The organism is Arthrobacter sp. 147(2020) (assembly GCF_013116715.1).
GTDB lineage: Bacteria > Actinomycetota > Actinomycetes > Actinomycetales > Micrococcaceae > Arthrobacter_D.
On the sequence record NZ_JABFOM010000001.1, the window covers coordinates 1 to 57671 of the forward strand.

At 65.9% G+C, this 57671-nt stretch carries 48 protein-coding genes and 2 tRNA genes; 28 read left to right on the top strand and 22 right to left on the bottom strand.

Annotation, left to right across the window (positions count from 1 at the left end):
* Window positions 1-78 precede the first annotated feature (78 nt).
* Window positions 79-1485, top strand: a complete 1407-nt coding sequence (locus tag HMI58_RS00005; protein WP_171617731.1) for a phosphomannomutase/phosphoglucomutase — start codon at window positions 79-81, stop codon at window positions 1483-1485.
* Between the two features lie 129 nt (window positions 1486-1614).
* Here the strand turns inward: HMI58_RS00005 and HMI58_RS00010 are convergent, their stop codons facing one another.
* Window positions 1615-3480: a phosphoenolpyruvate carboxykinase (GTP) gene (locus HMI58_RS00010; RefSeq protein ID WP_225667802.1), complete on the bottom strand. Its 1866-nt coding sequence runs from the start codon at window positions 3478-3480 to the stop codon at window positions 1615-1617.
* A 328-nt stretch (window positions 3481-3808) separates the two neighbouring features.
* Here HMI58_RS00010 and HMI58_RS00015 point away from each other — a divergent pair.
* Window positions 3809-3881 (top strand) — tRNA-Arg (locus HMI58_RS00015).
* A 98-nt stretch (window positions 3882-3979) separates the two neighbouring features.
* Window positions 3980-5398 carry an NAD(P)/FAD-dependent oxidoreductase gene (locus HMI58_RS00020; protein ID WP_171617732.1) on the top strand — a complete coding sequence of 473 codons (1419 nt, stop codon included), beginning with the start codon at window positions 3980-3982 and terminating at the stop codon, window positions 5396-5398.
* On the opposite strand, the gene HMI58_RS00025 is transcribed toward HMI58_RS00020, so the two are convergent.
* The 5 genes from HMI58_RS00025 to upp all read right to left on the bottom strand — a co-directional run bounded on the left by HMI58_RS00025 (window position 5395) and on the right by upp (window position 13523).
* Window positions 5395-5919 carry a histidine phosphatase family protein gene (locus tag HMI58_RS00025; RefSeq protein WP_171586167.1) on the bottom strand — a complete coding sequence of 175 codons (525 nt, stop codon included), beginning with the start codon at window positions 5917-5919 and terminating at the stop codon, window positions 5395-5397. The two genes, HMI58_RS00020 and HMI58_RS00025, sit on opposite strands and share 4 nt — an antisense overlap.
* 342 nt (window positions 5920-6261) lie before the next feature.
* On the bottom strand, window positions 6262-8877 hold the full coding sequence (locus tag HMI58_RS00030; RefSeq protein WP_171617733.1) for a helix-turn-helix transcriptional regulator: 2616 nt from the start codon (window positions 8875-8877) through the stop codon (window positions 6262-6264).
* Complete coding sequence (locus tag HMI58_RS00035) at window positions 8874-11318, bottom strand: LuxR C-terminal-related transcriptional regulator (protein WP_171617734.1); 2445 nt, start codon at window positions 11316-11318, stop codon at window positions 8874-8876. The genes HMI58_RS00030 and HMI58_RS00035 overlap by 4 nt, the downstream gene beginning before the upstream one ends.
* 251 nt (window positions 11319-11569) lie before the next feature.
* On the bottom strand, window positions 11570-12409 hold the full coding sequence (locus HMI58_RS00040) for a winged helix-turn-helix domain-containing protein (protein WP_171586170.1): 840 nt from the start codon (window positions 12407-12409) through the stop codon (window positions 11570-11572).
* 478 nt (window positions 12410-12887) lie between these two features.
* On the bottom strand, window positions 12888-13523 hold the full coding sequence (gene upp / locus HMI58_RS00045) for a uracil phosphoribosyltransferase (protein WP_171586171.1): 636 nt from the start codon (window positions 13521-13523) through the stop codon (window positions 12888-12890).
* A gap of 23 nt (window positions 13524-13546) precedes the next feature.
* Here upp and tadA point away from each other — a divergent pair, with 23 nt between their 5' ends.
* Window positions 13547-14032, top strand: coding sequence for a tRNA adenosine(34) deaminase TadA (gene tadA, locus HMI58_RS00050; RefSeq protein ID WP_171617735.1), 486 nt, complete (start codon window positions 13547-13549; stop codon window positions 14030-14032).
* A gap of 110 nt (window positions 14033-14142) precedes the next feature.
* On the top strand, window positions 14143-14628 hold the full coding sequence (locus HMI58_RS00055; RefSeq protein WP_171586173.1) for a pyridoxamine 5'-phosphate oxidase family protein: 486 nt from the start codon (window positions 14143-14145) through the stop codon (window positions 14626-14628).
* Between the two features lie 173 nt (window positions 14629-14801).
* On the opposite strand, the gene HMI58_RS14785 is transcribed toward HMI58_RS00055, so the two are convergent.
* Entirely contained in the window at window positions 14802-14933 is a 132-nt protein-coding gene (locus HMI58_RS14785; protein ID WP_263971907.1) for a hypothetical protein, read from the bottom strand.
* 88 nt (window positions 14934-15021) lie between these two features.
* On the opposite strand from HMI58_RS14785, the gene HMI58_RS00060 reads away from it, so the two are divergent.
* A tRNA-Ser gene (locus HMI58_RS00060) sits at window positions 15022-15109 on the top strand.
* 101 nt (window positions 15110-15210) lie between these two features.
* Here the strand turns inward: HMI58_RS00060 and HMI58_RS00065 are convergent.
* On the bottom strand, window positions 15211-16458 hold the full coding sequence (locus tag HMI58_RS00065) for a low temperature requirement protein A (protein WP_171617736.1): 1248 nt from the start codon (window positions 16456-16458) through the stop codon (window positions 15211-15213).
* A gap of 90 nt (window positions 16459-16548) precedes the next feature.
* On the opposite strand from HMI58_RS00065, the gene HMI58_RS00070 reads away from it, so the two are divergent.
* Entirely contained in the window at window positions 16549-17139 is a 591-nt protein-coding gene (locus HMI58_RS00070) for an AAA family ATPase (protein ID WP_171617737.1), read from the top strand.
* A 15-nt stretch (window positions 17140-17154) separates the two neighbouring features.
* On the opposite strand, the gene HMI58_RS00075 is transcribed toward HMI58_RS00070, so the two are convergent.
* The 3 genes from HMI58_RS00075 to HMI58_RS00085 all read right to left on the bottom strand — a co-directional run bounded on the left by HMI58_RS00075 (window position 17155) and on the right by HMI58_RS00085 (window position 20133).
* The gene (locus HMI58_RS00075; RefSeq protein ID WP_171617738.1) at window positions 17155-19086 is read right to left on the bottom strand and encodes a PKD domain-containing protein; all 1932 of its coding nucleotides are present in this window, start codon (window positions 19084-19086) and stop codon (window positions 17155-17157) included.
* Between the two features lie 125 nt (window positions 19087-19211).
* Window positions 19212-19655 (bottom strand): low molecular weight phosphatase family protein, encoded by a 444-nt coding sequence (locus HMI58_RS00080; protein ID WP_225667803.1) that lies wholly within the window; start codon window positions 19653-19655, stop codon window positions 19212-19214.
* Window positions 19656-19746: 91 nt separating this feature from the next.
* Window positions 19747-20133 carry a DUF3253 domain-containing protein gene (locus HMI58_RS00085; RefSeq protein WP_171617739.1) on the bottom strand — a complete coding sequence of 129 codons (387 nt, stop codon included), beginning with the start codon at window positions 20131-20133 and terminating at the stop codon, window positions 19747-19749.
* A gap of 44 nt (window positions 20134-20177) precedes the next feature.
* Here HMI58_RS00085 and rlmH point away from each other — a divergent pair, with 44 nt between their 5' ends.
* The 4 genes from rlmH to HMI58_RS00105 all read left to right on the top strand — a co-directional run bounded on the left by rlmH (window position 20178) and on the right by HMI58_RS00105 (window position 22953).
* A complete protein-coding gene (gene rlmH, locus HMI58_RS00090) occupies window positions 20178-20636 on the top strand; it encodes a 23S rRNA (pseudouridine(1915)-N(3))-methyltransferase RlmH (protein ID WP_171586178.1) in 459 nt (152 codons plus the stop codon).
* Between the two features lie 109 nt (window positions 20637-20745).
* Window positions 20746-21360: a hypothetical protein gene (locus tag HMI58_RS00095; RefSeq protein WP_171617740.1), complete on the top strand. Its 615-nt coding sequence runs from the start codon at window positions 20746-20748 to the stop codon at window positions 21358-21360.
* Between the two features lie 90 nt (window positions 21361-21450).
* A complete protein-coding gene (locus tag HMI58_RS00100) occupies window positions 21451-22185 on the top strand; it encodes a YcnI family protein (RefSeq protein ID WP_171617741.1) in 735 nt (244 codons plus the stop codon).
* A gap of 84 nt (window positions 22186-22269) precedes the next feature.
* The gene (locus tag HMI58_RS00105) at window positions 22270-22953 is read left to right on the top strand and encodes a DUF4232 domain-containing protein (protein ID WP_171617742.1); all 684 of its coding nucleotides are present in this window, start codon (window positions 22270-22272) and stop codon (window positions 22951-22953) included.
* A 61-nt stretch (window positions 22954-23014) separates the two neighbouring features.
* Here the strand turns inward: HMI58_RS00105 and HMI58_RS00110 are convergent, their stop codons facing one another.
* Complete coding sequence (locus HMI58_RS00110) at window positions 23015-23542, bottom strand: hypothetical protein (protein WP_171617743.1); 528 nt, start codon at window positions 23540-23542, stop codon at window positions 23015-23017.
* Between the two features lie 123 nt (window positions 23543-23665).
* Between HMI58_RS00110 and HMI58_RS00115 the strand changes: the two genes are divergently transcribed.
* From HMI58_RS00115 to HMI58_RS00140, 6 genes are all read left to right on the top strand, one after another.
* A complete protein-coding gene (locus HMI58_RS00115) occupies window positions 23666-28507 on the top strand; it encodes an ATP-dependent helicase (protein ID WP_171617744.1) in 4842 nt (1613 codons plus the stop codon).
* A complete protein-coding gene (locus tag HMI58_RS00120; RefSeq protein WP_171617745.1) occupies window positions 28500-29306 on the top strand; it encodes an Fpg/Nei family DNA glycosylase in 807 nt (268 codons plus the stop codon). Before HMI58_RS00115 ends, HMI58_RS00120 begins: the two co-directional genes overlap by 8 nt.
* 28 nt (window positions 29307-29334) lie before the next feature.
* On the top strand, window positions 29335-31284 hold the full coding sequence (locus tag HMI58_RS00125; RefSeq protein WP_171617746.1) for a DUF6541 family protein: 1950 nt from the start codon (window positions 29335-29337) through the stop codon (window positions 31282-31284).
* 44 nt (window positions 31285-31328) lie between these two features.
* Complete coding sequence (locus HMI58_RS00130) at window positions 31329-32237, top strand: RluA family pseudouridine synthase (RefSeq protein ID WP_171617982.1); 909 nt, start codon at window positions 31329-31331, stop codon at window positions 32235-32237.
* A 53-nt stretch (window positions 32238-32290) separates the two neighbouring features.
* Window positions 32291-32938 carry a VTT domain-containing protein gene (locus HMI58_RS00135; protein WP_318779092.1) on the top strand — a complete coding sequence of 216 codons (648 nt, stop codon included), beginning with the start codon at window positions 32291-32293 and terminating at the stop codon, window positions 32936-32938.
* Between the two features lie 331 nt (window positions 32939-33269).
* Window positions 33270-34154 (top strand): hypothetical protein, encoded by an 885-nt coding sequence (locus HMI58_RS00140; protein WP_171617747.1) that lies wholly within the window; start codon window positions 33270-33272, stop codon window positions 34152-34154.
* Here the strand turns inward: HMI58_RS00140 and HMI58_RS00145 are convergent.
* From HMI58_RS00145 to HMI58_RS00160, 4 genes are all read right to left on the bottom strand, one after another.
* Window positions 34096-34401: a hypothetical protein gene (locus tag HMI58_RS00145; protein ID WP_171617748.1), complete on the bottom strand. Its 306-nt coding sequence runs from the start codon at window positions 34399-34401 to the stop codon at window positions 34096-34098. The genes HMI58_RS00140 and HMI58_RS00145 overlap by 59 nt on opposite strands.
* Before the next feature lie 48 nt (window positions 34402-34449).
* Window positions 34450-35727, bottom strand: coding sequence for a DUF2254 domain-containing protein (locus HMI58_RS00150; protein ID WP_171617983.1), 1278 nt, complete (start codon window positions 35725-35727; stop codon window positions 34450-34452).
* A 101-nt stretch (window positions 35728-35828) separates the two neighbouring features.
* On the bottom strand, window positions 35829-36992 hold the full coding sequence (locus HMI58_RS00155; RefSeq protein ID WP_171617749.1) for an acyl-CoA dehydrogenase family protein: 1164 nt from the start codon (window positions 36990-36992) through the stop codon (window positions 35829-35831).
* A 32-nt stretch (window positions 36993-37024) separates the two neighbouring features.
* Entirely contained in the window at window positions 37025-37801 is a 777-nt protein-coding gene (locus HMI58_RS00160; RefSeq protein WP_171617750.1) for a 3-hydroxyacyl-CoA dehydrogenase, read from the bottom strand.
* Between the two features lie 173 nt (window positions 37802-37974).
* On the opposite strand from HMI58_RS00160, the gene HMI58_RS00165 reads away from it, so the two are divergent.
* Window positions 37975-39093: a glycoside hydrolase family 76 protein gene (locus HMI58_RS00165; RefSeq protein ID WP_171617751.1), complete on the top strand. Its 1119-nt coding sequence runs from the start codon at window positions 37975-37977 to the stop codon at window positions 39091-39093.
* Here HMI58_RS00165 and HMI58_RS00170 read toward each other — a convergent pair.
* The 4 genes from HMI58_RS00170 to HMI58_RS00185 form a co-directional block, all read right to left on the bottom strand.
* Window positions 39042-40112 (bottom strand): ABC transporter ATP-binding protein, encoded by a 1071-nt coding sequence (locus HMI58_RS00170; protein WP_171617752.1) that lies wholly within the window; start codon window positions 40110-40112, stop codon window positions 39042-39044. The genes HMI58_RS00165 and HMI58_RS00170 overlap by 52 nt on opposite strands.
* Complete coding sequence (locus HMI58_RS00175) at window positions 40109-41683, bottom strand: iron ABC transporter permease (protein WP_171617753.1); 1575 nt, start codon at window positions 41681-41683, stop codon at window positions 40109-40111. Before HMI58_RS00175 ends, HMI58_RS00170 begins: the two co-directional genes overlap by 4 nt.
* Window positions 41684-41717: 34 nt before the next feature.
* Window positions 41718-42773 (bottom strand): iron ABC transporter substrate-binding protein, encoded by a 1056-nt coding sequence (locus HMI58_RS00180; RefSeq protein ID WP_171586194.1) that lies wholly within the window; start codon window positions 42771-42773, stop codon window positions 41718-41720.
* 114 nt (window positions 42774-42887) lie between these two features.
* A complete protein-coding gene (locus HMI58_RS00185; protein ID WP_171586195.1) occupies window positions 42888-43478 on the bottom strand; it encodes a YdeI/OmpD-associated family protein in 591 nt (196 codons plus the stop codon).
* 19 nt (window positions 43479-43497) lie between these two features.
* Between HMI58_RS00185 and HMI58_RS00190 the strand changes: the two genes are divergently transcribed.
* The 6 genes from HMI58_RS00190 (at window position 43498) to HMI58_RS00215 (ending at window position 48610) form a co-directional block, all read left to right on the top strand.
* Entirely contained in the window at window positions 43498-44229 is a 732-nt protein-coding gene (locus HMI58_RS00190) for a VOC family protein (RefSeq protein ID WP_171617754.1), read from the top strand.
* Between the two features lie 202 nt (window positions 44230-44431).
* Window positions 44432-44971: an NUDIX hydrolase family protein gene (locus tag HMI58_RS00195; RefSeq protein WP_171586197.1), complete on the top strand. Its 540-nt coding sequence runs from the start codon at window positions 44432-44434 to the stop codon at window positions 44969-44971.
* A 3-nt stretch (window positions 44972-44974) separates the two neighbouring features.
* A complete protein-coding gene (locus HMI58_RS00200; RefSeq protein ID WP_171617755.1) occupies window positions 44975-45826 on the top strand; it encodes a DUF6707 family protein in 852 nt (283 codons plus the stop codon).
* Window positions 45827-45874: 48 nt separating this feature from the next.
* Window positions 45875-46690, top strand: a complete 816-nt coding sequence (locus tag HMI58_RS00205) for an SRPBCC domain-containing protein (RefSeq protein ID WP_171617756.1) — start codon at window positions 45875-45877, stop codon at window positions 46688-46690.
* Between the two features lie 19 nt (window positions 46691-46709).
* On the top strand, window positions 46710-47948 hold the full coding sequence (tgt, locus tag HMI58_RS00210; protein WP_171617757.1) for a tRNA guanosine(34) transglycosylase Tgt: 1239 nt from the start codon (window positions 46710-46712) through the stop codon (window positions 47946-47948).
* A gap of 254 nt (window positions 47949-48202) precedes the next feature.
* Entirely contained in the window at window positions 48203-48610 is a 408-nt protein-coding gene (locus HMI58_RS00215) for a hypothetical protein (protein WP_192476219.1), read from the top strand.
* 91 nt (window positions 48611-48701) lie between these two features.
* Here the strand turns inward: HMI58_RS00215 and HMI58_RS00220 are convergent, their stop codons facing one another.
* A complete protein-coding gene (locus HMI58_RS00220; RefSeq protein ID WP_171586201.1) occupies window positions 48702-49415 on the bottom strand; it encodes a queuosine precursor transporter in 714 nt (237 codons plus the stop codon).
* A gap of 147 nt (window positions 49416-49562) precedes the next feature.
* On the opposite strand from HMI58_RS00220, the gene thiD reads away from it, so the two are divergent.
* The 4 genes from thiD to HMI58_RS00240 all read left to right on the top strand — a co-directional run bounded on the left by thiD (window position 49563) and on the right by HMI58_RS00240 (window position 57075).
* Entirely contained in the window at window positions 49563-50387 is an 825-nt protein-coding gene (gene thiD, locus HMI58_RS00225) for a bifunctional hydroxymethylpyrimidine kinase/phosphomethylpyrimidine kinase (protein WP_171586202.1), read from the top strand.
* On the top strand, window positions 50384-51883 hold the full coding sequence (locus HMI58_RS00230; RefSeq protein ID WP_171617758.1) for a polysaccharide pyruvyl transferase family protein: 1500 nt from the start codon (window positions 50384-50386) through the stop codon (window positions 51881-51883). Before thiD ends, HMI58_RS00230 begins: the two co-directional genes overlap by 4 nt.
* A gap of 9 nt (window positions 51884-51892) precedes the next feature.
* Window positions 51893-52882 (top strand): glycosyltransferase family 2 protein, encoded by a 990-nt coding sequence (locus tag HMI58_RS00235; protein WP_171617759.1) that lies wholly within the window; start codon window positions 51893-51895, stop codon window positions 52880-52882.
* A gap of 299 nt (window positions 52883-53181) precedes the next feature.
* Window positions 53182-57075, top strand: coding sequence for a S8 family serine peptidase (locus HMI58_RS00240; RefSeq protein ID WP_171617760.1), 3894 nt, complete (start codon window positions 53182-53184; stop codon window positions 57073-57075).
* 107 nt (window positions 57076-57182) lie between these two features.
* On the opposite strand, the gene rraA is transcribed toward HMI58_RS00240, so the two are convergent.
* Window positions 57183-57659 (bottom strand): ribonuclease E activity regulator RraA, encoded by a 477-nt coding sequence (rraA, locus tag HMI58_RS00245; protein ID WP_171617761.1) that lies wholly within the window; start codon window positions 57657-57659, stop codon window positions 57183-57185.
* Between the last annotated feature and the right edge of the window lie 12 nt (window positions 57660-57671).

Below are 57671 nucleotides of genomic sequence, written 5' to 3' on the forward strand. Positions count from 1 at the left end.
GGTCGGGAATGTGGATACCGCACACGTCTTCGCCTGCACACGCCTTGTCTGGCAGGGGGCAACGGTTAGACTCTCCGAGTGAACAAATCCTTCGATCTTTCAGCATCCTTCAAGGCCTACGACGTCCGCGGTATCGTCGGCGAAAGCATCACCGCCGAGATTGTCGAGGCCGTGGGCGCCGCCTTCGTGGACGTGCTCGGCCTCGGCGGGCAGATCGTTCTGGTGGGCGGCGACATGCGTCCGTCCTCGCCCGAGTTCAGCCAGGCGTTCGCGCGCGGCGCCACGGGCCGGGGCGCCGATGTCGTACTGCTGGACCTGATCTCGACCGATGAGCTGTACTACGCCAGCGGAGCCCTCAACGCAGCGGGCGTCACCTTTACCGCGAGCCATAATCCTGCCGAATACAACGGCATGAAGATGTGTCGCGCCGGAGCCGTTCCGGTGTCCTCGGAGACCGGCCTGGTCGAGATCCAGGCCCTCGCCGAGCAGTACCTGAACAGTGGGTCCATCCCCGTCGCGGAACGGACCGGCACCATCGGCGTCCGCGACGCGCTCGGCGGGTACGCAGAATACCTCCGCTCCCTGGTGGACCTGTCCGGATCACGCCCCCTGAAAGTGGTCGTGGATGCAGGCAACGGAATGGGAGGGCTCACCACGCCCGCCGTCCTGGGCGACACGCTGCTCCCCAAACTTCCCCTTGAGATCATCCCCCTGTACTTCGAGCTCGACGGATCGTTCCCGAACCACCCGGCCAATCCGCTGGAACCGGAGAACCTCAGGGACCTGCAGGCGGCAGTGGTCAGCAACCAGGCGGACATCGGAATCGCCTTCGACGGCGACGCCGACCGATGCTTCGTCATCGACGAGCAGGGCAACCCGGTCTCGCCCAGCGCCGTGACCGCAATGGTGGCCCGCCGGGAAATAGTCCGGGCGCAGGCTGCCGGGGAAGATACTCCCGTCATCATCCACAACCTCATCACCTCCCGCGCGGTGCCCGAGCTGGTGGAACGCCTGGGCGGGCGTCCGGTCCGTACCCGGGTGGGACACTCCTTCATCAAGGCCGTGATGGCCGAGGAGGGTGCCGTGTTCGGCGGTGAGCACTCAGCTCACTACTACTTCAGGGACTTCTGGAACGCCGACACTGGAATGCTGGCGGCCATGCACGTGTTGGCCGCACTGGGCGAGCAGCCGGGGCCGCTGTCCGACCTGGGCCGCGAGTATGAGCCGTACTTCTCCTCGGGTGAGATCAATTCACGGCTGGATGACGTCCCCGCCGCTGTTGCCCGGGTGCGCGAGGAATTCGAGAGCGACGGCGTCACGGTGGACGAGCTCGACGGGTTGACGTTCACAGCAGATGACGGTTCCTGGTGGTTCAACCTCCGTGCCTCCAACACCGAGCCCTACCTCCGCCTGAACGCTGAAGCGGTCGACCCCCACGTCCTGGAAACATTGACCGAGCAGGTGCTGGCGCAGGTTCGCCAGTAGGGGACGCCGCCCCGGACCCCGCAACCCGTGATCGACGAAGACCTGTAAGACGGCGAGGGCACCCGGTGGATTTCTCCACCGGGTGCCCTCAGTTAGTCAGTCAGTTACTCAGTCACTGGATGGTGCCGATCAGACGGCGAACCGCTCCTTGAGCCCGGTCAACTGATCCTGGAGCTCGGCGGGGAGCGACTCACCGAACCGTGAGTACCACTCCTCGATACCGGCCAGTTCAGCCGCCCACTCCTCGGGGTCAACCCGCACCGCTGCGTCAACCTCCTCCGGCGTCATGTCCAGGCCAGTGAGGTCCAGCGAATTTCCTGTCGGCACGAAACCGATGGGGGTTTCGACGGCGTCGGCGGTCCCTTCCAGCCGTTCGATGACCCACTTCATCACCCGCGAGTTCTCACCAAAGCCCGGCCAGGCGAATCCTCCGTCAGCGGTCCGTCGGAACCAGTTCACCAGGAAGATCTTGGGCAACCGTTCCTGATCGGCCTTAGCGCTCAGGGTGATCCAATGGCGCAGGTAGTCGCCAGCGTCGTATCCCATGAACGGGAGCATTGCCATCGGGTCGCGCCGTACCCGACCGACCTCCCCGGCCGCCGCCGCCGTCGTCTCGGAGGACAGGGTGGAGCCCATGAAGATGCCGTTGGTCCAGTCGCGTGACTGGGTGACCAGGGGAACGGTGGTCTTCCGGCGCCCGCCGAAGAGGATAGCCGAGATTTCCACGCCGTCCGGGTGGTTGAACTCGTCGGCCAGCATGTCGATCTGGTCGATCGGGGTGCAGAACCGGGCGTTCGGGTGGGCAGCTGTCTTCTCTGAGGCGGGCGTCCATTCGTTCCCCTGCCAGTCGGTCAGGTGCTCCGGCACTTCGGCCGTCATCCCTTCCCACCACACGCCGCCGTCGTCGGTCAGGGCGACATTGGTGAAGATCGAGTTGCCCTTCGCGATGGCGCGCATCGCGTTCGGGTTGGTGAGCCAACCGGTGCCGGGTGCGACGCCGAACAGGCCAGCTTCGGGATTGATGGCCCGCAGTTCTCCTTCGTCGCCGAACCGCATCCAGGTGATGTCATCGCCCAGCGTCTCGACCTTCCAGCCCTCGATGGTGGGGTCCAGGAGAGCCAGGTTGGTCTTGCCGCAGGCGGAGGGGAAGGCCGCCGACACGTAGTAGGTCTTATTCTCGGGAGAGGTGAGCTTGAGGATGAGCATGTGCTCCGCCAGCCATCCCTCGTCCCGTGCCATCACCGAGGCAATCCGCAGGGCGTAGCACTTCTTGCCCAGCAGCGCGTTGCCGCCGTACCCGGAGCCGAAGGACCAGATGGAGCGTTCCTCCGGGAAGTGGACAATCCACTTCTCGGCGTTGCACGGCCAGGGTACGTCAGTCTCTCCCTCGGCGAGGGGTGCGCCGAGGGAGTGGAGGGCGGGGACGTACTCGGCGTTGAGCTCGGTCATCCGTTCCAGCACCCCGGTGCCAATATTGGCCATGATGCGCATGGAGCTGACCACGTAGGCGCTGTCAGTGATTTCGACGCCGAACTTGGGGTTCGCGGCGTCCAGGTGTCCCATCACAAACGGGATCACGTACATGGTGCGTCCGCGCATGGCGCCGGTGAAGAGACCTCGCAGCTTCTCCTTCATCTGGTCCGGGTCCATCCAGTTGTTGGTGAACCCGGCGTCGCGCTCGTTCTGGGAGCAGATGTAGGTCTGCTCCTCTACCCGTGCCACGTCCGCTGGATCAGAGAACGCCGCAAAGGAATTGGGGAACGTTTCGGGGTTGAGACGCCGAAGGGTTCCAGCGTCCACCAGTTCGTCGGTGAGCGCCTTGTTCTCCTCCTCGGAGCCGTTGACCCAATACACCCGCTCAGGCTGAACCATTTCGGCAACTTCCTGAACCCACGCGAGCAAGCCAGCGTGAGTGGTCGGCGCAGGGGTCTGCGTGCCCTGATCGGTTGCGTTCAGGTTATTGTCATCAACCAGCTGGCGTACGGGATCGCCCATAACATGTCCCTTCGTTGGGTGGGTGGTGTAACGATGCTATGGTCCATGTCACTAAGGGGCTTAGCACCGTCAAGTGGGCTGCGGTGGGGTCTCCTAGGATATTTCCCTAGAATCTACGGCGGCTAGACAGTGTCAAGACTACTTAATGTGATTAAGGTCACGTAGACCGGTCTAGTCATGAATCAGCATCGAGGGCCTCCGATCGCCCGACCGCTCCCCGCAGGCCGGGCAGATTAGGCGTAGGTCCTCAATAGCTGTAAAGTTATCTACGGCCAATAACCGCGTGGTTCGCCTGAAAATGGCAGACACAAGGTTAGCTAACGGCGATGCGTGCGTAGCTCAATGGATAGAGCACCTGACTACGGATCAGGAGGTTGGGGGTTCGAGTCCCTTCGCGCGCACGGTTTGATGAAATGCCCTCCCCACTGGTGGAGGGCATTTCTTTTGCCCAAATACGCCAGAGGTTGCCCCGCGGGACCGGCGGTGAAAAGCTCAAGGCATGAGTGACTCACAGGACTTTGACGTAATCGTGATTGGCGCCGGCGCTGTCGGCGAGAATGTGGCGGATCGTGTGGTGCAGGCTGGCCTGTCCGCGGCGCTGGTGGAATCCGAGCTGGTGGGTGGAGAGTGCTCCTACTGGGCGTGCATGCCGTCCAAGGCCCTCCTCCGCCCCGGGACCGCGTTGAAGGCCGCTTCGTCGGTCGCCGGATCGCGGGAGGCAGTCAGCGGCTCCCTCGATGCCCAAAAGGTCCTGGACCGTCGCACCGAATTCACCTCCAACTGGGACGATTCCTCGCAGGCCGTCTGGGTCAAGGACAGCGGCATCACCCTGGTCCGGGGAACGGCGCGACTCACGGGTGAGCGGTTGGTTGAGGTGAGGGACAACGACGGCGACGTCACGCTTCTGACCGCACGCGTGGCAGTAGTGCTGGCCACCGGGTCCACCCCCACCACCCCACCCATTGACGGCCTGGACGCCATCGAGTTCTGGGGCACACGGGAAGCCACCTCCGCCACCCAGGTGCCCGATTCCCTGGCAGTCCTGGGCGGCGGCGTCGCGGGCACCGAACTGGCCCAGGCCTTCGCCCGGTTGGGTGCGAAGGTCACCATCATTGCCCGGAGTGGGCTGCTTTCCAACTACCCGAAGCCAGCCGCCGATCTGGTTCGGACGGGACTGGAAGACGACGGCGTCGTCGTCCTGACCGATACTGCCACCGAGTCCGTGCGGCAGGAGGCTGACGGTTCGGTCACGGTCACGCTGGGCGATGGCGAGACGGTGACCGCGGCGAAGCTCCTGGTCTCCACCGGCAGGCGCCCGGCGCTGGCCAATCTGGGCCTTGAGGACCTTGACCTCGACCCCGGGAAGCTGGTGACCGACCAGTCGGGCCGGGTGCAGGGCGCGGACTGGCTGTACGTCGTGGGCGACGCGGCGGGGAAAGTCCTGCTGACCCACCAGGGTAAGTACGAGGCCCGCATTACGGGCTCGGCAATCGCAGCCCGCGCGGCGGGAACCCTTGGGGACGCCGTCGAGGACTGGAGTCCTTACGCGTCAACAGCAAACCATTACGCAGTCCCCCAGGTGGTATTCACAGACCCCGAGATCGCTATGGCCGGGCGCACCATTGAACAGGCACGCGAAGCTGGTCTCACCGTCAGCGAGACCAGCCTGGAGATCGCCGTGGCCGGATCAGCCCTCCACTCGGATGGCTACCAGGGGTGGGCCCAGATGGTCGTCGACGAGGATCGGCGGATCCTCGTCGGAGTGACCTTCGCTGGGCCCGACGTGGCCGAGCTGCTGCATGCAGCCACCATTGCTATTGCGGGCGAGGTCCCGCTGGACCGGCTCTGGCACGCGGTGCCCGCCTACCCGACCATCAGCGAGGTCTGGCTGCGCCTGCTCGAGAAGTACGGGCTCTAGGCCCGCCGCACCACGAAATCGGTCATGACCGCGTCGCGGCCATCCAGTTCGCTCCAGTGCCGGTCATGTTCCAGCACGGACAGCCCCGACGTCGGGTAGTGGGTAGCCATTTCCATCACCGCGTCCTCATCGGAGTCAGCTGAGGCCAACCGCATGGCCAGCTCCTGGACTCCCGGCATGTGGGTAATCACCAGGAGGCTGGTGACCGTTGCCGGCACGTGATTGATCAGTGCCAGGATCTCAGTGGCGGTCGCGGAGTAGAGACGGTCCTCAAGCTTGGGGGTGGGCGCCTTGTCGCCGAGTTCCTGGCAAATCCAGGTGCAGGTCTGGCGGGTCCGTAAAGCTGAGGAACAGAGGATGAGGTCCGGGACGGCGTCGTTCTCCACCATCCACCTGCCGGGTAGCGGTGCGTCCCGGTGGCCGCGCGAACTCAGGGGGCGCTCGAAATCCTCCACGTTGCGGGGCCAGTCCGATTTGGCGTGCCGCAGCAGCATAAGTCGTTTCAGGTGATGGGATGCCATGGCCTGAAGTCTATGGGGTGTGGCGGTGCCGACAGGACGCCAGGTTAAACAGAAAGAGCGGCTTCCCGGCTCTCGCCCCGGGAAACCGCCCCGATCTGTGGGTCAGCGGTCGGTTTATCCGCTCGGTCGATGCTCTCCGCACTGGCGGAGACGGAGGCGGGGAGGTTCGTTGGGGAGTCCCTCAGCCGCCCCCGGCTCTATGCTTCAGTGCTGGTGTCTGCACCGACCTGGGAATTTCTTCCCTGAGAACAATGTATGCCGTGAATGGGCTACCTTCTCTACGCAGGTACTACCCGACTTTTCGTGGCGCTTACGTAGTTTTGGAAATCCGGCTGCGGGTACCTAGCGATCCTGCTTGCCAATGTCCCTACGTGAGGACAAACCCAGCTTCGTGAGGATGCTCTCCACGTGGCCATCGACGGTCCTGATTGACACTCCCTGCTCCTTCGCGATCTGCCGGGCGGTCTTTCCTGCGGCGACATCAGCGGCGACAACTGTCTCGCGGGGCGTGAGACGCGTGGCCTGGCGAAGCGCCGCCAGTTGTGGGTGCGCCCGCTGAAGCTCAGGATCGAGCTGGCCCAATAATTTCGAAGCGCTCCTGACCACCTTGCCATTCGAGCCAGCGGATTGGGTAAGGAGCACCCCTAGACAAACGGGAACCAGGAGTTCCTGGCCGTGGGCGAGGCAAAACTCGGCAGCACCAATCAGCCGGGCGGGATCTCCCTCGTCCAGCGCAGTCAACACTGTGTGCAGGCTTTGGGCACGGGGATCGGCCAGCCCGGTCGAACAAGTGATTGCCCTGGAGATGGCATCGGGCGCACCCGCCTGCACGCCCAGAACAGCTAGTTCGGTTCGGAGTTGGGGATTTGCCACCTCTGCCGTCATCGCGTTGCGCTGACGGATCAACGCGGAATCGGGCGGTTCCCTGACCACCGCCATGTAGGCCTCGGCCAACAGCAGGCGTTCGGGAGGGCCCAGGTGAGTGAGACGTTCATACTCCGCGACGTACCCCTCAAGGCTGGGGTCTCCAATGAGCCAGGCTGTGTAGGCGGCCAGGGCGGTCGCCAGCGGCCTGAACCGCTTGATATCCCTGCCCCGAAGCACCACCACTGCAGTCCGCAGGTGGACGAGGGCCGTCACCGGACGTCCCCGGCGCAGCTCGGTCAGGCCAACTACCAGCTCCCAAAAACCGATAAACCGTTTTACCCACGGGGCCCTGCCATGGGTGAGTTTGGCCTGGAGAGCCGCCAGGTCCTCCCAGAAGCCGCCGCCAGCCAACAGGAACATGAGCCGCACCACCACGTACCCGCCGTAGTTCCGCAGCGGCTCTTCCTCGAGAATGATGCCCAGGGCCTGCGTAAACTCGGTGGCCGCGGCGCGAAGATCCCCCCGGCGGTAGTGCAGTTCGCCCGCGACGACATGCCAGCACATCGCCTCATTCGGATCATCGGGCGGACCGCCGGCTTCCACAACCGGTACCTCCGGAATGGCGCCACCAATGAGCTGCTGCAGGTCGCTGCCGAGCCGCATCATCAGCGTGCTCTCATAGACCTCTCCCGTCGAGGCCGCGGCGGACCGACGCCTGATTGCCTGGGCCAGCGTGGAGGCGCCCATCCCGGTGGCGAGATTGATCTGGAAGACAAAGTGGACCACCGAGGCAAGCACCTCCGGGCCTGGGTCCCCCATCAGGAGTCGGCGGAGGCGCGACAGGGCGAGGTCTGTCCGGCCGTCATAGAACTCGGTCCGCGCCCGCTGCACTTCGGCAGCTGCGACGATCCCTTCCTCGTCGACGGTCAGGTCAGAGGGGAGCAGTTGCAGCAGCAGTTCGGCGGTATCCGGTTGGTCTAGGCGGTTGGCCAGTGTGGCTGCGGTCAGGACTTCCCGGTCGTCGACGGCCACTCCCACCGACAGCTTCCACATCACCCGGTGGATAACGCCAGGGGTATTGGAGAGGTCAGTGAGGTACTGGTTGACGTTCTCCCAGAGTCGCCGCGACCGGAAAGGTTCGATCCGCTGCCGGATGGCCGCTCCCAGAATGGGTGGGGAGGCCCGCAGCCAGATTTGCCCGGCGTCCTCCACCCGGGTCAGTGCACCCTCCAGCAACAGGTCGTTCACCGCATTCACCCCCCACAGGTCCACGACCACTTCCACTGGAATCTGGTGGGCCAGGGCGACCGTCAGGAGAACATCGGTTTCCTGCTGACCGTAGTCGGCAATCAGGCTGAAGATCCTCTCAGCCATTCGATCGGTCAGGCTGAGCTCGCGGGGAAGTATCCAGACGCCGTCCCGGACCTCGATCAGGTGCTGCAGTTCCTCATCCCGGGAGACCATTTCCAGCAGGACCGGGCTTCCCCCGATAACGTCGCACACCAGGGTGCTGGAGAGCATCGGCAGCGTCGCTCCCAGGATGCTTCCGAAATACTCCCGGACATCTGCCGGGGAAAGTACCGGGATCTTGACCTCCTCGATGAAGCCGTCCGCCAGCGATAGTTCGAGGTCCAGCGGAAGCTGGCTGCGGGGTCCGCTCCGGATCAGCAGCCCAATCTCCGGTGACTCAGCAAGCCTGGTCAGGACGGCGATGCTCGACGAATCGAGGTGCTCGGGCCCCCGCACCACCACCACGCAACTCCCGCCCTCGGCCAGCCGCCTGATCCGGTCCCGGACGGCTGACAACACGTCAAGTTCCGACTGGAAGTTGACGTCAGGAGAATCAAGGAGGAGTGGGGCCAGCGGGGCGTACGGGACATCCGCGAAGGGTTCAGTGCCCTGCACGTTCACCGTGCAGCCGGGCTCAGCGGACGCCAGGATGCGGGCGAGCAGGAAGTCTCCGCCGAAGACGGTGGAGGTGGTCAGGATCAGCCCACCCCCCTGGGCGGTCACCAATTCGCGCCCCGCTGTGTGAAGTACCTCGTCGAGAATGCTTCGCTTGAGGTGGTCAGCTCGGGGCTGCCTGGTCATGCACCGCCCGATTCTGCAGCATCATCGAGAGGCTGAAGCGCCTGCCGCAATTGCTCCCTCGTCGAAACTCCCAGCTTCCGGTATGCATTCTGCAGGTGACGCTCGGCGGTTCGGGGGGAAATTCCCAGCAGGGCCGCTATCTCTGAGTTCTTGCTGCGGGACACGGCAAGGTCGACCACCTGGCGCTCCCGACGCGTGAGCGCCGCGATCTCCGCTGGCAGGTCAAGGTGGAGCTCGGGCCCGGGGACCAGCTCTTGGGCGGCGCGCTGGACATCGGGCTGTCTGACCCTGCCCGCTGCACGCGATGCCAGAGTGGCGGCAACTCCCGACAACGCGGTGTTCCCCTGCCGGGCTGCTGCCTGCGCAGCCCTGACCAGGGTGATCGGTTCCCCGGTCAGCACGCCGTCGGCGAGCAGGCCCAACTGGCGGGCGAGCGGTCCGGTGGTTGATCTGGCGCACCGTTCGAGACGCTTGAGGTCCAGCTCATTGAAGCCGTGGTCGGGGGTGGCATCCGCGTTGTGCTGGCCCTGCGTCAACACCATGGATCCAAGCGCAAAAAGTTGCAGGCCCAACAGCCCGGACAGCCTCGGGTGACCCGCCAATTCCTTGAAGTCGGCGGCGACCCTGCCCTGGTCGTCCGGTTCAGCGAACAGGCCGGCGCACTGGGCAGTGAACCAGCCGAACATGTCGGTGGGGGTCCGTCCACCACGCTCGCCCCCGATCATCACGTCGCCTGGTTCCCGGGAAATCAGGCGTGGCAGCAGCAGCGTGGACTGTTCCCCGAAGAGGAGCCTCCCCGGGCGCCGCAGCACATTCTGGCCCAGGATGTCGGAGAGGCCGCGCCACTCACCATTGAGGAACAGCACCCGATAATGGGCGGTCTCCCCGATCTCCCGCACCACTGCGGAGCGCACGCTGCGGTACACCAGCCCGCATTCGATGGCGAGCAGGCGGGCCCGGGCCGGATCCCCGCAGACCGCGAAAGCCTCGGCGGCGAGCATGGTTACCAGGTAGCGGGCGTCCGGCCACGCAGGAAGGGTGATCGAGTGAAAGAGATCAAGCACAGCCCGGTAGTCACCGGTACGCCGCAGCACCAGCATTTGCGCCACGGTGTCGCCCGCCACCTCTTCCAGCGAAGCCTGGTGGGCTGCGAAGACAGACTGCACCAGTTCTCCGACCGCGGCCTCGTCCGCAACAGCTGCTGTGGACGACCCGGCGTCAGCGGCAGCCGCAGTCAGGACCTCCATGCCCTCCCCGGGCTGCCCGAGGAACCAGTGCGCTTCGGCCTGGACGCGCCGGGCTGGACCTGTCTGGGCTGTGACCGCCGAGGCAAGGTCGAGAGCTATCCGGGGCGAGTAGGCCCGCAGCGCGTCATCTGCTGCGGCCAGCAATGCCGAATCGTTCACTTCTATACCGCGCTGCAGTGCCCAGACGATATTGGCGCCGGGCGGCCGCACCCCGCGCTGCGCCATGCCGGGCTCAACAATCGTTGACCACACCTCGCGGCTCCGGTCATTACCCAGGGTTTGCCGCAGGATGTGGGCGAGCCCCTTACTGTGCAGCCAGTAGGTGTTCCCGCCGTCACGCGCCTCGACCATGCCCTCACGTTGCAGGCGTTCGAGCGCCCTCATGTCGCAATGCTGGGCAAGCACGTCAATGTGAACGGATCCTGCGGCGGCGAGGATCTCCAGCGCGGCCCGCTCGGCGCTGTTGAGCCGTGACTGCAGTACGGCCAGGCCGCTGCGCAGGGATCCGCTGGTGAATGGTTCGGCGTAGTGCGGTGTGGTCCGCCATCGTCCGTCGATCAGAGCGATGTTGCCGTTCTCCCGCGCGTGGGCGCACAGCATGGCCAGAATCCGGGCATTCCCCCGAGAGTGCGCGTGCAGGGAGTTCGCCACCGAGGTGGAGACCTCCCCACCCAGGACACGGGTGATCACTTCCCGCCCCTCGTCGACCGATAGGGGCGTCAGGGTCAGGGGTTCCATGGATCGGCTGTTGACCGCCGCGCGCAGTTCCGGGCTGTCATCGACCCGGTTGCAGGACACCAAAAGGGTGACCGATGACATTCCGAGCACCATGGTGCATAGTGCCCGGCTCTCGGGGTCAAGGAAATCGAAATTGTCGATCAGCAGGATGACAGGACGGTCGGTGGCAAGCTCCCGTAGCCTGGCCGAGAGCTGGGCGAAAACGGTCGCTGGGTGGAGGGTTGAACCCGGAGGCACCCGGACAAGATCTCCCAGCGCCAGGTAGGCGGTTCCGCTACCCCGGGGTGTCCCGCGTAGGCGGACAATGTGGCTGTCGGATTCAAGAGAGAGGGATGCGACACGCAGAGATTCGGTTTTCCCGGACCCGAACTGTCCCTCGACGACCACCGAGACTCCATGCCGGAGGTAGTCCTCCAGCTGCTTCATCAACTGGCCTCGGGTGCTGTCCCCAGTCATTCTTGTCCCCAATGTGGCGTGTGCTTAACAGGGAACCGGCAGCTACTACCGCCTCTTTAAACACTGGCCCCCACGCCCGCCGGGCGCAGGGAATAGTGAAATCTTCCGCTTCTGCAGCCACTGGTTACCCGGCTCATCTTATCTATGCGGGCGATTGACTCCCAACAGTCGCCCCGATGACAAGATGGTCGAAGGTTACCACTAACGACGGGGGTTTGGAACCCCTGCTCGGAGCCCTAGCGGTTGGTGTCCTAGATGGAGTATTCGGGGGCGGCCCAGACGATAACTTCGGGGTGCTCGTAGAACCGGTAACCCTGGCCCCGAACGGTGCGGACTGTGTTCGCGAGCCGGCCGAGCTTGGACCGGAGCCGACGAATGTGAACGTCGATTGTCCGTTCGTTGGGCACCTCTTCGGCGTTGCGCCACAACCCGCTCAGGAGTTCCTCGCGACCGACGGTGCGCGTCGCATTTTCGACGAGGTAGTTGAGGAGTTCGAACTCCTTGAAGGTCAGGTTCAGGGTCTCACCGTCGAGGTGGACCTCGCGGCGGGACAAGTCGATCAGCACCCCGGTAGGACGAGGCGCGGCGGGCTGGGCAGGTGTCGCGGGTGCCCGGCGGGTGACTGTCGGATCACCGAGCGCCTGCCTGACGACGTCGATATCGCTCCCGACGGCGTCCGCCGGGGCAAGCGCGACTGCGGCGTGACTCTGGGCCTGCGGCACGAGGGACCGGACATGGGCCCTGACGTCCTGGGCCAGCTTGGTCAGGGTCGTCCCGTTCGCTGCGGCGGTTTCCTCGTTGAGCGCCACGTACAGGACAAAGCCGCGGGCCGTCGTGTCGCCGCTGACCGACTGGGGGCCGGGGATCCCGTTGGGCGTGACCACGGCGGTGGGTGCCGTGTCGGGGTGTGAGCCGTCGGCCGAGCCCGGCACCGCCTGAAGGGGCCGATATTTCGACGTCGGCTGGTCCTGTGTCGGGAGTTCACCGTAGGGAACGAAAGACGGTCGCGGCTGGTAGGAGCGGGCCTGAAGGATGGCGCGGCTCTGAGCGTTGCGGAGTGAGATGTGGACGTAACCAGATGCTACTGACATATTGCTTGCCTCTACGTGAATGGCCGTCATCACGGCACGAATGCGGGGGTGTGCCCGGTCGAGATGGCTTCAATGGAGCCCGCCGTTGGGCTAGGAGTGCGTACGGGTGGGGGTAAGCCGTTACGCGTGCATTCGACACCAGCGCGGCCCGCGGACAGGCTGGACGCCTGCTGTGGACGATGCGGCTGGGGATGCCGATGAGTGGGTAAACACGTTACTAATTATTGCACGTCACATTCCTTTACGCACAAGTAACAAAGCATTATTGGGCGTAGCGCTGCCCAAAAAGAGGTTGGACAGACTGTTCACGAATAACACTAAGTACACTGCGAATATCGTCTTCGTCCACATGAACAGCCTGAAACGCAACATTCGTCCAGAGCAGGCCCTGTCGACAGGAGGTGGTCGTCCCTTATGCAGGGATGGTCCGCCCACGGCATAGCCCCACCCGGGGCCAGGGACTCCGGAGTGGAAGGGGCTAGCCGACCACGCCGTACAGACGGTCGCCGGCGTCACCGAGGCCCGGCACGATGTAGGCGTTTTCGTTGAGCTTCTCGTCAATAGAGGCCAGAACGATGGTGACGTTCGCGTCCTCGAGTTCGGCCTGCAGCGCTGCGAGTCCTTCCGGCGCAGCCAGCAGGCAGATGCAAGTGACATCTGCCGCGCCGCGTTTGAAGAGGAACTTGATGGCTTCACGCAAGGTGCCGCCGGTAGCCAGCATCGGGTCCAGAACAAAGACCTGCCGCCCGGTCAGGTCATCGGGCAGCCGTTCGGCGTAGGTGATGGCTTCGAGGGTTTCCTCGTTGCGGGCCATGCCCAGGAATCCGACCTCAGCGGTGGGGACCAGCCGGGTCATTCCCTCCAGCATGCCCAGTCCCGCCCGCAGGATCGGGACGACCAGGGGGGTGGGCTTCACGAGTCCGGTGCCGATGGCGGTAGTCACCGGAGTTTCAATCTCGACAGGCTCTACCCGGACGTTGCGGGTCGCCTCGTAGGCGAGCAACGTGACCAGCTCCTCTGTCAGCTGCCGGAACACCGGCGACGCAGTGTCCTTGTCCCGGAGGACTGTGAGTTTGTGGGCTACAAGGGGATGATCTACAACCAGTACGCGCATAGCTCAAAAGTATCATTGGGGGCATGCCGCGAATCCCGCTCGGAGCCGACCTCCTCCATTCCCAATGGATGGGCCTCGCCCTGGACGCTGCCCGACGGGCCCTGGCGACGGCTGACGTACCCATCGGCGCCGTGGTCGTCGGCCCTGACGGGACGGTCCTGGGTACCGGCTGGAACGAGCGGGAGGCCTCCGGAGACCCGACCGCCCATGCAGAGGTACTGGCCCTGCGGCGTGCAGCAACGGCCGCGGGGAGCTGGCGGTTGGACGACTGCACCCTGGTGGTCACCCTGGAGCCCTGCGCCATGTGCGCGGGGGCCTCCGTGTTGGCGCGTGTCCCCCGCGTGGTGTTCGGGGCGTGGGATCCCAAGGCCGGGGCGTCCGGGTCGGTTTTCGACGTCCTTCGGGAACGGCGGCTCAACCACTGGACCGAGGTGATCCCCGGAGTTCGTGAGACCGAGTCCGCCGATCTGCTGCGGGACTTTTTCGCTGCGCAGCGCCGGGAACGGTAGGCCACGGCACCGGTCATCGATTTCGCTCCCCGCTGAGTCGGTGTCGCTGAAGGGAGGTAGTGCGTAGGCTGACTAAATCCGGTATAGCCGCAAAGTTTAAGGAGCACTTGATGAACGCGCAGCAGGATGGCATGAAAGAACTTCATAAGGTCTTGAAGGATGCGGATATCGCGATCCTCACCACGATCAACGGCGAGGGCCAGCTGGTCAGCCGCCCACTCGCCGTGCAGAAAACCGAGTTCGACGGCGATCTGTGGTTCTTCACCGAGGACCCGTCACCGAAGACCGCCGAGATTCGCACCAACCCCCAGGTAAACGTCTCGGTCAGCAGCGGCAAGGGCTACGTCTCCATCACCGGCACGGCGTCTGTGACCAAGGACCGGGCGAAGATCGACGAGCTGTGGAGCGCGTCGGTGGAGCCATGGTTCGAGAACGGCAAGGACGACACCTCTGTCGCCCTGATCAAGGTCGACGCCGACACTGCCGAATACTGGACGCTTGACTCCCCGAAGATCGTCTCGGCGTTCAAGATCGCCAAGGGCCTCATCACCGGCGAGCGCGCCGATCCAGGCAAGAACGACGTCGTCGATCTCTAGTGTGCTGAGGGCTTGAAACCGCCCCGTACGAACACCGAAAGCCCCATCTTCCCTGATCGACCGGGAGGGTGGGGCTTTTTCGTGAAGTGGGCAATCTTGATAGCGAGCTCCGGCTCGCACTCCTCCATGGCGAGGCGGCGCGCCTCGTCAGCGAGCACCGCGCCCCTGCGGCCCTAGATGGCTCTTGTGACGGCGCGGCGCAGGTTGGCTTGCCGGCTTTCCGACACCACCGCCAGATTGGCGCCAGCCGGTCCCACCAGCTCCGCCCACTCGCGATCAGTCCTTTTTGCGCCCCGGTTCACCATGCGCTCATCGTAACCGTCGGCCAGAAGAGCATGGCTGTCGGTGGGCGTTTTGGGACTGGAGGCCGCCAGCCGGTAGTGTGGACGCGTTGGTGACGTGTCCGAGCGGCCGAAGGTGCAACACTCGAAATGTTGTTTGGTGAAAGCCAACGTGGGTTCAAATCCCACCGTCACCGCCAGTTGGCAAAGCCCCTGTTTCCCTGATCATCAGGGAGGCAGGGGCTTTGTTGTGCCTGTTGTGCGCGACGCGATATTCCTTCGCCAGCGCCGTCACGAGAGCTCAGTCTCTTGCCGCGGACTCCAGCCGCCTCAGCGCATCCTCTCGGGACTGCTGACCACGGCGCTCGTCAAAGCCAATTGCCAGACCGAGCACCAGCGCCATTTCGAGCATGCACAGCGGAACCGACACCCCCGCGGCGGCCAAGGGCACACTCGCGGCCAGACCGAGCACAACCAGCCCCGTATTCAACAGGAGCAGGCGATCGGTGCCGAGCATGAAGCTGTAAATGGTGGTGACAAAGATCTTGAACAGAATGATCGGCAGCGCGATCGAGGCCACAGCGGCAGCAGCTGAGATATGGGTCTCGTGATCGATGAAGTAGGCGGCCACGTGAAGGCCTGCCCCCGTGGCCGCGATGGCCGCGAAAACGAACATATGCCCGTACCCGAAGGCCCAGGACCGGTGCCGCTGGAAGTGCAGGGCCGCGCCGGAGGGGAGGATGAAGTAGATCCACCACATAGCGAACGCCAGGCCGGTACCACTCAGACCCACCAGGGCAGCGTCCATAGACCACCCGTGTGCTGCCACGATGGCCCGCAGCGTCTCGATGGCGCCGATCAGGCACTCGCCGAGGGCAATGATTGCCAACAGCCCGTAGCGTTCCGCGACGTGATGGGCATGCCAGGGGGTCTTCCCCTTGCGCTCGGCATAGGTGGGGGTTGCAATTTCCAGGACCACCAGCGGGGCAATCATCAGGATCGTGGTCGGTATGTCGGTTTCGACCAACAGCACAGCGACCCAGCCCAGTTGCACCAGGGCCAGATACCTGGCATAGCGTAGACACGTTTCCCTCCGCGCCGGGTCCTGACGCGCGGCCCGAAGCCACTGCGAGATCAGGGCGACACGCATGATGATATAGCCGCTGACGATGGTCACGTTCTCCACGTGGTGGCCCTCAATCAGCGAATGAAACAGGGGCTCGATGCCCATCGCAAGGATGAGAACTCCCACCATCTGGACCATAGTGACCAGCCGGAACACCCAGTCGTCGGTGTCATAGGCACTGGCGAACCAGGTGAAGTTCACCCAGGCCCAGATCACCGCAAACATCGCGATCGTAAAACCAAGGAGGCCGGCACCGAGGTGGGCTTCCGCAATGGCGTGTGCGAACTGGTTGCCGGCCACGCCGAACGCGATCACGAAGGTCAGGTCAAAGAACAGTTCGAGCGGGGTCGCGGAACGGACCTTTTCATGGGGATCTCGACCTCCCATGCGGGAGAGCGCGTGACGAACTGGGTTCGTGGCCATGGCACCAAGATAACCCGTCCCAATCAGCGTGTCAGCCCTGGCTTCTTCCTCGTACTATTGTCTCGACAGACACAGTGACAAACGGAGCTCATGGCAACCTCATCTCGGCGATCGGCCAGGATTATTGTCCTCACCGGCATCGACGGTGCAGGGAAGACCTCAGCCGGAGAACTGCTCACTCTCCGACTGTCCGAAAAGGGATACCCGGCAACGTTCACCACCAACCCATCGGGGCGCAGAAGCATCGGCGCCTGGTGCGAACGTCATCACATTCATCCCCCGGCAGTACTGCTGGATGCCGTGGAAACTGTGATTCGCTGTCTCAACGTCGCCATCTCCCACCTTCGGGCGGGAAACCGCTCCCGCGTGGTGATCATGGACCGTCACCTGTACTGCCAGCTCGCGCTAAGGCGGGTGCGGGGACTTCGCCGGGGCTGGTTCTTGCCCCTGCTGCTCAGAGTCCTGCCCGCACCCGAGGCAATCATCTACTTCGATGTCGGTGCCGAGGTTGCCTACAACCGGATCAAGAGCCGCGCCTCGGACACCGAGTCACTCGAGCACCTGACGATGTTCGACAGGGCCTACAGGGAGCTCCCTGACTTTCAGGCGTTCACCATCATCGACGCGAGTCGTTCAACTACAGACGCAGTGGACGACATGATGCGGGCTCTCGGGCTGTGAACCTCCGGCCCGCGATCATGTGGCCGCAACGTCGTCGATCAGGACCGCAACCGGCGAATTGGTGACTGAACTCGACAGATAGGTGAAGAGCCCAATGGTTCCCCCGGTTTGCAGCCCCGCCGTCGAATCGGTTGCCGAACGCTGCCAGGCGGCCGGCTCGGCAGTTCCGGCTTTCCAGACTTTCGCCCGGATCGTCGTCGGGCTGAGTCCCGTCACCTCGGTCCGTACCAGTAGCCGGTCGCCGGGAGCGTAGGTGAGCCCCGGCAGGGTGAGCGAACCCTGCAGCGACGCCTCGGTGCCGCTGGCGTTGGTGCGGTGCAGCGAAAGCGCCGTCTGGCCGTTGGCGTCCAGCCTGACCTTGGCGCGGTACTCCCCCACCCCCGCCACCCGGCGGCCAATCGCTGACACGTAGAGCGAGCTGGTGGCCGGCCGCTTGTCCACGCCCACTGCAAAGGTCAGGTCCGTGGCCGAGGATGGCGGTGGATTGAGGTAAGCGGTTCGTCCGGACCCTGCCGTGGTGTGCCTGATGGTGCCGGTCCCGGACCCCACCGAGTACGACGCCGCTCCACCGGTTACCGTCCACGGCCCGCCCTGATCGGCCGTTCCCCAGCCTGATGCCACAGTCCTGCCGAAGGTGTCTGCGGCGAACGACCCCTGTGGTGGGGCGGGTGCGACCGTGACGGTCCGGGTGGTGCTGTTGGTGGCGCCGTCGTCGTCGGTCACCGTGAGGGTGATCGTGTATGCACCAGCGGCTGCGTAGGCGTGGCTGGTTTGCGCGCCGGATCCAGTGGTGCCGTCACCGAAGTTCCACGCATAGCCGGTAACCGTTCCATCCGAATCGGTGGACGCGCCAGCATTGAGGGTGCAGTTCAGGAGAGTACAGGAGCTGGTGAAGGCAGCGGTTGGCGGAAGGTTCGACGGCGGCGCCCCCACACTGAGGGTGAATGCGTCAGTGAAGGTCCCGCCCGATGCGCCGGTGAATCCCGCGCTGAGCAGGTCCGGCGTGACCGTCACATCCAGTGAACCGAATGTCGGGTTGGCATTCAGACCCGACGCCGTCGCGAAATAGGGGGCTTCGGGATCGGCGGGGAACACGTCCCTCAGGGTGACACCTCCCGTGCCGATGGTGGCGAAGACTGTGCCCCCGCCCTTGCTCATGGCGTTCCCCGTACCGGCAATGCACGACGACGACGCGGTGCCGGGCACCAGCGCGGGACAGCCGGGGCTGTGGGCGAGCTGGTGTGTGCGCTGGTAGAGGTGTTCGTGCCCATTCAGCACCAGATCAACCCGCTTCTGCAGCATCAGGTTGGTGATATCGGCACCGGCAACGCAACCGTACTGTCCCTGGGACAGGCAGGGCGCGTGCATCCCCACCACCACCCAGGGGATGTCGCTGGCCCGTGCGCCGTCGATGGCCGCAGCGGTCCAGTTATAGCGTGTCGTCCCTGCCGCGTAAGACCAGACGCCGCCGTCGGTGAACGGGATCCCCGGCGAGATCATCACGTAGCGTACCAACGGGTTCTCCCGGGGCACATCCACGTAGTACTGGCGGCCGTAGCTCCCGATCAGCCCGGGCAGCTGGTTGGGCAGGCAGGCGGCGAAGTCGTTGACGTTGCCGTTCTGTCCGTTGCTTTCGTGGTTGCCGGAGAGCAGCTCGAAGGCGAAGCCGGGACCCACCCGCGACGTGACGAAGTCGCACCACGCCTGTTCGGCTCCGGTGGCACCGTAGGAGAGGTCTCCGAGTGCCAGATGCAGGTCCGGTTGCAGGGCGCCGATCTGACTGAAGACGGAGGCTGCCGCGGGGCTGGCGGAAAAATCGCCGCTGGCGGTGAAGTGCACTGACGAATCAGCGGCCGGGGCCATTGGGACCAGTTGGGGAATCACCGCCGACCCCACTACCAGTGCTGCGCTGGCCACAATTCCGGTAATAAGTTTGGCAGTTCCCATCTCACAGTCTCCATCTGGCAGAACAGCGGTGAAACGCCATTCATTCTGAGACCTGCGCTGAGCGTACACCCGTGTTCGGGTGTCGGGAAGGCCGGGAATCCGAGACTTACCCCTTGCGCCTGAGGCTAGCCTGCCGGGAGCAGGCGACCTTTCAACTCGCGGACCCTGGCATGGATATCGTCACGGACCAACTCCATCCGTTGGCGACCTTCGATTCCCCGCAGTGAGGGCTCATCGGTGTCCCACACCTCCACTGCAACCCCGTCCACGGATGGCACCCGGGCCTCGGTCCCCAACACCACGACAAGTCCCGCGGCTCGCATGTTGTCCTCGGTGAGCATCGTGGGTTGCTCGCCAGTGATATCGATGCCCAGATCCAGCAGGACCTCCGCCGAAAGGCCATTGATTGCCGCACCCGGGTTGGTGCCCGCCGATGAGACGACGACCTGGGCACCCGCCTCATGCTTCATCAGACCGGCAGCCATCTGGGACTTACCGCCGTTCTTGACGCACACAAACAGCACAGCAGGAAGCACTCGGTCTGCATTCTTCTCGGGATGGTTCATCATGGTCGCCCTTAGCTTTATGCCCTTGATAAGGGTGGTCTATGTGAAAGCAACGATACGCTATGACATCGACAACTTTCGATGTCTCGGGCGATTACAGTGTCCTCCGGATACGGAAGAGTCCTTTCGCAGTGGACGGATCGACCACTGACCCGTTCTGCACGATCTGGACCTGACCAGTCGCGACCAGCCGCCGGGCTGCCCGCCGTGCGGGCTCGATGAGGTCCCGCCAGTCGGCACCACCCACGGCGTGCGCAGCGTCGGCCGAGCCGATACTTGATCCGGCCGTCAGCAGGGTGAGGATCCGGGCTTCCAGCTCCCGATCCACCCGGGTCACTCCGCGGCGTCGACAGTCGGCGGAGCAGTAACGCACCTCGGCCCAGGTGGAGGCCCATTTCGCCCGCCATTGAATCCGTCGCCCACAGGATACGCAGGTCTTGTCGTTCGGTGTGCGAGCCGTTCCGCGCTGTCGGTGGGCCATCACCTCATTCTCCACGGGCGGGCCCCTCCTTGTAGGGTTTGGCTGTGGCACTAAGGATTCTGGCGGTTGGCAAGAAGCATGAGGCGTGGGTCAGCGACGGCATCGCGCGGTACGAGAAGCGCCTGAAGAAGCCGTTCGACCTGGGCTGGCAACTAATTCCCCACTCCTCCCGGGAAAACGATGCAGCCCGTCGCGAAGAGTCCGAGCGGCTGCTGGCAAAGCTGACGGGCGACGACTTCGTGATTCTGCTCGACGAACGAGGCAAAGCCCTTGACTCTCCCGGCCTGGCCCGCACCCTGCAGCAACCCATCGACAACGCCCGTACGGTGATTCTGATTATTGGTGGTGCCTACGGTGTGGACCCGTCAGTGCACACCCGGGCCAATCTGGTGTGGTCCCTCTCCCCGCTGGTGTTTCCCCACCAGCTGGTGCGGTTGATCCTCGCCGAGCAGCTCTACCGTGCGCAGGAAATCGCCGGTGGTCGACCCTATCATCACGAGTAACGCCGTTCCACCAAGCCGAGCACCCCACCGCGTCGAATACTCTTAGGTGGGGCGGGTAGCCCAACAGCTGCAGTACGAGTGCGGACAACTACTTGATCCAGGGAGGACCATGAGCAGCGCATCGCCTTTTGCTCGCCTGGCCCGTTCCCTGGCGACGTCAGCGGTTATCCTCTCCCTTGCTGCCGGGGCGCACGTGATCGGTGGGGGGCATCTCCCCGCCCCGTTGATCGTTGCCGTGCTGGGTTCGGCAACGCTCTTAGCAGTGACTGTCATTGCCAGGAAGGCTCTAACGCTACCCGCCCTCCTTCTGGTGCTTGGAGTGGGTCAGTGGCTCCTGCACACCGGGTTCAGTCTCACCTCCACTGCTTCAGCCTGTGTCGCCGCCCCGGCCCGGCACTACGCCGTCCAGTCCGTCAGCTGCCTCCCCAGTGGTGCGCACACCCACGCCGCCTCGGCCCACGCCGACGTGTGGATGCTTGCGCTTCATGCCCTCGCCGTCATCGTCACCGGGTTCATGCTGCAACGGGGTGAGACCGCCGCACGGCTGGCGGCGTCCTGGCTTGTTCCACTGCTGAGGCTTCCCGACGTCGTCGGCCCTGTCCCAGCACCACGGATCCCGCTGTTTCCCCCAGCACCCATCCGCCGGTCCGCCCGCGCCTTCCGTGATGTTCCACCGCTGCGTGGTCCACCGTCGACGCACGCCCCCGCTCTTTCCCCCGCCTGATCCACCGGACGGCCGGGGTTCACACACCCCACCCATTTTTCGCTGCCTGAGAGCGCCATGCGCCCGGCCAGCACCCAGAAAGGTATTCCCATGAAAACTTCAACACGTCGCACTGTCACCACCTCCGCGCTCGCCGTCACCACCGCCGGCCTGATGGCACTGGGCCTCGGCACAGCATCAGCACACGTGAACGTCAGTCCCGCCAGCACCACCGCCGGCGGTTACACACAGCTGAACTTCTCAGTGCCCAGTGAATCTGACACCGCGCTGACCGAGAAGATCGAGGTCCAGTTGCCAACGGATTCGCCCTTCACCTCGGTCCGGGCGAAGCCGGTCGAGGGCTGGACCGCCGAAGTAGTCCGCGGCGAGCTTCCGGAGCCCGTCGAGATCGACGGCGCCACCGTTACGGAGGGCGTGCTGTCGGTCATCTGGACGGCTGACAGTGAGGAAGACCAGCTCACGGCCGACGAGTACCAGATTTTCTCCCTGTCGGTGGGGCGCCTCCCTGAAGAGGGAACCATCGTGACGTTGCCTGCCATCCAGACCTACTCTGACGGCAGCGTGTCGAGCTGGGATGAGGTCGCCGAGGAAGGTGCCGAGGAGCCCGAAAGCCCCGCTCCGTCCTTCGTCACCACTGCCGAGACCGAAGCGGGCGGCCATCACAGCGCGGAAGCAACCGACGAGGCGGAGGCAGCTGACGCCGAACAGGCTTCAGCTACCGAGTCCACCTCCACTCAGCCGGTCATCTGGGTGGCTCTTGCCGCCGGGTTGCTTGGCCTGGTCGCAGGCGCACTGGCCCTGGTCCGGACCCGCAACACCAAGTAGCGGTCTGTAACGATCCCTGCGTCAATCGGCTGCGAAGCACTGCGGCCGATTGACGCAGGGTCGATCAACGGCGATGGTGAGTCCATGCGTATCCACACTCGGACTTCGTCCAAAGCCGCTGCCCTCCTCGCGGCCCTGAGCACCATCGTTTTACTCGCGGGCTGTGGAACCTCAGATCCCACCGACCAGGACACCACTACACCCGCGGCTGAGGTCAGCGCGTCGGCCCCGGCCACTGAAGAACCCACCGAGGAACAAAGCGAGGCGGCCTCTCCAGCGCCCGACACCTCGACAACCCCCACCGGCGAACCTTCCGGGGAGCCGACAGCCTCCGAGCCCGCCGAGGCTGGAATGTGCACGGCAGCAGATCTCTCAGCGGTGGTGGAGACCCCGATGGGTGCGGGCGGCGCCGGAACGGTGGAGCGCACCCTCATCCTCTCGAATGCCTCGGACGCGGAATGCACCATGACCGGCTACCCGGGGGTGTCGTATGTGGATGCAGCCGAGGCTCAGGTTGGCGCTCCCGCTGACCGGGAACCCGGCGTCGAGGTTCCCACGGTAGTCCTGGAACCGGGGCAGTCGGCGATTGCCACCCTCCTGCAGACGAACGCCCAGAACTATGGGGACGCCTGCAACCTCACCGATACCACCGGAGTGCGCATCTATCCGCCGGGCGCCACCGATTCGCTGATCGCGCTCCAGGAATCAGTAGGGTGCACTGCCGAGGACATTGTCCTGATGACCGTCGGCCCCATGGTCGCCATGTAGGGATCCTTCCCATCCCATCCCATCCCGGGAACCACCCGGCCGGGGCGGACGAACCGGTAGGCTACCTCGCGGCGGCAGCCGGAACGGACTCTGTACCGTGCCGCTGGGTGAGCAACACGTGCCGCAGCCGGCCAGCTGCGAGCGCGAAGACAGCGGCGGTGAGCAACTGGAGCGTGAGGGTCAGCCAGGTTTGGTGCGCCACGACGGCCCCCACCCCGGCAAGAAACGCGAAGACCCCTGCGGTGACCATGACCCGACCGCGTTCCAGCAGGCCGTACGCCACCAGGCCCAGGCCCAGCACAATCCACCCACCCAAGCCACGCAGTACCCCGATTGACCCGCCGAGCAGGGCTCCGAGCTCCAACGCGACGGCCAGCACCAGGTAGGTGCCCGAGTTTGCGTTGATCGCTGGCGGGTTGCGCACCAGCCACGGGCCGGCCACCAGGATCAGCACCAGCGTGGCCACCACGAAGTAGGCGGCCACCGCACCGGTATTCTCATCCGCGAGCAAGCTCGCTACGGCACCACCGACAAAGAGCACCGACACTCCGGCCAATGGGACCCAGTTGTTGCCTACCTGGCCACTCATGCGTGCGCCTTTCCTCCTGCAGCGGGGCGTTCTTCCTTGAAAGCTACCCCTCATTCGCCCGCGGCGCGGGAGCCTACGCCCGCTGAGTCACAAAATGTCAGCAGGCTGCGAGATGATAAACCGGTGACTTCGGTGCTGGATAGGTTCACCCCCGCGACTCATCAGTGGTTCGCCGGCGCCTTCGCCGCGCCCACCTCCGCACAGGAGGGGGCCTGGAACGCCATCTCGGCGGGCTCCAACGCCCTGGTGATCGCACCCACCGGTTCCGGCAAGACCCTCGCAGCGTTCCTCTGGGCCCTGGACAAGTTCATTGCCGCCGGCGCCGACGACACGGGTCTCCCCGCCAAGGGGACAACAACCCAGGGAAAGGCAGCGGGCAAGGAGGTGCCGGCGAAAAAGCGCGGCACCCGGGTCCTGTACATATCGCCGTTGAAAGCCCTCGGCGTCGACGTCGAACGCAACCTGCGCGCACCCATGATCGGGATTACCCAGACGGCAAAACGACTGGGACTGCCAGCCCCCTCCATCACGGTGGGGGTGCGCTCAGGTGATACCTCGCAGGCCGACCGGCGCGCTCTGCTGACCCGCCCGCCGGACATTCTCATCACCACGCCGGAATCGTTATTCCTGATGCTGACGTCCAAGGCCAGGGAAACCCTCACCGACGTCGACACGGTCATCGTCGATGAGGTCCATGCGGTGGCAGGATCCAAGCGCGGCGCACACCTTGCGGTGTCGCTGGCCCGGCTGGATGCACTCCTGGAAAAACCGGTGCAGCGGATCGGGCTGTCGGCCACCGTGGAACCCCAGGAAACGGTCGCCCGCTTCCTCGGCGGCAATGCGCCGGTGGAAATTGTCGCCCCGCCGTCGAAGAAGCAGTGGGACCTGACTGTCACGGTGCCGGTGGAGGACATGACCGAGCTGGGCGGACCGCCCACCCAGAACGGTGGCGATGACACCGACGGTGACGCCTACGGCGCCGAAGCAGTCCCCCAGGGGAGCATCTGGCCCCACGTCGAGGAGAAGATCGTCGACCTGATTCAGGCGAACCGCTCGACGATCGTGTTCGCCAACTCCCGTCGGTTGGCCGAACGGCTGACCGCCCGCCTGAACGAAATCCATGCCGAACGACTGGAGGCTGCCGCGCTGCGGGCGGCAGGACCAGACGGAGCGGACCCCGACTCCGGACAGCCCGCTGGGCAGCGGGCAGGGCAGGCGCCCCCCGCCCAGCTGATGGGCCAGGCTGGCCAGACCGACGGCGCCGAGCCGCTCCTCGCTCGGGCCCACCACGGCTCGGTGTCCAAGGACCAGCGGGCGCTGATCGAGGATGACCTCAAATCCGGCCGGTTGCGCTGTGTCGTGGCGACGTCCTCGCTGGAACTGGGCATCGACATGGGTGCCGTTGACCTGGTGGTCCAGGTCGAATCGCCCTACTCGGTGGCCAGCGGCCTGCAACGGGTGGGCCGCGCTGGCCACCAGGTGGGTGAGGTATCCCAGGGCGTGCTCTTCCCCAAACACCGCGGGGACCTGGTCAACACTGCGGTCACGGTGGAACGGATGCTCGCAGGGAAGATCGAGCCCCTGTATATTCCCGCGAATCCGCTGGACATCCTGGCGCAGCAGACGGTGGCAGCGGCAGCCCTGGGCACCATCGACGTGGAGGAATGGTTCGACGTCGTCCGACGCTCCGCACCGTTTGCCACGCTGCCCCGATCGGCGTTCGACGCGACCCTGGACCTGCTGGCCGGCCGGTACCCCTCGGACGAGTTCGCTGAGCTGCGCCCCCGGATCATCTGGGACCGGGTGGAGGGCACCATTACTGGTCGGCCCGGTGCCCAGCGTCTGGCTGTCACCTCCGGCGGCACCATCCCCGACCGCGGACTGTTCGGGGTCTTCCTGGTGGGCTCCGCCGAACCTGGGACGGGCGGCAAACAGGGCGGACGGCGGGTCGGCGAACTCGACGAGGAGATGGTCTACGAGTCACGGGTGGGCGACGTGTTTGCCCTCGGCGCCACCAGCTGGCGGATCGAGGACATCACCCACGACCGGGTGCTCGTCTCCCCCGCCTTCGGTCAGCCGGGCAGACTGCCGTTCTGGAAAGGAGACTCCCTTGGCCGTCCCGTGGAACTGGGCCGCGCGGTTGGCGCCTTCGTCCGCGAAACGTCCCTCGCTTCGCCCGAGGACGCGCAGGCGCGGTGCAAAGCGATCGGCCTGGACGACTGGGCCTCGGGCAACCTCCTGACCTACCTCTCCGAGCAGCGAGCAGCTACCGAAATAGTGCCCAACGACCGGACGCTGGTGGTCGAACGGTTCCACGACGAGCTCGGCGACTGGCGGGTCATCCTGCACAGCCCGTTCGGCATGCCGGTTCACGCTCCCTGGGCCCTCGCCGTCGGAGCCCGCCTCGAGCAGCGGTACGGCATGGACGGCTCGGCGATGGCGTCCGACGACGGGATCGTGCTGCGGGTACCACTGATGGAGGACGAGCCGCCGGGGGCGGAACTGTTCCTGTTCGACGCGGAGGAACTCGACGGAATTGTCACCACCGAGGTGGGTGGCTCGGCCCTGTTCGCTTCACGGTTCCGCGAATGCGCGGCCCGCGCTCTCCTGCTCCCCCGCCAGAACCCGGGAAAACGGTCCCCGCTCTGGCAGCAGCGGCAGCGTTCAGCGCAGTTGCTCGACGTCGCCCGGAAGTATCCGACGTTCCCGATCGTGCTCGAAACGGTCCGCGAATGCCTGCAGGACGTGTACGACCTGCCCGCCCTGAAGGACATCGCCGCGAGCATCGAACGCCGGGAACTGCGGATCGTGGAGACCACCACCTCCCAGCCGTCGCCGTTCGCCCGCTCCATGCTGTTCGGCTACGTGGCCTCGTTCCTCTATGAGGGGGACTCGCCGCTGGCCGAACGGCGGGCGGCCGCCCTCTCCCTGGACCCCACCCTGCTCAACGAACTGCTGGGGCGGGCCGAACTGCGTGAACTTCTCGATCCGGGGGTCATCGCCTCCACGGAGAGCGAACTGCAGCGCCTCGCCCCGGACCGGCTGGTGCGCGGGCCTGAGGGGGTAGCGGACCTGCTGAGGCTTCTGGGGCCCCTGACCACCCGCGAGGTGGCGGAGCGCTTCGAAACACCCGAAGACTCCGGCGACACCCCGGCCACCGACCTGGTGGGCCCGTTACTCACCCAACTGGTGCAAGCCAACCGGGCACTGCAGGTGTTCGTCGCCGGCGAGGAACGCTGGTCAGCGGTCGAGGATGCCGCCAGGCTGCGCGACGCGCTCGGGGTCCCGCTGCCGATGGGGATCCCCCTTGCATTCATTGAACCGGTCGCGGATCCCCTCGGGGATTTGGTGGGGCGCTACGCTCGCACCCATGGGCCGTTCACCGTCGTCGAAACGGCCCAGCGTCTGGGCCTTGGCGTTGCCGTGGTGCTGACCGCCCTGCAGCGGCTCGCCGCCGACGGCCGGGTGGTGGAGGGCGAGTTCCGCCCGGTTGCCTCCCTCCCGGAAACAACCTCGGAGACCACCCATACCGCGTCGCCCAGCGAGTGGTGCGACGTCGAAGTGCTCCGCAGGCTCCGTCGCCGGTCCCTGGCCGCCCTCCGGCAGGAGGTGGAACCTGTGGATCCGGCCGCCTATGGCAGGTTCCTTCCCGCCTGGCAACATGTCGGGTCCACCCTGCGCGGACTCGACGGTGTGGCCACCGTCGTCGACCAGCTCTCGGGGGTACCCATCCCGGCATCCGCCTGGGAACCGCTGATTCTCGGTTCCCGGGTGGCGAACTACACGCCGGCGATGCTCGACGAGTTGACGGCGACCGGCGAGGTGGTCTGGTCCGGAGACGGATCCCTGCCCGGCAACGACGGATGGATCGCGCTGCACCTGGCGGAGAACGCGCCGCTCACCCTCCGACCCGATCCCGTGTTCGACCCGTCAGCCCTGCAACTGAACCTGCTCGAGCTGCTGGACCGGGGCGGTGCCTACTTCTTCCGGCAACTCGTTGAGTCCCTGGACTCCGCGGCGCCGCTGAACGATACCGAGGTGGTCAGCGCCCTGTGGGAACTGGTGTGGGCCGGGCGGATCAGCAATGACACCTTCACGCCGGTGCGCAGCCTGCTAGCTGGCGGCAAGACCGCGCACAAACAGCGTGCCGCCCCACCCCGCGCCCGCTCCTCCCGGCTGGGCCGGCTGGGCCGTGCCCCCGGGGCGTCGTTGACCGGTTCCTCAATGCGGATGTCAGGGGCCGACGACGGCGCCCGCGGTTACCAGCGCAGCACCCCGCCGATGGCCGCGGGACGGTGGACCATGCTGCCGCCCGTGGAGGCGGAGACCACCGTCCACGCGCATGCCACTGCTGAACTGCTGCTGGACCGGTATGGAGTAGTCACCCGGGGCTCGGTGGGCAGCGAGGGCACCCCCGGTGGCTTCGGCCTGCAGTACAAGGTCCTGGCCCGGCTCGAGGAGATGGGCCGGTGCCGGCGCGGGTACTTCATCGAACACCTCGGCGCCGCCCAGTTCGCGGTCCCCGCGACGGTGGACCGGCTGCGCTCGTTCGGCGCCGACGCACAACAGGAACGACGCCCCGGTGAGGACCCCGGCGTCGTGCGGTCCTCGATCGCCCTCGCCGCAACGGATCCAGCCAATCCCTACGGGGCCGCCCTGGCGTGGCCTTCCTCCGACGGCGGGCACCGTCCCGGCCGGAAGGCTGGCGCGCTGGTGATTCTTCAGGACGGGCACCTGGCCCTGTATGTGGAGCGGGGCGGGAAGACTGTGCTGGCGTTCACCGATGATTCGGCGGCGCTGCACGCCGCGGCCGGCGCCCTGGTTGCCATTATCCGCCGGGGCGCGGCCGAAAAGATGGCGATCGAGAAGGTGAACGGGGAACCGGTACTGGACTCGGAGGTGGGCCGCGCGCTGACCGCTGCGGGGTTCTACTCCACCCCGCGGGGACTGAGGATTCGTGCCTGAGGGGGATACCGTCTGGCGGGCGGCCCGGGAGCTGAACGCGGCCCTCGCCGGCCGCACCCTGACACGATGCGATATCCGGGTTCCGAAGTTCGCGACTGTGGATTTCACCGGCGAAACGGTGCAGAACGTGGTGGCCAGGGGCAAGCACCTGCTGATCCGGGTGGGCGGCGATGACGGGTGGACCATCCACTCGCACCTGAAGATGGAGGGCCTGTGGCACATCTACGCCAAGGGGGCCAAGTGGCGGCGTCCGGCGTTCAAGGCGCGCTGCATCCTGGAGACCCCCGACGCCGCCGCCGTCGGTTTTGAACTGGGTTTCCTGAAGGTCCTGCCCCGCTCCGGGGAGGAAGAAGCGGTCGGCTACCTGGGCCCGGATCTGCTGGGACCGGACTGGGATCCCGAGGAGGCACTGCGACGGCTCAGCTCCCAACCGGACCGCCCGATTGGGCTGGCCCTGCTGGACCAGCGGAACCTGGCGGGGATCGGAAACGTGTACCGGTGTGAGCTGTGTTTCCTCGCCGGGGTGCACCCGCTGACCCCGGTGGCGGAAGTCAGGAACCTCCCCCGGATGGTGACGTTGGCGAAGAAACTGCTGGAAGCCAACAAGGCGCGGTCCACCCGGGCGACCACCGGGAATCTGAGGGGTGACACCCTGTGGGTGTACGGCAGGGAGCACCGCGGTTGCCTGCGCTGCGGCACCCGGGTCACACTGGAACAGCTCGGGGACAACGAACTGGAACTGCGCGACCTGTATTACTGCCCGTACTGTCAGCCCGCCAGCACCTTGGCCGCCGAATGATTTCACCTACCATCACCCGAGGGGGCCTATGAGCTGGGCAGCGACCCTCCCGGCGTTCGTGGTGGCACTCACGGTGGTGTTCGGGCCCGGCCTGGCCTGGGGTGCCGCGCTGGGGTTGCGACGGTTGACCCTGCTGGCCCTCGCCGGTCCTTTCAGCGTCACAGCGGTGGTGCTGTCCGCCGAGGTCGCAGCTTTCGCTGGGGTGCGGTGGTCGCTACCGCCGGTGCTGGCGGTTACCGCGGTGGTCGCCGGAGCCCTCTGGATCCTGCGCCGCCAGTTCGGGCACCTGATTCACGGCGCCCCGGTGCCTGCCGAGCCGCCGGCCCGCTGGCGTCTGGTGTTCACCGCGTGGGCGGTTGCTGCAGTGCCGGTGGCAGCGGTGATGTTCTGGATGTTCGGTGTACCCGAAAACATCGCCCAGTCCCACGACAACATTTTTCACCTCAATGCCCTGCGCTACATTACCGAGACGGGCAATTCGTCGTCGCTGACCCTGGGGTACCTGGGGACCCGGGAGGGCACGTTCTATCCGGCAGGGTGGCACGCCGTGGTCTCCCTGGTGATCGCCACAGTGGGCATCCCCCTGACCGCCGCCATCAATGTCACGAACCTGGTGCTCATCACCGGGATCTGGAGCGTCGGTTGCCTGTTCCTGGTCAGCCGTCTCACCGGCGAACGCTGGCTGCCTCTCCTGGTCGCTGGCGTGCTGTCCACCGCGTACAGCTCCTTCCCCTATCTGCTCCTCGAGTTCGGCGTGGTCTACCCGTTCATGCTGTCCATTGCTATCCTTCCCGCAGCGCTTGGGCTGGTGATCCAGCTGGTGCGGGCCGGTACCGAGGTGTCACTGACCCGTTCCGGGAGTGCCCTGTTACTCCTCGGTCTCCTGCCGGGACTGCTGCTGGCCCACCCCTCGTCCCTGCTCGGGCTCCTCGCCCTGGCGGCCCCCGCCGTTCTGGCGGTGACGTTCGCCAGGATTCGCACCAGCGGCGGCCGACGTCGGCTGGTTGCGGTGTCCGGCGCCGCGGCGTTCCTGGTGCTCGCCGCCGTGCTGTGGATGACAGTACGCCCCGCCCGGAGCAGCGCCGACAACTGGGCACAGATGGGCGATGCCGGAGGAGCCGTCTCGGAGGTGCTGTTCCACGGCCCGTTGGGCCGCCCGGTCGCGCTCCTGGTCACGGTGCTCACCGCGGTCGGTGCCGCCGTCGTCCTCTACCTGCGCAGCCACCGGTGGGTGATCGCGATGTACCTCGTGGCTGGCGCCCTGTTTGTGCTCGGCAGCTGGCAGGAAGTCCCCACGCTGCGGTGGATTGTCGCGGGTGCCTGGTACAACGATTACTTCCGGATCAGTGCGATGCTCGCACCAGCCGGAATCCTGGTGGCCAGTATCGGCGGCGTCGCCCTGGCGCAGACCCTGATCCTGGGTCTGCAGAGCCTGCGTGCCCGGCGGGGCACCCCCGAACCCGCCTGGTTCCTGCCAGCGGCGTCAGCAGTCCTGGTGGTGATCGGCCTGGCCGTCGCGCCGCTGTTCGCGGTGCAGCGGGGAGTCAATGAGGCGGCCTTCCACTACCGGTACACCGAGGATTCCCGGCTGCTGACCATCGACGAGCTGACCCTGCTGGAGCGGCTCCCGGAGCACGTGCCAGCAGACGCGGTGATCGCGGGCAACCCGTTGACCGGCGCCTCATTGTCCTACGCCTTCGCCGGCCGGCAGTCACTGCTCCCCTACGGAACCAATCCCGCCACCGAGGAGGCCCGCGTCGTCTTCGACTATCTGGACACCATGCGGCTGAACCCTTCGGTCTGCGAAGCGGTGCGCAGCACCAACACGGCCTATGTGCTGGACTTCGGGACCGCCTCCGTCCACGGCGGGCGGGCGGTTCCCTTCGCTGGCCTGAACGACCTCTCCCTGGCGGCCGGATTTGAGCTGGTGGACCAGGAAGGCAAGGCGTCACTGTACCGAATTGTGGGGTGCAACTAACGGCTGGCAGTCTGGGGACAGCGCACGCGTACCCTAGATAGGTGATGCAATCCCCCCTTCCCGTCCGCAACGGCGTCAACGCCACCCGGTTGCGCCTGCCCTCCGAGGGCCCCTGGGGGACCGCGCTCGACTACATCCTGGACCGCTGGGACCACGTGGACCCGGAAGGCATCGCCACCCGGTTCGACCGGGGGGAGGTCGTCGCCCTGAACGGAGAGCGGCTGACCCGGACCACTCCCCTTACCGAGCACACGTTCGTCTGGTATTACCGGGAGCTCCCGGTTGAGGAGCGGCTCCCCGTCGAGGTGGGCATCCTGCACCAGGACGAGAACTTGCTGGTGGTCGACAAACCGCATTTCCTACCCACCACACCGGGCGGCCGGTATGTCGCGGAATCGGCGCTGGTCCGGCTCCGCGTCCAGCTGGACCTGCCCGACCTGATCCCCATGCACCGGCTGGACCGGCTGACGGCTGGGATTCTGCTCTTCTCAACCAACCCGGCGACCCGCGGAAACTACCAGTTGCTCTTCGAGAACCGGCTCATCTCCAAGGAGTATGAGGCTGCCGCCCCGGTGGACCCGAGTCTGGACCTGATGGCACAGCCGCGGGTGGTCCGCAGCCGCATCGTCAAAAGCCGTACCTACCTCCTCGCCCAGGAGGTGGACGGGGAGCCGAACACCGAAACCCTGGTGCACCTGGTGGAGGAACGCAACGGCCGGGGCCGTTACCGCCTCACTCCGCACACCGGGAAGACCCACCAACTGCGCCTGCACATGGCCGGGCTTGGACTGGGGATCCTGAACGACCCCTTTTACCCGGTGCTGCTCCCCCAGGCCCCCGACGACTACGACAAGCCGCTGCAGCTCCTGGCCAAAAGCATCGCCTTCACCGACCCGCTGAGCGGCGTCCACCGGCGCTTCGACAGCCGGTTGAGCCTCCAGGACTTCGGCTAGGAGCCATTCCGGCCCCTAGACCGCACCCCACCGGTCACCTGTAGATTGGAAAAGTGGATCTCACCGATCTCGGAGCATGGTCGCCGCTGTTCCATCCCCTGACTTTCATAGTCGTTGTCGTCGACGTGTTCATCCCTGCTGTGCCCTCCGAGTTCCTGGTGATCGCCTCGGGCACCATGGCGTCCGAGGGGACACTGCTCCTGCCCATCGCCCTGCTGACGGCCACGCTGGGAAGCTGGCTGGGCGACATCATCCTGTATCTGCTGTTCCGCAATCGGTTGACCTCGTGGCTGGACAAATTCAAATGGGGCCGTGCCGTCCACCGCAGCATCCGCACCGCAGTGGAAAAGGCGGGCAAGTCCCCCACCTACGCTGGTCTCATCGCCCTCAGATTCCTTCCCGCGGGCCGGACCGCCGGAGTCGCGGCGGCCGGGATCGCCAACCTTCCGTTGCGGCCCTTTCTCGCGTGCGCCGCCGTCGGCGGTATTCTATGGTCCTGCTGGTTGGTGATGTTGGGGTATGTCACCGATGCCACCACGGGCTTCCCGTTGTGGGTGAGTGCCCTCCTCGGAATGGGGGTAGGTACTCTGGTGGGACTTGTAATTGCTGCATTCCTCGCGCTCAAGCAACGCCGGAAGGGTAAGACAACTGATGAGCACCCCGACGCCGCCCACCCCCCGGCTGCCAGACAAACCGACTAGGTTGCCTGCCGGGACACCCGCGCCCAGCGGATCCGATGCACCAGCTGAGGCGCCCTCCCCCGTGCTGGAGCGGCTCCGTGCCGCGCGACCGAAAGAGGCCAGCCCAGCGGCGCCTTCCGACGACGCCAGACCCGGCAGCTCCCGCCCTACGCCACCACCCGCCACGGCGGCCAGTGCCTCCCCAGCTTCGATTTCCCCCGCTAGGACACCGCCCGAGACACCACGTGCAGCGCCACCACATCCCGCACCGAAACCGGCCGGAGCGAAACCCACCCGCACGACGACGGCGGTGCGCGTGACGGCTTCCCGCGCAGCAGGGGGTGGGTCGTCAATGATCAGACGTATCGGCTCCTGGGACGCGGATCTGGTGCGGCGGATCGTGGTCACCCTGGCGGTTGTCGGTGCCGCCCTGGGCACGGCCCAGGTCGCGGGCGCCTTCGGCGGACCGGACCTCCGGGAGGCTGCCCTGGGGACCTTTGACCCAGCCGCCACCCTGGTCTCGCCGGCCACCCCGGCCGCCTATGCCTGGCTGCTGATTGGTGTGGGACTGATCGGATACACCATCCACCAGTGGCTACCCGCCCACCACCGGAGCCCCCGGCACCGGGGCCTCGGCTGGACAGTGGTTGTCGCCGCCCTGTTGACCCTCGGGTGGGCCGTCGCCGTCCAGCGGGGCATGCCCACGATGAGCCTGGTCCTGATCTTCCTGCTTCTGGCCGCCCTGCTGGCCTCCCTACGCTGGCTCAACCACTACCCGGCGCAGACCCGGTCGGAGGGCCTCCTCGTGGACGTACCGCTGGGCCTCTTTCTCGGCTGGACCGGCGTCACCGCCACCGTGCACACTGCTGCGGTGCTGACCACCCAGGGCGTTGACTGGTTGGAGCTGGGCGCACAGCGCTGGGCGCTCATCGGGGTGGTCCTGCTGACCCTCGCCGCGATGGCTGTGTGCATGACCGACCGGGGCCGGATCGCTGTAGCGCTGGCCGTCCTCTGGGGGCTGATCCTGATCGTTCCCGGGCGGCTGATCGGTGACCCCCAGTCGATCCCAGTGGCGTTCGCTGCCGGGCTGGGCGCGTTTTTACTGATCATCTCCGCCGGATCGCGTCGTCACCGGGTGGACCACGCCTACCGCCGCGCGTTGCGGGCCCGCCAGATGGCTACAGTCGCTCCCATCGATTTCTTCGACGACGAAGAACCCGCAACGGCCCGACAGTAGCAACCCTCTCGACGGCGTGCCGCATGTTCACGGCCGCTTGCACGGCCTGACCGGCACCGGTCTCGTAGTCGGTTTCCTCCACCAGGAAACGCAGGGTGATCCGGGGCACCCCCGCGACCACATCGAGTTGCTTGGCTTCCACCAGGTGGGCGGCGCCAAGGGCTGTCTCCGCGGACTCCATCACCGCTTCCGGTGCGTGCCCTGGGAGGAGACCAAGGATGTCGAGTTGGGCGCGAAACGAGGGCATGACCACAGTCTGCCATCGACGGCGCCGTCGGGCCCGGTCCGGTCTGCTTCAGCGTCGATCTTCGTGTGGAGCGGTCACAAGGTCTTCCGCAGACCCGATTCCGGACGCGTCGGGGACCAGTGCCGCTTTTCCGTCAGCCTTCGACGCGGCTGCAGCGCGGGCGCTGCCATCCAGCAGCTCCCGCTGATACGTCAACGGCTGCTGACGGTCGGCGGGGGCCACCGCCATTAGGTCGTCCAGGGCCAGCCGCAGCCGTCTGGCCACCTGGGGGGAGCCCGACCCTGCGATCCGGATTTCGTCGAACCCGAGACGCACGTACCCGTCCCAGAGCATGGTGGGGACCGTCAGCCGGAGGGTACCGCCGTCGTCGTCGTAATGACCCGAATGCAGGGGGCGGCGACTAATCTGCCGCAGGATGTCGTGGATCCGGTCGATGGCCTGGACCGCCGTGGTGGGGTCTTCGAACGGCCCTGAGGACAGTGAACGGATGGCAATGTCCACCAGCATGCGAAGTCCGTAGGCAACGTCCTGGTTCATCGTGCGTTCCGGCCCGATCGCCACAGCCCTGACGACGTCGGGCCGCGGCAGTCCGCCGTGCTCGCCGACAATCCTGAAGAGTGCGGAACCCGTGGGAATGTAGTCTCCCACAGCCCACAGCAGCTCTAGCCGGCAGCCGGCGTGACCGGCGAGGGTGACAAGTTTTTGGTGGTCGACGGCGAACATCACGCCAGCCTTGGGCGCCACAATCAGGTCCGGTCCCAGATCGGGAATTGGGCCCGGGTCAGGGTAGACGTGGTCCAGGGTCTTCATGGTGTCCTTCGCCACCCACCCCACGAGGGCCGCGACGCGCAGGGACTGACCGATGTGGTTCAGGTACCAGACCAGGGTACCGATGCAGCTGAGGACGAGGATCATGGCGACGAGCACCGCCAGGCCGGGGACGGTACCGCCCTCCGGCGAGACAGCGACGGAGCGCATGGACAGCAGCGCGTGCGAGAACGTGCCAGCGAACAGGCCGATGGCGCATTGGCTCGGCCGGTCCTGGAGGATCTGCCGGACGATGCGCGGCGAGAAGACGCCCATCGCGAGCTGGACCACCACCACCACGAGCGAGAGCACCAACCCGGTCAGGGTGAGCATGGCGAAGGCGATCAGATAGAGGATTTGCATGGCTGCGTTGGCATCGCCAGTGACGCTCTCGGGAATCAGTGTTCCGTCATCGATCGAGGTAGTGACGAGGGATGTCGCGACCCCGCCGAGAATGAAGAGCAGCGGGATGGTCCAGAGGCTCGTCTTGAGATAGTGGCCGATACGGAAACGCTTGATGGGGGCCTCGTCTCAAGAGGGTGGACGAGACTGGGCCGGGCTCCACCCTCGCAGGTAGCCCTACGATACCCGCACCCGGGGAAGTACCGGTGTGGTGGGCTCTAGTTGATGGCAGAGAGCCCGGTGATGGCACGCCCGACAATTAGGGTGTTGATCTCGTAGGAGCCTTCGTAGGTGTAGATGGCTTCGGCGTCGGCGAAGATCTTGGCCATCCGGAAGTCGGTGGTGATGCCGTTCCCTCCGAGGATCCCGCGGCCCAGTGCCACTGTCTCACGCATCCGTGCCGTGGTGTACGCCTTGGCGAGTGCCGCTTGCGGCATGTCCCCGCCACCATCCTCCTGCAGCTGAGCGACCCGCGCCATCATTCCCAGGCTCGCCGTCGTGTTGCCGAGCATCCGCACCAGCTGGTCCTGCACCAGCTGGAACCCGGCGATGGGGCGGCCGAACTGCTGCCGTTCCACCGCGTACCGGCGGGCGACGTCGAACGCGGCAAGCTGCTGGCCCACCGCCTGCCACCCCACCAGGATCCGGGACCCACGGAGGAGCGTCCGGGTGTCGGCGAACGTGTTGATCCCCGCGAACCGGTCCGCTTCGGGGACCCGCACACCGTCCAGCACGATGTCAGCGTTCTGGACGGTACGCAGCGCGATCTTGTTCTCAATACGGGTCCTGGTCACTCCGGCCAGGGTGGCATCGAGGATGAACCCCCTGATGCTCCCGTCGGCGGTGTCCCGTGCCCACAGCAGCATGTAGTCGCAGAAGGTTCCGTTGCCGATCCACCGCTTGGCCCCATTGAGAATCCAGCTATCGCCGTCGCGGGTCGCTGTGGTGGCCAGGCCGCCAGCGACGTCGGAGCCGTGCAGGGGCTCGGTGAGCGCAAACGCGCCGGTGATTTTCAGGTCCATGGCGTCCTGCAGCAACCGCGCCTTCTGGTCCTCGGATCCGAACTCGTGCAGGGCCTCGACGAACAGGTCGTGGTGGACCATGAAGAAGGTCGCCAGTGACGTGTCAGCCCGGGTCATTTCGGCGATCACCATGCCACCGAACAGGTAGCTATACCCCTGCTGCACCGGGGTACTGAGATTCAGGGCGGCGAGCTTGGGCAGCACATCGATGGGGAACTCGGCACGGTTCCACCAGTCTTCGGCGGCCGGTGCCACCTCCTTGTCGAGGAAGTCCCGGACATCGGCGAGCTTGGCGCTCTCGGCCGGGCTGAGCAGGGACTCGAAGCCCATGAAGTCGGCGGTGGGGAGGGTGCTCTCCATTGAGCTGTTCCTTTCGTGGGCTGCGGGAGCAGCTATTTCGGTGCCATGCGGATGGCGCCGTCGAGGCGAATGGTCTCGCCGTTCAGCATCTGGTTCTGCACAATGTGGGAGACGAGGGCAGCGTATTCATCGGGGCGGCCGAGCCGGGACGGGTGCGGTACCTGGGCTCCCAGGGAGTCCTGTGCCTCCTGGGGAAGACCCGCCATCATCGGGGTTTCGAAGATCCCCGGCGCGATGGTAACCACCCTGATCAGGGAGCGGGCGAGCTCCCGGGCGATTGGCAGGGTCATCGCCGCCACCGCTCCCTTGGACGCCGCGTAGGCTGGCTGGCCGATCTGGCCGTCGAACGCCGCCACCGACGCAGTGTTCACGATAACCCCGCGCTCCTGCGACCCGTCGGGCGGGCTGATCGGCTCGGTCACAGCGATCGCCGCCGCAGACAACCGGATCACATTGAAGGTGCCGATCAAATTGATGTTGATGACCCTGGCAAAGTCCTCCAGCGGGAGCACACCGTCACGTCCGAGGACCTTGCCGGGGGTGGCGATCCCCGCACAGTTGACGACGGTTCGGAGGGGGCCCAGCGCGACGGCGGTGTCGACGGCGGCCTGGACCTGCGACGGATCGGTGACGTCTGCCGGGGCAAAAACGGCCCGGTCGCCGAGTTCGGCGGCAACCTCCGAGCCTGACGAGTGGGGCAGGTCGACGAGGACCACCGTCGCGCCCTCGTCATAGAGTTTCCTGGCGGTCGCCTGTCCCAGCCCTGAGGCACCCCCGGTGATCAGGGCAACAGTGTTGGTGATGTCCATGGTGTCTCCTTGAGCTTCTTGGTGGGGTTGGCCGATCTGCAGGTAATCGGTGCGCAGCGTGAACCTGGTGCCCACCAAACATTACTGTGACCCAGCCCATACCGCATCCGAGGCCCACGGGGGTTGGCAGAGTGCTCAATACCGGCGCTGGGCCGTCCGGCTAGGGTGGAATTATGCTCACTTCGCGCCAGGATGACCCCGTCCACACGGCTGACCATCGTGCACGGGCTGCGGCGGAATCCGTCAGGTCCCGGTTCGGTCACCGCCTGTTCGGGCTTCCCTTTACCCATCTTGGAGCCGTGCACCACCCGCGGGAGGGTGCTGGCTCCCCCTGGCACTACTGGTGGCAGGCACATTACCTGGACGTCCTGGTGGACGAGACGCTCCGTGAGGCAGGGCAGGGATCGTCCCGCGCTGCGGACCGGTCTGCTCTCACGGCACATCGGCTGCTGCGGGGAATCCGCCTGCGCAATGGGCTGCGGTGGACCAACTCCTACTACGACGACATGGCCTGGCTTGCCCTCGCCGTCGACCGGCTGGCCCAGGTCCGGGACGGAGGCGGACGAGCCCTGGCGTCGCTCGACAGGGCACTGTGCTCAGCTCACACCCCTGACCTGGGCGGCGGACTCTACTGGAATTCCTCCCGCGACTTCAAGAACACCCCGGCCACCGGTCCCGCCGCGTTGTTCTTCGCTCGCCGTGGACAGCCGGAGCGTGCGCAGGAGCTCGTGGACTGGCTCGGCGAGCGCCTGCGGGATGGCGCGACCGGTCTCTACCTGGACGGGATCAGGGTCAACGCCGGGCAAGAGACGGTGGTCCCGGATGTTTACACCTACAACCAGGGTCCGGTGCTGGGGGCACTGCTGGAACTCGGAGGGACTGCCAACCTTGCCGACGCTGCGGACCTGGTGGCCGCAATCGACCGCCATTTGGCCACGGCGAGTGTCCTACTGACCCACGGAGCCGGGGACGGCGGACTGTTCACCGGCATCCTTACCCGATATCTAGCCCTCGCAGCGCTGAGCCCCTTACTCCCGGATTCCGCCCGGCGGACCGCCGCGACCCTGGTGACCGCGACAGCGGATGATCTCTGGTCCGGGCGAAGTGTCAACCCTTTCGAAGGTCGTCCCGGCGGTGGCCTTGACCTCTTGAGCTTCCCGGCCGGGACGGGGGAGTCTGCCAGGTCCGACGGCGCCCAACTGTCCACGCAGTTGCAGGCCTGGATGATCCTTGAAGCCAGCTACCGGGTGACTGCCGGCGCCACCTGCCCGGCGGCGGACGGGCGTGGGTAGGCGAGCGCGCGGTGTTTGATCCCGATCGACACGCTCTCACCCCGCCGGGGCAGGTCGGGGGCTGCGATCCGCGCCCGCACCGTCGCCCCTGAGACAAGCTCCAAGCTGACCAGGGCGTCGTGGCCCGCGTAGGCAACGGAAGTGACTGTGGCATCGGACCCGCCGGAGGCGACCTGCAGCCATTCCGGCCGCAGCATCAGGGTAACCGGCGCCCCCTCCACCGGCTCGGTGCCGTCTGCGCTCTCTGCGTCCACCCGCCCGAGGCCGCACAGCACCTGCCCACCGCTCCAGTGGCCATCAAGTTCCACGGTGTCTCCCACAAATGCCGCCACCCAGCGGCTGACCGGGCGTTCGTACACCTCCCACGGCGTACCCCACTGCAGGATCCGGCCGTCGCGCATCACCGCTACATAGTCGGCGAGCGACAGCGCCTCTTCCTGATCGTGGGTGACGAGCAGACTGGTATTGCTTTGCCCGCGCAGCAGGTCGGCGACCTCGCGCCGTAGCGTCGAACGCAACTGGGGGTCCAGTGCGGCGAAGGGCTCATCGAGGAGAATCAGGTCCGGGCGCGGAGCCAACGAGCGGGCCAGGGCCACCCGCTGCGCCTGGCCTCCCGAAAGCTGGGAGGGCGCGCGATCAATAAGGTCAGCCAGGCCCACCAGTGCGGCGAGATCGGTGATCCGGCCCGCCCGGTCAGGGCTCCGTCGGAGGCCGAACCCGATGTTTTCCCCCACCGACAGGTGAGGGAACAGGGATGCGTCCTGCGGGACCCAGCCGACGCCGCGCTTCTCGGGAGCCAGCTGGACGGTCGCGGAGGAGAGCAACTTCTCCCCAACCCGGATAGTGCCGCCGGCGGCCGGAAGCAGCCCGGCGACCGCCCGCAGCAGGGTGGTCTTGCCGCAGCCGCTCGGACCCAGCACGGCGGTCAGCGCACCCCGCGGGATCTGCAGGTTCACGCCGTCGAGCACGGCGGCGCTCCCATAGGTCACGCTCAGCCCTTCGATCGCTACCCAGCTCACAGATCCTCCTTCGCGACGCCCCGAAACCCGGACAGCACCACCGCGGGGACGGCGGCGAGCAGCACCAGGGTGGCCGCGTAGGGTGCGGCCGCCCCGAATTCGAACACTGTGGTGCGGGACCAGAGCTCGGTGGCGAGAGTTGCGGTGCCCGTGGGCCTCAGCAACAGCGTCGCAGGCAATTCTTTCATGACCGAGATGGCCACCAGCAGCGCACTGACGCCGATCCCGGGCAGCGCCAGCCGGGCGGTCACCCGCCACCACGACTGCAAGGGCGACAGCCCCAGCATCCGGGACACGTCCACCAGGTTTCCGGGGACTGCGGCGATCCCGCTGCGCATGGTGCCGATTGCCTTCGGCATGAACAGGACGGCGTAGCCAAAGACGAGCACCACCACCGTCTGGTAGAGGGCGGGGACGGCTGCGAGCGCGAAGAACACCAGGGACAGTCCCACCACGATTCCGGGCAGTGCGTGCCCAAGGAACCCCACCGCCTCGACCGCCGCGACCAGCCGTCCCCGGTAGCGGGCTGCCAGTACAGCGATCGGCAGGGCCAGCACCACTGCGGCGAGCGCACCGGCGACCGCGAGGCTCAGGGTGGCCCCGATGGCCTCAACGAGGCGGACGACGTCGATCTCGCGCAGCGTCTGGGCTTCCAGGAGGCGGCTCATCAGCCCGGCGACGGGAACGACGACGCTCACCACCGCAGCGCTGAGCACCAGTGCCAGGGCGACGGCCAGCCACCGGCCGGGACGGACCAGCGCTATCCTGCCCCGCCCGGTTCCCGCCGCAACCTGGCCACGGAACCTCTTCTCCCCGGCGACCACCGTGAGAGCCAGGACCACCAACATCAGGGCGAGCAGTGCTGCCTGGTTGCGGTCGAAGCTCGCGCCGTAGGCCGAGTTGATCCCCCAGGTCAGGGTCTGATACCTCAGCATGGAGACCAACCCGAAGTCGGACAGGGTGTACAGGGCGACCAGCAGGGCACCGGCGGCAGCGGCGGGTCTGACCCGCGGCCACGTGGCAGCTCGGAAGGCGCCCCAGGGTCCACACCCCAGGGTACGGGCCACCGCTTCGAGGTCCCCCGACGTCCCGCGGAGCGCGGCGGCGACCGGCAGGGTGACATAGGGTGTGCAGACTGCGGCCATGATCAGCCAGCTCGCGAAGAACCCGTCCAGGGTCGGGACCCAGACCAGCCACCCGTACGCCGCGAGGTAGGACGGGACGGCGAGTGGCAGCGCTGAAATCAGGAGCATGGCGCGCGGCGCCGGAATGCGCACCCGGGTGAGTATCCAGGCCGACGCCGTTCCCACCACCAGGCAGGTCAGCGTGACCGCCGCCGCCAACAGCACTGAGTTCAGGGCCAGTTGCAAGACCTGCGCCCGCAGGAGGGTGTCGGCCAGTTCAGCGAAGCCGGCGTCGGTAGTCCGTGCCACCAGGTAGACCAGGGGAATGGCAGCCGTCGCCGCGCACAGTCCCGCCAGCACCACCAGCCAGGCCGGAGGAGCGGGCCGGGGCGCACGAACGGAACGTGCCTGCTCCTCGCTGGCACGTTCCGTTCGGGTGAGGGTCATTCGTGGGTCGCCTGCTGCCGGTACCTGATCAGGATCAGATCAGTCCATGCTTGCTGAGCAGCTCCTGGGTCTGCTCAAGCGATTCGAGGTCCGACAGGTCCAGGTCCGGGTTGACCAGCGAATCCAGTGCGGGCAGCCCTTCGGGTGCTTCGGCTCCTTCGGCCAGAGGGTACTCGAAGGTCTCCTCCACGAAGTACTGCTGGGCGTCGGCGGAGACGAGGAATTCGACGAACTCCAGGGCGTCGGCGTCCTGCCCGGCGTTGGAGAGGATCCCCGCGCCGGTCACGTTGACGATCGATCCGGGGTCGCCAGCCTCAGGGTAGGACAGCTGCGCGCGCATGTTCTCTTCCCCGGTTTCGGCGGCCTGGCGGAACCAGTAGTAGTGGTTGATCAGCCCGGTCTCGACTACTCCCTCGTTTACTGCGGTCAGGACGGCGCCGTTGTTCTCGAAGATCTGCGGGTCGTTCGCGGCCAACGCCGCTACCCACTCATCGGCGGCTTCCTCGCCCTTCAACACCCGGTAAGCGGTGATGAAGGCCTGGAAGCTCGCATTGGAGGGTGCGAAGCCTACCCGGCCGGACCATTCGGGATCGGTCAGCTCATCCACGGTGACCGGGACGTCGTCGGCCCCCAGCGCCTCGCCGTCGTACACGATGACGCGGGCCCGGCCCGTGACTCCCACCCAGCTGTCGTCGGTCGAGGTGAATCCGGCGGGGACGGCAGCGGTCACGTCCTCGGGCAGGGTGGTGAACAGGCCCGCACTGCTGAGCGCGCCGAGCGCTCCGGCGTCCTGGGAGAGGAACACCTGGGCGGGGGTCTGTTCCCCCTCCTCCAGCAGGAGGGCACCCAGTTCGGCGGTGTTCCCGTAGCGCACGTCGACCTCGATGCCGCTGCTGGCTTCGAACTGATCGATGAGTGGCTGAATCAGCGCCTCGTCCCGCCCCGAGTAGAGGGTGAACGTGTTGTCGCTCTCCAGCTCGGTGGCGGCGGGCGAGGTGTCGGATTCGGCGGCAGGTTCGGTGGTCGATCCGCAGCCGACGAGGGCGAGGATGGTGGCACCGGCCGCGACGGCGGCAAATCTGTTGGTCATGGGGTTGGTCTCCAGGGGTGAACTTAGATGGGAACTAAGGATCACCTTACACCGCTGAGATGTCGAATTAGTCACGGAAATGTGACGTAATTATTCTGGAGCGTTGTGGAGGATTCAGGGCGCCTTCCGCTGCGGGTAGAGCGTCTCGTGACGGGCCAGCATCGCCACGAACTTCGCAATGTTCCGCTCCCTCGCCGCCTCGGTCTTGAGCTGGCCGAGCCGGAAAATCATCGCGTACCGGTTCTGGGAGGTCAGGACGTTGAACATCGCCTGCGCGTCAGGGTCAGCGGCAATTGCCTCCGCCAGGTCGGCGGGAACCTCCGCCGACGCCGGACCGGCGTAGGCCCGTTCCCACCGCCCGTCCGCTTTCGCCGCGGCGACGGCGTCGAGCCCGGCCTCCCTCATCCGTCCCTCAGCGGTCAGCCGTTCGATGTACCCAATGTTGCGCAGCGACCAGATACTGCGCGGACCCCGGGGCGTGAACCGCTGGAAGGTGCTTTCGTCGTCGCGCCGGCGGGCCTGACCGTCAATCCAGCCCACACAGAGCGCCTCATCGAGGGCGGCTGCGTAAGTGAGCTCGGTGACCGACCCGCCCTTCTTGTGCAGGATCAGCCAGACACCGCCCGAGGTGGAGTGGTTGGCGTCCAGCCAGGCCTTCCACGCGTCAGTATTGGGCACCAGCAGTTCGGGCAGTTCGGCCTTCATGGGGCTACTGTAAACCCCTGTGCTCATCCCTACCCACGAACCTGGAGAACAACTGATGCTGCGGGTCCACCCCCTCCTCCATACCCCTGATCCAGGGCAGCTGGGCGCCGGTCTTGTCGCTCTCGGGCTGGCCCCGGCCTCCCAAGTGGGCGGGCGACTGGTGCTCGATGCCGGCGGCGGGCGGATCACCCTCTGCCCATCCGGGCCTGGCGGGGAACCGGTGACCCTGGAATTCGAAGTGGGGGACCTCAACGTCTTCGCCCAGCGCACCCGCGCGAGCGGCACCCCGGCGGAGGTAGTCAACGATCCCGACGGCGTCGCGAAGGTCCAGGTATCAGCGCCCTCGCTTTCCTTCCATGCCGGGCTGGGCGAGCGGCAACTTCCCGCCGGCCCCGACCCGGCGCTGACCGTGGTGACAATCTGGCGTACGCCGGACACCGCTGGCGCCGCCGAGGTACTCGGCAATATCGGGGCGCGGGTGCGGGCCGGCACCCCTGCCGCCGGGGCCGTGGACTTCCTGGCGAAAAATGGCGGTGTGGTGGCCGTTCGGCAGGGACCGCGTCAGGGGTTCGAGGTGGTCTTTGAGTACGCGGGGGATCTGGCAGTGCTGGGCGAGAGGGTCGCGGCGGCTGACGTGACCGGGCGGGTCACCGGCGGCGACCGCCAGCTGACCGTTGAGCTCGGCGCCGGCCAGCAGGTCCGTGTGGTCGAACGCCCAATGGATGACCACGGTGTCGAGGCCTGGCACTGAGGCAATACCCGAGGTTAAGGCGGGGTCGCAGCCAAGGTCACGGGGCTGAGGCGATGCGCGCCGGGCTAACCCGGCGATGGCCCCGCCAGCACCCCGAGGCACCCTGCTGCGGGAGGTTGCGGACGTGTCACCAGATTCAGCCAATGGCCGAAGCGCAGCGCGCCGTCCGCCGTCGCGCCCGTGTCTGCTATAAAACAAAGGTATGAACGTTCGCACCCCAGACCCCAATCCCGGGTGGCTTTCGGAAGATGACCTCTACGAAGCCCGCCGCCGCCTGCCCATGGTGTACGTGGAGGCCATTCCGGTGCGCTGCGACTCACTCGGCTATGTGACCGAGGTGGGCCTGCTGCTGCAGGCCAACGACCAGGGCGAGATGGTCAGGACGTTCGTCTCCGGCCGGGTCATGTATCGGGAGACCATCCGCGCCGCCCTGGTCCGCCATCTGGAGAAGGACCTGGGCCCGTTTGCCCTCCCGCAGCTGCCGCCGTGCCCGGTCCCCTTCACTGTCGCCGAGTATTTCCCGTCGCCGTCCGAAACCGGGATGACCGACGACCGACAGCACGCCGTCGCCCTCGCCTACCTGATTCCCGTCACCGGCGAATGTCAGCCACGGCAGGACGCACTCGAGCTCTCCTGGATGACCCCCGATGAGGCGCTAAGCCCCGGGGTGCAGGCCGAGTTCTCCGGCGGACGCGGCGGGCTGCTCCGGCAGGCACTGGCCTACGCCGGTTGGGGACGCTAGGCGGTGATCGAATCCCGGAAACCGACGCGGGTGCGTCGGCTCAACGCCGAGGCCGTCGCCGCCGGTCACCACATCATTGGTCCCGCGGGCACAGAGGCGGCCGAAGTGGTCGAAACCGTCATCGAGACTGATGACTACGGAACCCCCGCTGTCGTCGTCGCAACGCTCGATTCAGGACAGACCCTGCGGATAGCCACGGGGTCGCAGGTGCAGGTTGCCGTCGACGAGCGTGAGGTCGCCGCCGGGTCCATCCCTGCCCAGGACGGCACACCCGAGGCCGTTATCGCGCATGTCGTGTCGGTGCATCCCGAAAGCGAGCACCTGCAGGGCATTGCTGAACGCCTCACCCGCGGAATGAACTTCAAGTCGGGGAGCAACCTTCAGGACGTGCACGACCTCGCGTTGAGCCTCCTGGTGGATTTCGCTGACGCCGCCAACGCCCGGCGGGTCTGCGACCTGCTCACCGAGCTGCCCTTCGACGGCAACTTCGGCCGCTGGAAGTGGATTGAGGGAGCGCTCGCGCTTGCGTCCTATCTGGCCTTCGACGACGGCGACGCGGACCGCGCAGACGCCTACTCGGCGTCGCTGCGGACCGCCGACGACGCCGAAACCGATCCGCTGAAGGCCAAGCTCGCGGCCGCCGTCCGGCAGCGCCAGCTCAACGCGCCGAACCTCTACGATCCGGAGATCAACCGGGCCGCTGCGGCCGGTGACACAAAGGCCGAGAAGGACTGGCGGGTGGTTCGCCTCACCGTCCTCCTGTACCTGCGCTCGCACGGCGGGTCGGAGACGTTGACCGCCGATGAGCTGGCCCGACGGATCCACAACGAACTGGTCGCAATCCGCGCACTGTAGGCTTTTTTCGCTCTGGAGCGGTAACACCCGCGGGAGTAGAGTGACGCCATGAATCACTCATCAGCCCCCGCAGCGGGCGTCGACACCGATTCCGGTAGCGGCGCCAATCCGCTGAGTGTCCACATCAACGCGGATGCCCGCCAGGTCTGGGTAATGCTCCGCGAACCGGCGAAAGTCGCTCAGTGGCACGGCTGGGACTACGACGGCCTGGCGGAGGAAATCCGGCTCATCTACTTCTCGCCCGGTGTCGCTGAGGGCCCCGACCACCTCTCGCTGACCCTTGAGGACGGCGACACCTTCCGGTTGACGCCCGGCCCGGACGGCACCGAGGTGACCCTTGAACGGGGCCAGCCAGAACCCGGGTCGGACCTGTCGGACTGGTACGAGGACATCACCGAGGGCTGGATCTCCTTCCTTCAGCAGCTGCGGTTCGCGTTGGAACGCCACCCCAACACCAACCGTCACACCGCCTTCTTCTCCGGAAGCCCCGCTGACGGGCTGGCCATCGCGGATCGGGTGGGGGCCGCCGCTGTGGGTGACCCCGGCGACTCCTACGCCCTGACCCTGCCCGGCGGGCAGGAACTCACCGGCAGGGTGTGGTTCAGGACAGAACGCCAGCTCGGGCTCACCGTCGCGCAGTACGCCGAGCACGGTGACGGGCTCCTGATCCTTGCCGAGCAGCCGCTGACCGACGGCGTCCGTGACGAACCTTCGGCCATGGTGATCGCTTCAACCTACGAGCTGGGCGCCAAGGCCCTGCACGAGGTTTGGGACGGATGGGAAGCCGTGCGTCGCGACCACTACCCCAACGCCGACCCGCTGGTCACCTCCACCCTCGTCCGCAGGGGCAAGGCGGCCCCGTAAATGCTGGCAAAATGGGTTGGTGCCAACTGATACGCAGCAATCCTCGTTCTCCTTCACCGTCGACCAGCGCCTGAGCGACCCCACCGGCGGACTGCTGCACGGACGCACGGGCACCATCACCACCCCTCACGGGGAAATACGCACACCCGCGTTCATCGCCGTTGGCACCAAGGCTTCAGTCAAGGCGGTACTCCCCGAGTCCATGAAGGACCTCGGCGCGCAGGCCCTGCTGGCGAACGCCTACCATCTGTACCTGCAGCCCGGTCCGGAAGTCCTTGACGAGGCGGGCGGACTGGGCCGCTTCATGAACTGGGACGGGCCCACGTTCACCGACTCCGGTGGTTTCCAGGTGATGAGCCTTGGCTCGGGGTTCAAAAAGGTGATCACCATGAACGTCGCCGACGCCGGCAGTTCCGACCATGCGGTGGCCGCCGGGAAGGAGCGCCTCGCCCACATTGACGACGACGGCGTGTGGTTCAAGTCCCACCTCAACGGAGACCGGCACCGGTTCACCCCCGAGATTTCGATGCAGGTACAACACCAGCTCGGCGCCGACATCATGTTCGCGTTCGATGAGCTCACCACCCTGATGAACTCCCGTGGCTACCAGGAGGAATCCCTGGAGCGCACCCGCCTGTGGGCCGAGCGCTGCCTGGCCGAACACGACCGGTTGACCGAAGAGCGTGTCGGGAAGCCGTACCAGGCGCTGTTCGGCGTCATCCAGGGCGCCCAGTATGAGGATCTTCGCCGGAAGGCCTCCCGCGACCTTGGTGGCATGAACTTCGACGGGTTCGGCATCGGCGGAGCCCTGGAGAAGGAAAACCTGGGGACGATCCTCGGTTGGTGCGCTGACGAACTGCCGGAAAACAAGCCGCGGCACCTGCTCGGGATCTCGGAGCCGGATGACCTCTTCACGGGGATCGAGAACGGCGCCGACACCTTCGACTGCGTCTCCCCCACCCGCGTCGCCCGCAACTCGGCGTTCTACACTCCCGACGGACGGTGGAACCTGTCCAATGCCCGCTTCAAGAAGGACTTCACCCCACTGGTGGACGGGTGCGATTGCTACACCTGCACCAACTACACCCGCGCCTACATCCACCACCTGTTCAAGGCCAAGGAAATGGTCTCGGCCACCCTCATCTCTATCCACAACGAACGCTTCATCGTGAAGCTGGTTGACGACGCCCGCGACGCCATCGAGGACGGCACCTTCTTCGACTTCAAGGCGGAAGTACTGGGCCGCTACTACGCCTAGCTGCAGGCTCCGCCCCAGGAGAGTGGTCGGCGTGCAGGCTCCGCCCCAGGAAAGTGGTCGGCGTGCAGAAAAGTGGGCAGGCAACGGCAATCCTGCACGGGCTGCACTTTTCTCCGCGGACAACCGCCCCGCCGTGAGCCTTCCGACGGCACGGACGCGGCCCACTCGTCCTCCACAGCCACCGATCCCGCAGAGTTGTCCACATTCCGGGACCGGTCGGACCACTCGGATCAGGACCGGCGCATGCTGGCTGCATGAACACCCAGTGCCCACTCTGGCTAACGGAATCCGAGACTCCCTGGACCACCGCGGAACTCGCTGACCGGTTGATCAGCGGTCGGCAGGTGGCGCGGCTGGTCCGGTCGGGAGACCTGGTCAGGTTGCAGGTACAGGTCCGAACCAGGCATGGCGACCATCGGCTGGACTTTGCCTGGCGCCAGTTACTCCTGGCCCTCGAGTTCGACGGCCGGATCAAATACTTCGCGTACGCGCCGACCAACCAGGTGCTCTTCGAGGAGCGCCGCCGGGAGAAGGCGCTGATGGAGGACGGCTGGCAGTTCATTCGCATTGAATGGGGCGACCTGTTTAGGGAGGCCGAACTCAGGCGACGGATTGCCTCCGCCCTGCAGCGGGCCAGCCAGCTCCACCGGAAAAGTGCTTGACCCGCAGACGAGTGGCCGCCCCACCACTCGTCTGCGGCTCCGGCACTTTTCCGGCACTTTTCCGGCGGCGCTGCCCTTGATGGGTGGCAGGTCAGGACGCGGCGTAGCTCGGTTCGCGCCGTTTGATCCAGCGGATCACCATCGCGGTGACTGGAACAAACAGGACCTCGATCAGGGTCTTGTACAGGAAGCCGAACAGCAGGTAGTTCAGGAACCCGCCGAAGGTGGTGATGCCGATGACCGACGCGGCAATGGCGCAGAAGATCAGGGTGTCGGCGAACTCGCCGACCACCGTCGAACCGAGCAGGCGGCCCACCAGGCCCCGCTCACCGAACCGGGCTTTCATCCGGACCAGCACCCAGGCGTTGAGGGTTTGCCCCACAGCGAAGGCGAGTAGTGAGGCCAGGACAATCAGCGGCACTGGTCCGAGCGCGCCCTCAAGGGCGGCCTGCTTTGAGGTGCCGAAGTCGTCGTCAAATCCGGGAAGCGCGATGATGATCAGGTAGCAGAGCGACGCGAAGGCCGACAGGACGAACGTCACGATGATTGCCAGGCGTGCGGCCTTGAACCCGTACACCTCACTGATCACATCGCCCAGGATGTAGGCCAGCGGGAAGAGGAAGAACCCGCCATCGGTGATGATGCTGAAATCACCCACGATCGGACCGATCACCACGCCCTTGGACGCTCCGATGTTGGACAGAATCACGAGGACGGCGAGCGCTGCCAGCATGATGGCGAAGTAGGTACTCCCGGAGGAGGCAAATTTGGCGCGGGTTTTTTCCTGCAGTTGAGTCAACGTCATCTCATTCATCGAAGTGGTTCGCGGACGCTTTATAGGTCCGCTGTATTAGCACTGATGCCCGGCTGCCCCCGGACAGTTCAATTCTGCCACGGTCTGCTGAAGCGCCCCGAACTGGCCGCCCCGACAGAAAATGGGCAGACTGTACAAATGTCCAAAACTTTCCCTGCCCCAGCCGTGACGCTCACCATCGCCGGATCCGAAGCCACCGGCGGCGCCGGAGCCCAGGCAGATCTGAAGACCTTCCAGGAGCTGGGGGTGTACGGCGTCGCAGCCCTGACCTGCATTGTGTCGTTCGATCCCAAGGACAACTGGAATCACCGGTTCGTCCCGGTGGAGCCACAGGTCATCGCCGACCAGCTGGAAGCGGTGCAGACCTGTTACCCGCTGGAGACCGTCAAGATCGGGATGCTCGGCACCCCGGCCACCATCGACACCGTCGCCACGGCGCTGAAGTCGCAGCCGTGGCGGAACATCGTGCTCGACCCGGTGCTGATCTGCAAAGGGCAGGAGCCGGGTGCCGCACTCGACACTGATCAGGCGCTGAAGGCACACATCCTCCCCCTGGCGAGTGTTGTCACCCCCAACCACTTCGAAGCCGAATCGCTCTCCGGCATGTCCATCAACAGCATTGAGGATCTGCAAGAGGCGGCCAAACGGATTCACCAGCTCAGCGGCGCGGTCGTTGTCGCCAAGGGCGGCATCCGGTTGGAAGGCGAGAACGCCGTCGACGTGTTCTACGACGGCACCACCCTCGAACTGCTGAGCGCCCCGAAGGTGGGCGAGGTGGCGGTGAGCGGCGCGGGCTGCACCCTCGCTGCGGCCATCGCCGCAGAACTGTCCAAGGGCGCCACCCCGCTGGACGCCGCCCGCACCGCCAAAGCGTTTGTCACCAGGGCCATCCAGAACCGGCTCTCCTCGCACGCACCATTCGACGCCGTCTGGCAGGGCGGCGCCGCCGGGACCTCCGCATGAGGGTTGCCATCCTGGGCGACATCGGACAGCACGTCTACCATGTAGGCGATGACGCGATGACCCATGCCGCCGTGGACGAACTCGCCGCCCGGGGCGTCAACGACGTTGTGCTGCTGAGCCGGAACGTCGAGGACACCACCGCGCGGTTCGGTACCGACGCCGCCCCGACGATCGAATTCCCGTGGCCGTACGCGGACTACCAGCGATACCTGGCCGACATCCGGTCCTTCCTGGCGGGCGAGGCGCACGGTCTCGCCCCTGACGACCAGGTGCACCCCCTCATCGAGACGCTCCGCGGCTGCGATGCCGTGCTGATCGCTGGCGGGGGCAACATGAACTCGGTGTACGGCTGGCTTCTGTACGAGCGGGCGGCGGTCGTCGAGATTGCCCACCACCTGGGAAAGACCGTGCTGATTGCTGGCCAGACCATCGGTCCCCTCCTCTACGGTGCCGACCGCGACGTCGCGGCACGCATGCTTTCCCGCGCCGCGCTGGTGGGTGCACGGGAGGACAGTTCGCTGACTCTGGGCCGCACCCTCGCGGGCCCTGCGGTGGTCCCCTGCCTCGATGACGCGTCATTCCTCGCCAGCACGTCCTTGGACACCACGGCCGACGCCGCACCAGCCCCTGGGACTTCAGCCCCAGCCACAGCTGACTCCGTGCCGGCAGCTGGCTCCTACCTGGTGGGGACCTTTTCGGGAAGCACCGGAGCGTGCCCACGCGATCAGTTCGTGGCCGCGGCGGCGAAGACCCTTGACGATGCCGCTGAGCTTTCCGGGTTGCCCGTCCTGCTGCTGCCCCATATGGCAGTGGAGGGCGAGGGCGGTGTCGACGAAACCCTGCACGCCGAGATCGCGGCGGCAATGACCGCCCGGGTCGAGTCGAGGCACATCGCGTCCGCCCGCGACACGGCAGCAATGACCGCTCGGGCGGCGCTGGTCATCACCTCCCGCTACCACCCGGTGGTATTTGCGCTCGACGGCGGCGTTCCGACAGTCGCCCTGTCGCTCGACGAGTACAGCGATGTCCGGCTGCGCGGGGCGATGGCCAACTGGGGTCTGGGCGACTTCACGCTGCCGTTGCCATCCCTCCTGGCCGGATCTCTCGGGGCAGCCATCCGCGAGGTGTGGGAACGCCGCGACGAGACCGCCACCCACGTGCATTCCCTCCGTCCCCGGAAGGTAGCGGACTCCGCCGCCTGGTGGGATCTGGTTGTCCGGGCCCTGCAGGGAACGCCAGTCGAAGCCCCGACGCCAGCCCCAGCGCCCCGACTGCTGGCGGACGGGTCCTGGGCGGCTGACGCCGACGCCGCCCGGGTGGTCTTCCTCCCCATGTCCGCCGAGCTCGGAGAACTGCGGAAGGCCACCGAGGACCTCGAGGGCCAGGCATCCGCCGCCCGGGCCGAACTGCAGGGCTGGTTCAACTCCAGCAGCTTCGCCCTGGTCCGCAAGCTCGCCTCATTACGAACGCGGCTGCGCCCGCGCCGGAACCCCTAAGGACCGTCAGTGCCGACTTCACCCCCGCCATCAGTAGCCATCATCATGCGGTCCCGCAACCGTTCGCTGCTGCTGGACCGAGCCCTGCGGGACGTCCTCCAGCAGACGGTCACTGACTGGACCGTCGTCGTCGTCAATGACGGCGGGGACCGCTCCGAAGTGGACCCGGTCGTGGAACGGTACCGCGCACGGCTCGGCGACCGGGTGCAGGTCATCCACCACGACACGTCCCTGGGGATGGAGGCTGCCTCCAACGCCGGTATCCGGGCGTCGGACTCCGAGTACATCGCCATTCACGACGACGACGACGAGTGGCACCCGACGTTCCTTGAGCGCACCCTCGCCTACCTGGCCCGGCACGATGACGCGGGCGTCGCAGTGCGCACAGAGATCGTGTTCGAGCGGATCACCGACGGGACCATCGAGGAGGTCAGCCGGGAAATTTTCCAGCCCGATCTGAAGGCGGTCACTCTTTTCGACACCATCCGGCACAACCGCTGCGTTCCCATTTCGGTGTTGTACCGCCGCGCCATTCACGACCAGATCGGCTATTACAACGAATCCCTCTCGGTGGTCGGTGACTGGGAGTTCCAGCTCCGCCTCCTCCAGCAACACACCCTCGGATTTATCGACGGGGATCCGCTGGCCTACTGGAACCAGCGCCGGGAGGCGATCGGGGATCTGGGCAACAGTGTCATCGTCGAGGACTCCGAGCACAAACGTCTGGATCAGAGTGTCCGCGAACACCACCTCAAGGAGCACGTCAGCCAGTCAGGCCTGGGTGCGGTGCTCTATCAGACGGCCTACCAGCAGCGGGAATTCGATCATCTGCATCAACGGCAGAACTACTCGGAGGACCTGCTGCGGCAGATCCTCGAGACGAATCGTCACCTCGCCGACCGCGTGCAGGTCCTGGAGCAGTCGGTCAGCGACGCCAGCCTCGTCGCCCTGCTCCGGCGTCGTTATCGTCGGTTGAAAGACCGCGCGCTGCGCCGCTAGCCCGGCGGTTTTAGTCACCAAATATGTGACGTGATGCTGTTCTCAGGCAATTATCAGGAAATTGCCTAACTTAACTAAGTTTTTTGTGTGCTACCCGTTGACTTGTGACCCACTACACAGAAAAGTGGTGTGGGTGGAGGGGGCCGGGTGTCCGGCATCCACAGTTCAACTACTGCTGACGCAACTTGTTCACACCAGGAATGTCACTCACATCTGTCACGGCCGTGTCAGCAGTACTTGCGGGGAGCTAATCAAAGGTCTCAGCGGGTGGCCATGACTGAGCCTCACTAAGGAGAAGTATGAGCAAGTCATACCACCGGAATACAGGAAAGGCTGTGTTGGCTTCGCTAACCGGCCTAGTCCTGGCTTCCAGCATGTGGGCGCCTGCTTCGGCACTGGAATCACCATCATCGGGTGAGGCCACAGCCGAAGGAATCGAGCTCCAGGCAGTACCCGACCTCAAGGTCAGCAGGGACCTGGCGGAGCGGACGGGACCGACAGCGGCCTATGTCCAGTTCGCTGGAAAAGGCGCCTTCGAACAGACGCAGCCTGCAGAGGTGCGCAACGGCATCCAGTCCCCGGTTGATCGGACCAGCGATGTGCTGAACATCAGGGCTGGCATCCAGGCTCAGGCAGATGAGGTAGCAGCCGAGGCGTCAGCCTCCCAGCTCTACACCACCACCAACACCATCCCGGGTGTTGCCATCCAGGGTGACGCCGAGGCAATCAAGGCACTTGCTGCCCGCCCCGACGTTGTGAAAATCACCGGTATCGTGCCGAAGACCACCACCAACAAGGGTGCGGACATCGACACGCGCGCACTTGATGCGTGGACGGCACGCGACCAGACCGGCGACGGCATTACCATCGCCGTCCTCGACACCGGACTCGACTACACCCACTCCGGCTTCGGCGGACCGGGAACCATCGAGGCCTTCGAGCAGGCACAGGCGGACCTGGTTCCTGATCCCGCTCTCTTCGACGCTGCCAAGTACGTGGGCGGCTACGACCTGGTGGGCGACGACTACAACGCCGATGACCCCAACAATGACATTCCTCAGCCGGACCTCAACCCCCTCGACTGCCAGAGCCACGGCTCCCACGTTGCTGGCACCTCTTCCGGCTACGGTGTGAACGACGACGGAACCACCTTCGACGGCGACTACGGCACCCTCGACGCCGACGCCGTCAACGCCATGCGGATCGGCCCCGGCTCGGCTCCCGAATCCCAGCTGGTCGCACTCCGCGTCTTCGGCTGCACGGGCTCCAGCTCAGTCGTCGGATCAGCTCTCGACTTCGTGCTCGACCCCAACGGCGACGGCAACTTCGATGACCGCGCACAGGTTGTCAACATGTCGCTCGGCGCAGCATTCCCCGCCTATGACGATCCTGAAAACGACATCGTCAACGCACTGACCGCCCAGGGCGTCCTGTCGGTCGTTTCCTCCGGCAACAGCGGCGATGTCTACGACATCGGCGGCTCCCCCGGCAGCTCCGAGTCAGCCCTGACCGTCGCTGCAAGCGTCGGCTCGCAGATCACCTTGGACCGGGCCGACGTGCTCGCTCCGGACGACGTCGTCGGGCAGGCCGCTGGCCAGTACAGCGTCAACTTCGACTACTCCACCGCTTCCGAGGAAGAGCTCACCGGCACAGTCGTCAAGGCTGACCCCGCCAATGCGTTCGGTTGCGATCCCTTCGCCCCGGGCACCTTTGACGGTGAATGGGTCTGGCTGCAGTGGGAAGAGGACGGCGCGTTCCCTTGTGGATCAACCGTTCGCTTCAACAACGTGGAAGCCGCAGGCGGAGCAGGCATCGTCCTCGACTCGCCTCGTTCGGTCTTCGACGCAGGCATCGGCGGCAACGCCACCATCCCAGGCGTTCAGTTCAACGCCGAGTTCTCCGAGCAGCTCGAACCAGCAGCAGAAGCCGGCACCCTTGAGGTCCGCCTCGCTTCCGAGTACCAGGCAACTGCCGGTGGCAGCTCCGACGCACTCGACACGCTGGCAGCCTTCTCCTCACGCGGCCTCCACGGCTCCAACGGAGTCGTCAAGCCCGACGTAGCAGCTCCCGGCGTATCCACTGGCTCGGTCCAGGTGGGTACGGGAACCGGTGCATCGGTCAAGAGCGGCACCTCGATGGCAGCCCCGCACGTGGCTGGCATCGCAGCACTGCTCTTCGCGGAAACCAACTTCAACCCGTACGAGATCAAGTCGATGATCATGAACACGGCCATCGCCGACCTGGTGACAGCCGATGGCGTCGAGTACGCCCCGAACCGCGTGGGTTCCGGACGTGTCGACGCTGTATTGGCACTCGACACCCCGGTCCTCGCCTACGCAACAGAACAGCCGTCACTGACTTCGGTGAACTTCGGTGTTTTGGAACTGGGCAGCGAAGCCATGACCATGACCAAGCAGATCACCGTCGAGAACAAGTCGGATGACGTGATTCGCTACAGCGCTTCCTACCTGGAAGCGTCCACGATGCCAGGCGCCGAGATCACTGTGACCCCACAGGTGCTCGCCCCGGGCACGCTCACCAACGCCTTCGATGTTCCAGCCAACGGCACGGCGACCGTCGACGTCACGCTGACCATCGATGATCCTGCCGCGCTGGCAAAGACGATCGACCCCGCCGCTGAGGAAACCCAGCTCGGTGTCGCCCGTCAGTACCTGGCCGACGTTTCGGGCCGCGTGCAGTTCGCGAGTGAAGTGAACACCCTGCGTGTTCCCGTCTACTCGGCACCGAAGCCCACCTCGGAGATCTCTGCTGGATCGCAGATCCTGTTCGAGAACGCTTCAACCCTTGAGAGCCTGATCACTCTCGAAGGACGCGGACTGCTGCAGGGTGGCGAGGATTCCCTCTACGCCTCACTGGTGACCCCGCTGGTTCTTGGCGCCGAAAGCCCCCGGGCCGAGGAGCGTCCGCTGGAGTCCCTGTACTCCCTCGACCTGCGCTCCGTCGGTGCTGCATCAACGGTTCCGGCCGTTGTAGCAGCCGGTGGCGAGGCAGAAGATGGTTACCTGAACCTCGGTATCAGCACCTGGCAGAACTGGGCCCAGCTGGCCGGCAACAGCCAGGTAGCAGTTGAACTGGATCTCGACGGCGACACCGAAGCTGACATGGTGGTCCTCACCCTGCGCATCGACGACCTGGACATGATCCTGTTCGAGGTGGCACCGGTTCTCGAAGATGGTTCACTGGGCCAGGGCGACAGCCTGTACTTCGCCAACGGCGTTGACGGCAGTGTGGACACCAACACCTTCGACACCAACGTCGTCACCCTGCCGGTTCCGGTAGCTGACCTGGGCCTGGACCTGAGCGCTTCCGCTCCGATCCAGTACCGCGTCTCCACCGCCAGCCCGTTCAACGTGGACGAGGATGGCAACACCGCCGGACCGGTCGATGAGACCGAGTGGATTGACTTCAACGTCACCGAGCCCGAGCTGTGGTTCACTGGCGTCACCCCCGACACGGTGTACATTGCCGCCGAGGGTGCAGCCATTGGCGCCGTCCGTCAGGAAGGCGTCACCGATGCCCGCGCGCTGTTCATTCACCACCAGAACGCGACGGGGCTGAAGGATGAAATCCTCGACATGCAGGTTGACCAGCTCCGGTTCCCGGACGTTGCGGGCAACGAGCATGAGGAAGCCATCAACTGGCTCGCCGACCGGGGTCTGACCGACGGTTACACGGATGGCACCTACCGTCCGCTCGCGTCGATCAACCGCGATGCCATGGCGGCGTTCCTCTACCGCCTGGCCGGTGAGCCTGCTTACGCAGAGCCCACCACCTCCCCGTTCACTGACATCACCCCTGAAACCCAGTTCTACAAGGAGATGGCGTGGATGGCCGAGACCGGTCTGTCGACGGGCTACAGTGACGGCACCTTCCGTCCGTTGGCTCCCGTCAACCGTGACGCGATGGCCGCGTTCATGAACCGCTTCGCTGGCGAGTACTGCAGCATCGCGGACGCAGCCGACTACAGCGCACCTCAGGTTGCACCGTTCCCGGATGTTCCAGTGAACGACCAGTTCCACCGGGAGATCTCCTGGATGGCTGAAAACGGAATCACGACCGGGTTCAACGATGGCGAGTACAAGCGCCTTCAGCCGGTTGCCCGTGACGCCATGGCACGCTTCATCATGCGTCTCGATCGCTACACCGAGGACAACGGCGGCTGCAACCCGTAACCACGGTTCGCAAACGCTAGACACCAAAAAGTGGTGGCCACCCGGAAACGGGTGGCCACCACTTTTTTGTCTTCAGGCCGCACGCAGCGCCAGCGGCCGGCGGTGCGCTACGGCGCCGGTTCCTGGACGAGGATACCGTCCTCATCGGCGTAGACGGTGGCGCCCGGGGTGAAAACGACTCCGCCGATGGTGACTGGCACATCCACGTCCCCCGCCCCCTCCTTGGTGCTTTTGCGGGGGTTGCTACCAAGCGCCTTGATCCCGAGGGGGAGGTTCGCCAACACCGCCCGGTCCCTGATGGCACCGTTGATGATCACCCCGTGCCACCCGTTCTCCAGCGCAATCTTGGCGATCATGTCGCCCATCAGCGCACGCTCCAGTGAGCCACCGCCATCGACGACGAGGACGTCACCCGTACCGGGGGTCGAGAGGACGGCCTTGAGCACCACGTTGTCGTGATGACACTTCACGGTCCTGACCCTCCCACTGAAGGCCCTCGTCAGGCCCAGGTCCTGAAACTGGATGGGGACGGATTGAACTGACTCTCCAAACTCGTCGTACAGGTCTGCGGTAGCGGTTTCCATTGTGCCTCCTGA

Coding starts and splice junctions, on each gene's coding strand:
- HMI58_RS00010 (WP_225667802.1), bottom strand. CDS start 3,480: ATGGGCGATCCCGTACGCCAGCTGGTTGATGACAATAACCTGAACGCA.
- HMI58_RS00020 (WP_171617732.1), top strand. CDS start 3,980: ATGAGTGACTCACAGGACTTTGACGTAATCGTGATTGGCGCCGGCGCT.
- HMI58_RS00025 (WP_171586167.1), bottom strand. CDS start 5,919: ATGGCATCCCATCACCTGAAACGACTTATGCTGCTGCGGCACGCCAAA.
- HMI58_RS00030 (WP_171617733.1), bottom strand. CDS start 8,877: ATGACCAGGCAGCCCCGAGCTGACCACCTCAAGCGAAGCATTCTCGAC.
- HMI58_RS00035 (WP_171617734.1), bottom strand. CDS start 11,318: ATGACTGGGGACAGCACCCGAGGCCAGTTGATGAAGCAGCTGGAGGAC.
- HMI58_RS00040 (WP_171586170.1), bottom strand. CDS start 12,409: ATGTCAGTAGCATCTGGTTACGTCCACATCTCACTCCGCAACGCTCAG.
- upp (WP_171586171.1), bottom strand. CDS start 13,523: ATGCGCGTACTGGTTGTAGATCATCCCCTTGTAGCCCACAAACTCACA.
- tadA (WP_171617735.1), top strand. CDS start 13,547: ATGCCGCGAATCCCGCTCGGAGCCGACCTCCTCCATTCCCAATGGATG.
- HMI58_RS00055 (WP_171586173.1), top strand. CDS start 14,143: ATGAACGCGCAGCAGGATGGCATGAAAGAACTTCATAAGGTCTTGAAG.
- HMI58_RS14785 (WP_263971907.1), bottom strand. CDS start 14,933: ATGGTGAACCGGGGCGCAAAAAGGACTGATCGCGAGTGGGCGGAGCTG.
- HMI58_RS00065 (WP_171617736.1), bottom strand. CDS start 16,458: ATGGCCACGAACCCAGTTCGTCACGCGCTCTCCCGCATGGGAGGTCGA.
- HMI58_RS00070 (WP_171617737.1), top strand. CDS start 16,549: ATGGCAACCTCATCTCGGCGATCGGCCAGGATTATTGTCCTCACCGGC.
- HMI58_RS00075 (WP_171617738.1), bottom strand. CDS start 19,086: ATGGGAACTGCCAAACTTATTACCGGAATTGTGGCCAGCGCAGCACTG.
- HMI58_RS00080 (WP_225667803.1), bottom strand. CDS start 19,655: ATGATGAACCATCCCGAGAAGAATGCAGACCGAGTGCTTCCTGCTGTG.
- HMI58_RS00085 (WP_171617739.1), bottom strand. CDS start 20,133: ATGGCCCACCGACAGCGCGGAACGGCTCGCACACCGAACGACAAGACC.
- HMI58_RS00095 (WP_171617740.1), top strand. CDS start 20,746: ATGAGCAGCGCATCGCCTTTTGCTCGCCTGGCCCGTTCCCTGGCGACG.
- HMI58_RS00100 (WP_171617741.1), top strand. CDS start 21,451: ATGAAAACTTCAACACGTCGCACTGTCACCACCTCCGCGCTCGCCGTC.
- HMI58_RS00105 (WP_171617742.1), top strand. CDS start 22,270: ATGCGTATCCACACTCGGACTTCGTCCAAAGCCGCTGCCCTCCTCGCG.
- HMI58_RS00110 (WP_171617743.1), bottom strand. CDS start 23,542: ATGAGTGGCCAGGTAGGCAACAACTGGGTCCCATTGGCCGGAGTGTCG.
- HMI58_RS00125 (WP_171617746.1), top strand. CDS start 29,335: ATGAGCTGGGCAGCGACCCTCCCGGCGTTCGTGGTGGCACTCACGGTG.
- HMI58_RS00130 (WP_171617982.1), top strand. CDS start 31,329: ATGCAATCCCCCCTTCCCGTCCGCAACGGCGTCAACGCCACCCGGTTG.
- HMI58_RS00140 (WP_171617747.1), top strand. CDS start 33,270: ATGATCAGACGTATCGGCTCCTGGGACGCGGATCTGGTGCGGCGGATC.
- HMI58_RS00145 (WP_171617748.1), bottom strand. CDS start 34,401: ATGCCCTCGTTTCGCGCCCAACTCGACATCCTTGGTCTCCTCCCAGGG.
- HMI58_RS00155 (WP_171617749.1), bottom strand. CDS start 36,992: ATGGAGAGCACCCTCCCCACCGCCGACTTCATGGGCTTCGAGTCCCTG.
- HMI58_RS00160 (WP_171617750.1), bottom strand. CDS start 37,801: ATGGACATCACCAACACTGTTGCCCTGATCACCGGGGGTGCCTCAGGG.
- HMI58_RS00165 (WP_171617751.1), top strand. CDS start 37,975: ATGCTCACTTCGCGCCAGGATGACCCCGTCCACACGGCTGACCATCGT.
- HMI58_RS00175 (WP_171617753.1), bottom strand. CDS start 41,683: ATGACCCTCACCCGAACGGAACGTGCCAGCGAGGAGCAGGCACGTTCC.
- HMI58_RS00180 (WP_171586194.1), bottom strand. CDS start 42,773: ATGACCAACAGATTTGCCGCCGTCGCGGCCGGTGCCACCATCCTCGCC.
- HMI58_RS00185 (WP_171586195.1), bottom strand. CDS start 43,478: ATGAAGGCCGAACTGCCCGAACTGCTGGTGCCCAATACTGACGCGTGG.
- HMI58_RS00195 (WP_171586197.1), top strand. CDS start 44,432: ATGAACGTTCGCACCCCAGACCCCAATCCCGGGTGGCTTTCGGAAGAT.
- HMI58_RS00205 (WP_171617756.1), top strand. CDS start 45,875: ATGAATCACTCATCAGCCCCCGCAGCGGGCGTCGACACCGATTCCGGT.
- HMI58_RS00215 (WP_192476219.1), top strand. CDS start 48,203: ATGAACACCCAGTGCCCACTCTGGCTAACGGAATCCGAGACTCCCTGG.
- HMI58_RS00220 (WP_171586201.1), bottom strand. CDS start 49,415: ATGACGTTGACTCAACTGCAGGAAAAAACCCGCGCCAAATTTGCCTCC.
- thiD (WP_171586202.1), top strand. CDS start 49,563: ATGTCCAAAACTTTCCCTGCCCCAGCCGTGACGCTCACCATCGCCGGA.
- HMI58_RS00230 (WP_171617758.1), top strand. CDS start 50,384: ATGAGGGTTGCCATCCTGGGCGACATCGGACAGCACGTCTACCATGTA.
- HMI58_RS00240 (WP_171617760.1), top strand. CDS start 53,182: ATGAGCAAGTCATACCACCGGAATACAGGAAAGGCTGTGTTGGCTTCG.
- rraA (WP_171617761.1), bottom strand. CDS start 57,659: ATGGAAACCGCTACCGCAGACCTGTACGACGAGTTTGGAGAGTCAGTT.